General features: G+C 41.6%; 67 protein-coding genes and 1 tRNA gene (2 of these 68 only partly in view). 48 read left to right on the forward strand and 20 right to left on the reverse strand.

Going from position 1 to position 55,821, the window contains the following annotated elements; all coding sequences use genetic code 11:
• A protein-coding gene (locus tag ACVHUV_RS10135; protein ID WP_462084519.1) for an isochorismatase family protein crosses the window boundary here: on the forward strand, nt 1-446 show its 3' portion. Its footprint begins 94 nt before the window's first position; only the last 446 of its 540 coding nucleotides appear in the window; its start codon lies off the left edge, out of view; its stop codon occupies nt 444-446.
• 40 nt (nt 447-486) lie between these two features.
• Here the strand turns inward: ACVHUV_RS10135 and ACVHUV_RS10140 are convergent, their stop codons facing one another.
• Complete coding sequence (locus ACVHUV_RS10140; protein WP_462084520.1) at nt 487-1,701, reverse strand: MFS transporter; 1,215 nt, start codon at nt 1,699-1,701, stop codon at nt 487-489.
• A 140-nt stretch (nt 1,702-1,841) separates the two neighbouring features.
• On the opposite strand from ACVHUV_RS10140, the gene ACVHUV_RS10145 reads away from it, so the two are divergent.
• The 5 genes from ACVHUV_RS10145 to ACVHUV_RS10165 all read left to right on the forward strand — a co-directional run bounded on the left by ACVHUV_RS10145 (nt 1,842) and on the right by ACVHUV_RS10165 (nt 6,227).
• Nucleotides 1,842-3,584, forward strand: a complete 1,743-nt coding sequence (locus tag ACVHUV_RS10145) for an ABC transporter substrate-binding protein (protein WP_462084521.1) — start codon at nt 1,842-1,844, stop codon at nt 3,582-3,584.
• A gap of 402 nt (nt 3,585-3,986) precedes the next feature.
• Nucleotides 3,987-4,427: a YybH family protein gene (locus ACVHUV_RS10150; RefSeq protein WP_462084522.1), complete on the forward strand. Its 441-nt coding sequence runs from the start codon at nt 3,987-3,989 to the stop codon at nt 4,425-4,427.
• A gap of 277 nt (nt 4,428-4,704) precedes the next feature.
• The gene (locus tag ACVHUV_RS10155) at nt 4,705-5,148 is read left to right on the forward strand and encodes a GNAT family N-acetyltransferase (RefSeq protein WP_462084523.1); all 444 of its coding nucleotides are present in this window, start codon (nt 4,705-4,707) and stop codon (nt 5,146-5,148) included.
• A gap of 193 nt (nt 5,149-5,341) precedes the next feature.
• The gene (locus ACVHUV_RS10160) at nt 5,342-5,581 is read left to right on the forward strand and encodes a hypothetical protein (protein ID WP_462084524.1); all 240 of its coding nucleotides are present in this window, start codon (nt 5,342-5,344) and stop codon (nt 5,579-5,581) included.
• A 229-nt stretch (nt 5,582-5,810) separates the two neighbouring features.
• Nucleotides 5,811-6,227: a pyridoxamine 5'-phosphate oxidase family protein gene (locus ACVHUV_RS10165; RefSeq protein WP_371389787.1), complete on the forward strand. Its 417-nt coding sequence runs from the start codon at nt 5,811-5,813 to the stop codon at nt 6,225-6,227.
• 45 nt (nt 6,228-6,272) lie between these two features.
• Here the strand turns inward: ACVHUV_RS10165 and ACVHUV_RS10170 are convergent, their stop codons facing one another.
• Nucleotides 6,273-6,548, reverse strand: a complete 276-nt coding sequence (locus ACVHUV_RS10170) for a TspO/MBR family protein (protein WP_462084525.1) — start codon at nt 6,546-6,548, stop codon at nt 6,273-6,275.
• A complete protein-coding gene (locus ACVHUV_RS10175) occupies nt 6,496-6,768 on the reverse strand; it encodes a TspO/MBR family protein (RefSeq protein ID WP_462084526.1) in 273 nt (90 codons plus the stop codon). The genes ACVHUV_RS10170 and ACVHUV_RS10175 overlap by 53 nt, the downstream gene beginning before the upstream one ends.
• A gap of 156 nt (nt 6,769-6,924) precedes the next feature.
• Here ACVHUV_RS10175 and ACVHUV_RS10180 point away from each other — a divergent pair, with 156 nt between their 5' ends.
• The 6 genes from ACVHUV_RS10180 to ACVHUV_RS10205 all read left to right on the forward strand — a co-directional run bounded on the left by ACVHUV_RS10180 (nt 6,925) and on the right by ACVHUV_RS10205 (nt 13,259).
• The gene (locus tag ACVHUV_RS10180) at nt 6,925-8,241 is read left to right on the forward strand and encodes a sodium-dependent transporter (protein ID WP_462084527.1); all 1,317 of its coding nucleotides are present in this window, start codon (nt 6,925-6,927) and stop codon (nt 8,239-8,241) included.
• A gap of 181 nt (nt 8,242-8,422) precedes the next feature.
• Entirely contained in the window at nt 8,423-8,770 is a 348-nt protein-coding gene (locus tag ACVHUV_RS10185; protein WP_317941846.1) for an ArsR/SmtB family transcription factor, read from the forward strand.
• Nucleotides 8,771-8,799: 29 nt separating this feature from the next.
• On the forward strand, nt 8,800-10,080 hold the full coding sequence (locus ACVHUV_RS10190; protein ID WP_462086893.1) for an arsenic transporter: 1,281 nt from the start codon (nt 8,800-8,802) through the stop codon (nt 10,078-10,080).
• An 18-nt stretch (nt 10,081-10,098) separates the two neighbouring features.
• Nucleotides 10,099-10,518, forward strand: coding sequence for an arsenate reductase (thioredoxin) (gene arsC, locus ACVHUV_RS10195; RefSeq protein ID WP_317941844.1), 420 nt, complete (start codon nt 10,099-10,101; stop codon nt 10,516-10,518).
• A 172-nt stretch (nt 10,519-10,690) separates the two neighbouring features.
• Nucleotides 10,691-11,872: an AAA family ATPase gene (locus ACVHUV_RS10200; RefSeq protein ID WP_462084528.1), complete on the forward strand. Its 1,182-nt coding sequence runs from the start codon at nt 10,691-10,693 to the stop codon at nt 11,870-11,872.
• Between the two features lie 16 nt (nt 11,873-11,888).
• Nucleotides 11,889-13,259, forward strand: a complete 1,371-nt coding sequence (locus tag ACVHUV_RS10205) for a vWA domain-containing protein (protein ID WP_462084529.1) — start codon at nt 11,889-11,891, stop codon at nt 13,257-13,259.
• Nucleotides 13,260-13,357: 98 nt separating this feature from the next.
• Here ACVHUV_RS10205 and ACVHUV_RS10210 read toward each other — a convergent pair whose 3' ends face one another.
• The 5 genes from ACVHUV_RS10210 to ACVHUV_RS10230 all read right to left on the reverse strand — a co-directional run bounded on the left by ACVHUV_RS10210 (nt 13,358) and on the right by ACVHUV_RS10230 (nt 16,700).
• Complete coding sequence (locus tag ACVHUV_RS10210) at nt 13,358-13,816, reverse strand: hypothetical protein (protein WP_462084530.1); 459 nt, start codon at nt 13,814-13,816, stop codon at nt 13,358-13,360.
• A 96-nt stretch (nt 13,817-13,912) separates the two neighbouring features.
• Nucleotides 13,913-14,179 (reverse strand): hypothetical protein, encoded by a 267-nt coding sequence (locus ACVHUV_RS10215; RefSeq protein ID WP_462084531.1) that lies wholly within the window; start codon nt 14,177-14,179, stop codon nt 13,913-13,915.
• Between the two features lie 788 nt (nt 14,180-14,967).
• Nucleotides 14,968-15,264 (reverse strand): hypothetical protein, encoded by a 297-nt coding sequence (locus ACVHUV_RS10220; RefSeq protein WP_462084532.1) that lies wholly within the window; start codon nt 15,262-15,264, stop codon nt 14,968-14,970.
• Nucleotides 15,265-15,343: 79 nt separating this feature from the next.
• On the reverse strand, nt 15,344-16,378 hold the full coding sequence (locus ACVHUV_RS10225) for a tyrosine-type recombinase/integrase (protein WP_462084533.1): 1,035 nt from the start codon (nt 16,376-16,378) through the stop codon (nt 15,344-15,346).
• 100 nt (nt 16,379-16,478) lie between these two features.
• Entirely contained in the window at nt 16,479-16,700 is a 222-nt protein-coding gene (locus ACVHUV_RS10230; protein WP_462084534.1) for a helix-turn-helix domain-containing protein, read from the reverse strand.
• A 171-nt stretch (nt 16,701-16,871) separates the two neighbouring features.
• Here ACVHUV_RS10230 and ACVHUV_RS10235 point away from each other — a divergent pair, with 171 nt between their 5' ends.
• The 23 genes from ACVHUV_RS10235 to ACVHUV_RS10345 all read left to right on the forward strand — a co-directional run bounded on the left by ACVHUV_RS10235 (nt 16,872) and on the right by ACVHUV_RS10345 (nt 28,163).
• Entirely contained in the window at nt 16,872-17,168 is a 297-nt protein-coding gene (locus ACVHUV_RS10235) for a hypothetical protein (protein WP_462084535.1), read from the forward strand.
• A gap of 22 nt (nt 17,169-17,190) precedes the next feature.
• Nucleotides 17,191-17,478 carry a hypothetical protein gene (locus ACVHUV_RS10240; protein WP_462084536.1) on the forward strand — a complete coding sequence of 96 codons (288 nt, stop codon included), beginning with the start codon at nt 17,191-17,193 and terminating at the stop codon, nt 17,476-17,478.
• 1 nt (nt 17,479) lies between these two features.
• Nucleotides 17,480-17,629, forward strand: a complete 150-nt coding sequence (locus tag ACVHUV_RS10245) for a hypothetical protein (RefSeq protein ID WP_462084537.1) — start codon at nt 17,480-17,482, stop codon at nt 17,627-17,629.
• A complete protein-coding gene (locus tag ACVHUV_RS10250; protein WP_462084538.1) occupies nt 17,613-17,918 on the forward strand; it encodes a hypothetical protein in 306 nt (101 codons plus the stop codon). Before ACVHUV_RS10245 ends, ACVHUV_RS10250 begins: the two co-directional genes overlap by 17 nt.
• On the forward strand, nt 17,918-18,103 hold the full coding sequence (locus tag ACVHUV_RS10255) for a hypothetical protein (RefSeq protein ID WP_462084539.1): 186 nt from the start codon (nt 17,918-17,920) through the stop codon (nt 18,101-18,103). The genes ACVHUV_RS10250 and ACVHUV_RS10255 overlap by 1 nt, the downstream gene beginning before the upstream one ends.
• 241 nt (nt 18,104-18,344) lie before the next feature.
• Entirely contained in the window at nt 18,345-18,809 is a 465-nt protein-coding gene (locus ACVHUV_RS10260) for a hypothetical protein (RefSeq protein WP_462084540.1), read from the forward strand.
• Nucleotides 18,810-18,864: 55 nt separating this feature from the next.
• On the forward strand, nt 18,865-19,206 hold the full coding sequence (locus ACVHUV_RS10265; protein WP_462084541.1) for a hypothetical protein: 342 nt from the start codon (nt 18,865-18,867) through the stop codon (nt 19,204-19,206).
• Complete coding sequence (locus ACVHUV_RS10270; protein ID WP_462084542.1) at nt 19,203-19,382, forward strand: hypothetical protein; 180 nt, start codon at nt 19,203-19,205, stop codon at nt 19,380-19,382. Before ACVHUV_RS10265 ends, ACVHUV_RS10270 begins: the two co-directional genes overlap by 4 nt.
• Nucleotides 19,379-19,873: a helix-turn-helix domain-containing protein gene (locus ACVHUV_RS10275; protein WP_462084543.1), complete on the forward strand. Its 495-nt coding sequence runs from the start codon at nt 19,379-19,381 to the stop codon at nt 19,871-19,873. Before ACVHUV_RS10270 ends, ACVHUV_RS10275 begins: the two co-directional genes overlap by 4 nt.
• 256 nt (nt 19,874-20,129) lie before the next feature.
• Nucleotides 20,130-20,921 carry a hypothetical protein gene (locus tag ACVHUV_RS10280; protein ID WP_462084544.1) on the forward strand — a complete coding sequence of 264 codons (792 nt, stop codon included), beginning with the start codon at nt 20,130-20,132 and terminating at the stop codon, nt 20,919-20,921.
• A gap of 91 nt (nt 20,922-21,012) precedes the next feature.
• Complete coding sequence (locus ACVHUV_RS10285) at nt 21,013-21,231, forward strand: helix-turn-helix domain-containing protein (protein WP_462084545.1); 219 nt, start codon at nt 21,013-21,015, stop codon at nt 21,229-21,231.
• 108 nt (nt 21,232-21,339) lie between these two features.
• Entirely contained in the window at nt 21,340-21,504 is a 165-nt protein-coding gene (locus tag ACVHUV_RS10290) for a hypothetical protein (protein WP_462084546.1), read from the forward strand.
• A 144-nt stretch (nt 21,505-21,648) separates the two neighbouring features.
• Nucleotides 21,649-21,816 (forward strand): hypothetical protein, encoded by a 168-nt coding sequence (locus ACVHUV_RS10295; protein ID WP_462084547.1) that lies wholly within the window; start codon nt 21,649-21,651, stop codon nt 21,814-21,816.
• A 166-nt stretch (nt 21,817-21,982) separates the two neighbouring features.
• Nucleotides 21,983-22,726 (forward strand): hypothetical protein, encoded by a 744-nt coding sequence (locus ACVHUV_RS10300; RefSeq protein WP_462084548.1) that lies wholly within the window; start codon nt 21,983-21,985, stop codon nt 22,724-22,726.
• A gap of 38 nt (nt 22,727-22,764) precedes the next feature.
• Complete coding sequence (locus ACVHUV_RS10305; RefSeq protein WP_462084549.1) at nt 22,765-22,917, forward strand: hypothetical protein; 153 nt, start codon at nt 22,765-22,767, stop codon at nt 22,915-22,917.
• Nucleotides 22,918-22,987: 70 nt separating this feature from the next.
• The gene (locus tag ACVHUV_RS10310) at nt 22,988-23,176 is read left to right on the forward strand and encodes a hypothetical protein (RefSeq protein ID WP_462084550.1); all 189 of its coding nucleotides are present in this window, start codon (nt 22,988-22,990) and stop codon (nt 23,174-23,176) included.
• 64 nt (nt 23,177-23,240) lie between these two features.
• Entirely contained in the window at nt 23,241-23,570 is a 330-nt protein-coding gene (locus ACVHUV_RS10315) for a hypothetical protein (RefSeq protein ID WP_462084551.1), read from the forward strand.
• A complete protein-coding gene (locus ACVHUV_RS10320) occupies nt 23,567-25,630 on the forward strand; it encodes a phage tail tape measure protein (RefSeq protein WP_462084552.1) in 2,064 nt (687 codons plus the stop codon). Before ACVHUV_RS10315 ends, ACVHUV_RS10320 begins: the two co-directional genes overlap by 4 nt.
• Complete coding sequence (locus tag ACVHUV_RS10325; RefSeq protein WP_462084553.1) at nt 25,627-26,307, forward strand: hypothetical protein; 681 nt, start codon at nt 25,627-25,629, stop codon at nt 26,305-26,307. The genes ACVHUV_RS10320 and ACVHUV_RS10325 overlap by 4 nt, the downstream gene beginning before the upstream one ends.
• 59 nt (nt 26,308-26,366) lie before the next feature.
• Nucleotides 26,367-26,738, forward strand: coding sequence for a tail assembly chaperone (locus ACVHUV_RS10330; protein ID WP_462084554.1), 372 nt, complete (start codon nt 26,367-26,369; stop codon nt 26,736-26,738).
• Between the two features lie 84 nt (nt 26,739-26,822).
• Nucleotides 26,823-27,413: a hypothetical protein gene (locus ACVHUV_RS10335; RefSeq protein ID WP_462084555.1), complete on the forward strand. Its 591-nt coding sequence runs from the start codon at nt 26,823-26,825 to the stop codon at nt 27,411-27,413.
• Nucleotides 27,410-27,847, forward strand: a complete 438-nt coding sequence (locus ACVHUV_RS10340; protein ID WP_462084556.1) for a phBC6A51 family helix-turn-helix protein — start codon at nt 27,410-27,412, stop codon at nt 27,845-27,847. Before ACVHUV_RS10335 ends, ACVHUV_RS10340 begins: the two co-directional genes overlap by 4 nt.
• An 82-nt stretch (nt 27,848-27,929) precedes the next feature.
• Nucleotides 27,930-28,163 carry a hypothetical protein gene (locus tag ACVHUV_RS10345; RefSeq protein WP_462084557.1) on the forward strand — a complete coding sequence of 78 codons (234 nt, stop codon included), beginning with the start codon at nt 27,930-27,932 and terminating at the stop codon, nt 28,161-28,163.
• Nucleotides 28,164-29,076: 913 nt separating this feature from the next.
• Here ACVHUV_RS10345 and ACVHUV_RS10350 read toward each other — a convergent pair.
• Nucleotides 29,077-29,616 (reverse strand): site-specific integrase, encoded by a 540-nt coding sequence (locus tag ACVHUV_RS10350; protein ID WP_462084558.1) that lies wholly within the window; start codon nt 29,614-29,616, stop codon nt 29,077-29,079.
• 227 nt (nt 29,617-29,843) lie between these two features.
• Here ACVHUV_RS10350 and ACVHUV_RS10355 point away from each other — a divergent pair, with 227 nt between their 5' ends.
• Nucleotides 29,844-30,239 carry a hypothetical protein gene (locus ACVHUV_RS10355; protein ID WP_462084559.1) on the forward strand — a complete coding sequence of 132 codons (396 nt, stop codon included), beginning with the start codon at nt 29,844-29,846 and terminating at the stop codon, nt 30,237-30,239.
• A 177-nt stretch (nt 30,240-30,416) separates the two neighbouring features.
• Nucleotides 30,417-30,767 carry a YhjD family protein gene (locus ACVHUV_RS10360; RefSeq protein ID WP_462084560.1) on the forward strand — a complete coding sequence of 117 codons (351 nt, stop codon included), beginning with the start codon at nt 30,417-30,419 and terminating at the stop codon, nt 30,765-30,767.
• Nucleotides 30,768-30,804: 37 nt separating this feature from the next.
• Here the strand turns inward: ACVHUV_RS10360 and ACVHUV_RS10365 are convergent, their stop codons facing one another.
• The 5 genes from ACVHUV_RS10365 to ACVHUV_RS10385 form a co-directional block, all read right to left on the reverse strand.
• A complete protein-coding gene (locus ACVHUV_RS10365) occupies nt 30,805-31,281 on the reverse strand; it encodes a PH domain-containing protein (RefSeq protein ID WP_462084561.1) in 477 nt (158 codons plus the stop codon).
• 73 nt (nt 31,282-31,354) lie between these two features.
• Nucleotides 31,355-31,894 carry a hypothetical protein gene (locus ACVHUV_RS10370; protein ID WP_462084562.1) on the reverse strand — a complete coding sequence of 180 codons (540 nt, stop codon included), beginning with the start codon at nt 31,892-31,894 and terminating at the stop codon, nt 31,355-31,357.
• A gap of 11 nt (nt 31,895-31,905) precedes the next feature.
• Entirely contained in the window at nt 31,906-32,508 is a 603-nt protein-coding gene (locus ACVHUV_RS10375; RefSeq protein WP_462084563.1) for a replication-relaxation family protein, read from the reverse strand.
• Nucleotides 32,450-33,736, reverse strand: coding sequence for an FtsK/SpoIIIE domain-containing protein (locus tag ACVHUV_RS10380; protein WP_462084564.1), 1,287 nt, complete (start codon nt 33,734-33,736; stop codon nt 32,450-32,452). The genes ACVHUV_RS10375 and ACVHUV_RS10380 overlap by 59 nt, the downstream gene beginning before the upstream one ends.
• Nucleotides 33,737-33,964: 228 nt before the next feature.
• Complete coding sequence (locus tag ACVHUV_RS10385) at nt 33,965-34,132, reverse strand: hypothetical protein (RefSeq protein ID WP_462084565.1); 168 nt, start codon at nt 34,130-34,132, stop codon at nt 33,965-33,967.
• Between the two features lie 124 nt (nt 34,133-34,256).
• On the opposite strand from ACVHUV_RS10385, the gene ACVHUV_RS10390 reads away from it, so the two are divergent.
• Nucleotides 34,257-34,550, forward strand: a complete 294-nt coding sequence (locus ACVHUV_RS10390) for a hypothetical protein (RefSeq protein ID WP_462084566.1) — start codon at nt 34,257-34,259, stop codon at nt 34,548-34,550.
• Between the two features lie 121 nt (nt 34,551-34,671).
• Here the strand turns inward: ACVHUV_RS10390 and ACVHUV_RS10395 are convergent, their stop codons facing one another.
• Nucleotides 34,672-35,679 (reverse strand): tyrosine-type recombinase/integrase, encoded by a 1,008-nt coding sequence (locus ACVHUV_RS10395; RefSeq protein WP_462084567.1) that lies wholly within the window; start codon nt 35,677-35,679, stop codon nt 34,672-34,674.
• 122 nt (nt 35,680-35,801) lie between these two features.
• Nucleotides 35,802-35,874, reverse strand: a tRNA-Val gene (locus tag ACVHUV_RS10400).
• A gap of 125 nt (nt 35,875-35,999) precedes the next feature.
• Here ACVHUV_RS10400 and ACVHUV_RS10405 point away from each other — a divergent pair.
• Nucleotides 36,000-36,842: a DNA-3-methyladenine glycosylase family protein gene (locus ACVHUV_RS10405; RefSeq protein WP_462086894.1), complete on the forward strand. Its 843-nt coding sequence runs from the start codon at nt 36,000-36,002 to the stop codon at nt 36,840-36,842.
• A 42-nt stretch (nt 36,843-36,884) separates the two neighbouring features.
• On the opposite strand, the gene ACVHUV_RS10410 is transcribed toward ACVHUV_RS10405, so the two are convergent.
• On the reverse strand, nt 36,885-37,034 hold the full coding sequence (locus ACVHUV_RS10410) for a hypothetical protein (protein ID WP_317941839.1): 150 nt from the start codon (nt 37,032-37,034) through the stop codon (nt 36,885-36,887).
• A 339-nt stretch (nt 37,035-37,373) separates the two neighbouring features.
• Here ACVHUV_RS10410 and ACVHUV_RS10415 point away from each other — a divergent pair, with 339 nt between their 5' ends.
• Nucleotides 37,374-38,741 carry an aldehyde dehydrogenase gene (locus ACVHUV_RS10415; RefSeq protein WP_462086895.1) on the forward strand — a complete coding sequence of 456 codons (1,368 nt, stop codon included), beginning with the start codon at nt 37,374-37,376 and terminating at the stop codon, nt 38,739-38,741.
• Nucleotides 38,742-38,805: 64 nt separating this feature from the next.
• Here the strand turns inward: ACVHUV_RS10415 and ACVHUV_RS10420 are convergent, their stop codons facing one another.
• Entirely contained in the window at nt 38,806-40,401 is a 1,596-nt protein-coding gene (locus ACVHUV_RS10420) for an ATP-binding protein (protein ID WP_462084568.1), read from the reverse strand.
• A gap of 98 nt (nt 40,402-40,499) precedes the next feature.
• Between ACVHUV_RS10420 and ACVHUV_RS10425 the strand changes: the two genes are divergently transcribed.
• The 6 genes from ACVHUV_RS10425 (at nt 40,500) to ACVHUV_RS10450 (ending at nt 51,377) form a co-directional block, all read left to right on the forward strand.
• The gene (locus ACVHUV_RS10425) at nt 40,500-41,549 is read left to right on the forward strand and encodes a M42 family metallopeptidase (RefSeq protein ID WP_462084569.1); all 1,050 of its coding nucleotides are present in this window, start codon (nt 40,500-40,502) and stop codon (nt 41,547-41,549) included.
• Nucleotides 41,550-41,563: 14 nt separating this feature from the next.
• Nucleotides 41,564-43,054 carry a UDP-N-acetylmuramoyl-L-alanyl-D-glutamate--2,6-diaminopimelate ligase gene (locus tag ACVHUV_RS10430; protein ID WP_317941835.1) on the forward strand — a complete coding sequence of 497 codons (1,491 nt, stop codon included), beginning with the start codon at nt 41,564-41,566 and terminating at the stop codon, nt 43,052-43,054.
• Nucleotides 43,055-43,176: 122 nt separating this feature from the next.
• A complete protein-coding gene (locus ACVHUV_RS10435; protein WP_317941834.1) occupies nt 43,177-44,751 on the forward strand; it encodes a peptide chain release factor 3 in 1,575 nt (524 codons plus the stop codon).
• A 769-nt stretch (nt 44,752-45,520) separates the two neighbouring features.
• Nucleotides 45,521-48,586, forward strand: a complete 3,066-nt coding sequence (locus ACVHUV_RS10440) for an efflux RND transporter permease subunit (protein ID WP_462084570.1) — start codon at nt 45,521-45,523, stop codon at nt 48,584-48,586.
• Between the two features lie 410 nt (nt 48,587-48,996).
• Nucleotides 48,997-49,752 carry a MeeY/MeeF family manganese export membrane protein gene (locus tag ACVHUV_RS10445; protein ID WP_462084571.1) on the forward strand — a complete coding sequence of 252 codons (756 nt, stop codon included), beginning with the start codon at nt 48,997-48,999 and terminating at the stop codon, nt 49,750-49,752.
• Between the two features lie 272 nt (nt 49,753-50,024).
• Nucleotides 50,025-51,377: a TrkH family potassium uptake protein gene (locus ACVHUV_RS10450; protein WP_317941956.1), complete on the forward strand. Its 1,353-nt coding sequence runs from the start codon at nt 50,025-50,027 to the stop codon at nt 51,375-51,377.
• Between the two features lie 49 nt (nt 51,378-51,426).
• Here the strand turns inward: ACVHUV_RS10450 and ACVHUV_RS10455 are convergent, their stop codons facing one another.
• A complete protein-coding gene (locus ACVHUV_RS10455) occupies nt 51,427-53,211 on the reverse strand; it encodes a B12-binding domain-containing radical SAM protein (protein WP_462084572.1) in 1,785 nt (594 codons plus the stop codon).
• Nucleotides 53,212-53,400: 189 nt separating this feature from the next.
• Between ACVHUV_RS10455 and ACVHUV_RS10460 the strand changes: the two genes are divergently transcribed.
• Both ACVHUV_RS10460 and ACVHUV_RS10465 read left to right on the forward strand, forming a co-directional pair.
• Nucleotides 53,401-54,831: an ATP-binding protein gene (locus tag ACVHUV_RS10460; protein ID WP_462084573.1), complete on the forward strand. Its 1,431-nt coding sequence runs from the start codon at nt 53,401-53,403 to the stop codon at nt 54,829-54,831.
• An 83-nt stretch (nt 54,832-54,914) separates the two neighbouring features.
• A complete protein-coding gene (locus ACVHUV_RS10465) occupies nt 54,915-55,361 on the forward strand; it encodes a MarR family winged helix-turn-helix transcriptional regulator (RefSeq protein WP_317941828.1) in 447 nt (148 codons plus the stop codon).
• A gap of 73 nt (nt 55,362-55,434) precedes the next feature.
• On the opposite strand, the gene ACVHUV_RS10470 is transcribed toward ACVHUV_RS10465, so the two are convergent.
• Nucleotides 55,435-55,821, reverse strand: partial view of a hypothetical protein gene (locus ACVHUV_RS10470; RefSeq protein WP_462084574.1) — the 3' portion only. The gene runs 261 nt beyond the window's last position; only the last 387 of its 648 coding nucleotides appear in the window; the start codon falls outside the window, past its right edge — the gene reads right to left on this strand; its stop codon occupies nt 55,435-55,437.

Genomic DNA, 55,821 nt, shown 5'->3' on the forward strand with positions numbered 1-55,821 from the left:
TGCGCAAGCTCATTCAAGGCTTACAAGTACTAGGAATACCGACATTATGGCTCGAGCAATATCCGGACGGTTTGGGGCCAACAAATGAAAAGATCGCTTGCCTGTTGGAAGGGAACACACCTATTTCGAAAATGACATTCAGTGCTTTTAAAACAGATACATTTAAAGAGCAGCTACAATTACTGAACCGCAATCAAGTTCTCATTGCGGGTATCGAAACTCATATATGTGTCTATCAAACGGCAGTAGATTTACAATTAAATGGATATGACGTTCAAGTAGTAGAAGATGCTGTGTCGTCACGTACGAATGAAAACAAAGAAGTAGGATTACGAAAGATGGCGGCGTTAGGGGTACAAGTCACAAGTGTTGAAATGGCGCTCTATGAATTGATGGAGCGAGCGGATGATCCTGCATTTAAACAATTGCTCAAGATTATTAAATGATGTAAAACGGTCTGCCTAGAATCGTTGGCAGACCGTTTCGTTACGTTAATTTCCTAAAAGGATGAAAGAACAAGCGTAAAAACAGAACGATGAATATGCACATGGAAATAACAAATAGTACACGAATTGGTAACCACTCCGCCCATAAACCGGCTATGAAAAGACCGAATGGTAACGTTAACTTCATGAGCATGGAGGACGTTCCTGCAACCCGACCTAATAAGTGATTTGGCGTGAATTCTTGTCGAATTGTAAAGTAGACAATATTGGACAGTGTCGTTGAGAACGTCCGGATTCCTAACGAAAGACCAATCGCCCACCACGTTTGTGCGAAAATAAGTAACCCCATCGATGCAATATCAAAAAGTAAGGAGTATGTATAGATGACACCTCTACCGAACCGTTTTCGAATGCTGCTAATCACACTTGCGCCAATGAGCCCCCCGATTGCTGAAAGAGTGAACATGAAACCGACTTGTTTTGAATCTGCACCAATTTGATCGGTAGCAAAAAAGATGAGTACACCGATGACGAGACTGGATGCAAAGTTACTAAAAAGCACGGTAATCGTTGGTGTTAACAATGTTTTATTGCTAAAAAGCTCATCGATTCCTTCTTTCATGTCTTTCCAAATGGAATTTGAAGTCTCTTTTTGTTTCACAACGGGTGGAACGTGTAAGAAATGCATACATACATGCATGATGACAATACAAATCAAGTAAATGGTAAGTGTAGATGTATAGGAAAAAACAGCTAGCAGTATGCCAGCAATTCCTGGACCGATCATCCGAATCAATGTGTCGATAAATGAAAGTGTTGCGTTAGCTGACGTAAGTTGCTCCTTCGTCACAATTTGCGGAAGAACTGAATGATTGGCATTACCAAACGTATAACCAGCCGATGATAAGACAAATCCAAATACATATAAATGCCAAAGTTCAATATGATTTGCAAGCAACAAAGCAATGATGCCGCACATCGAAAGGACTTGTATAAAACTGGTCCAAACCATCATCTTCTTTCGGTTTAGCCGATCAACGAGCGCTCCAGCGAGCATACCTAAAAAAATATTAGGGAAAAATTCAATCGCCCGCATCATACTCATTGATAATGCAGATTTGCTTAAATCGTAAATGAGTAATGGTATTGCAATGCTATACATTTGCATGCCAAAGCTCGAAAGTGTAGACCCTCCCCACAAAAACAGGAAGTTTCTGTTTCTCCATAACGGACGTTGTAAAACTGCAGCCTTCATAGTACCCCCTCCAAATTTTTCAAACGCTTATTGTAAGTGTAGAATAGTAAAAGGTGCATAAAAAGTGACCACTAGAAATTTCGTTGTTCACCTTTTAACAGTTACATGTATGGACGCCATGCGAAAGGAAGTAGATACATATGAAATACGTTGAGTACTTACTCGAATTGACGGGCCATTTTCTAGAAGACGATGAAACAGAGACATCAATTTCTGCGCTTGCAGGTATTTTGAATTGCTCAGAGAGACATGTAAAAACGATTATGCAATCGCTACAAAATGATGGTGTTATTGAGTGGCAAACACAAAGGGGCAGAGGGAAAAAGCCTAGATTGACCGTCAAAATGTCAAGAAATACTGTTCTACTCATACAAGCAAAGAAAAGAGTAGAAGTTCAACAATATCGTGAGGCATTCAAGCTAATGGAATCGCTGGGGCGTGTAGAGCAAGAGGAGTTTCGTAAATGGTTTTCTAATCATGTAGGGTTAACGCACAAAAGGGAGAAAGATGCTTATGAAGTAGATGTATTGCGCTATCCATTCTATGAAACGAGCCTAATCATGGACCCCTTATGGACGACATCACGTCACGATGCACATATGGTTCAGCAAGTATTTGATCGACTTGTGGAATACGATGCAGTTTCGGAGCAATTAACGTCAAGTATTGCTCGCCATTGGGAATCAGAAGATGGAAAGCTTTGGACATTTTATTTACATAAAGGTATTACGTTTCATCATGGAAGAGGGCTTACGAGTACAGATGTCCAATCGACGTTTTCTAGGTTAATGGATGAAAAGGATTTGTTTAGAACGATAGACAAGATAATTATCTGTAATCGGACAGTAATCCAATTTATGTTAAAGGAAGTAGACTATCTCTTTCCTCGAAGTCTAGCAAGTACAAAAGCGTCCATCGTGCCAGTTGAGATTGTGACAGACAATCCGGAGAAGTTTAAAGTCTTTCCGATTGGCAGTGGTCCCTATAAGTTGACAGTGCATGACGAAAACCTAATTCGACTTGAAGTGAATCAATCCTATTTCTCGGAACGTCCGTGGTTAGATCAAGTAGATATCATTAAAACACCTGCTCAATATAAGGTGGAAGCGGGCCATCCATTTTTATTAGATGCACCAGATGCTACGTGGAGGCAAGTGAAACGAGTAGAAGATGGGGCAAGTTATATTTCGTTTAACTGTATAAAAGAGGGTCCCATTCGCCAACAAACTTTGCGGAGAACTATTTGTGAGAGGCTTCTACCAGGAGCTATTCGAAATGAAGGACTGGACAAAGAAACAGTTGCAACAAGTTTTATCTGGAAGCGATCAGAGCAATGTCACTCGGAAACAGTGTTTAGCAGCAACGATTTCACGTACAAAGGCCCTGCTTTACGAATCGCTGCTCAGCAAATCCGTCCAGGCGCTAATCATTTAAGAGCTGCCAAGCATTTACAAGCACAGCTTCATACAATGGGCATTGAATCGACAATTGACCTAGTTGAGGCATCACACTTAAGTTCAAGTGAAAATTTGGCGAAATATGACCTTTTTGTTTGCGGGATATTGTTAGGGGAAGATCGGCTATTATCTCTGCTTGCAACGATACAGTCATCACATTTTACAATTTATCCAACAGTAGATGATCGCACAAAGAAAAAAATTGATGAGAAGGTTAGGGAAATTAGATTGTCTCAGGAGGAATCTATTCGCTGGATAAAGTACTTTGAAATTGAAGAAATACTGAAATCGATGCATGCAATATTCTTCTTAAATCATCGATTCCATGCTGTCTATGAACCAGAAGATAGTCCATATGAGGGCATTCAACTAGATAGTAATGGACGAGTGGATTATCGCAAAGTGTTGAGGAGGTGGAATAATTAATCGCAAATTGGACTGTGAAATAACTTTTGTAAGCTGACCAATTTTAATCAATAATCGTATCTTGCTGCCCATTTAACAAACCAATTGACCAGGCAATCTTTTTAGCAACATCAATTGCTAGTGCTGCATTAACTGGTGGCAAGCGCGGACAATGAAATTAATAGGATGACTGTAAAAAGTGCCCTGTCCTTTATCGGATGAGGCGTTTGTTATATTTAACGATTTTAGGAGGTTTTCCTATTAACGGGAGCGAATTAAATGAGTAAGAATCAGGGAAGAGTAGCTTGTTCTTATTCAACTAAAGAAGTAGGTTGGTAGAAGAAGGGAAAAAATGTCGTTTATAGTATTGAATAATAGTAAAACATGCTTATTACTTCGAACTCAGTAAAGGGGATGCGCTTAATGACTAATGGATTTTTAAAAGTATTAGACGTTCTTGAAAATTACAAAACAGCAGTTTACGAAAAAGATGTTGGGAAGTTCTTATCCATGTATGCTCCTGAAGTGCATATTTATGATTGCTGGGAGAACTGGGAGAGCAAGGGTATTTCTTCATGGGAGGAAAATGTGTTGAAGTGGTTTAATGGATTGAGCGATGATGGCGTTCTACTTAAAGCTGAGTTTAATGAAATAGTAGTTGAAGAAGATTCATATCTCGCAATTGTTCGTTGTGCTATAAATTATGCAGCTTACCAAGAAGAATCCGGTGAGAAACTTCGTCAACTGACAAATAGGTTCACATTTGGATTAAAAAAAGTGAATGAATCTTGGGTCATAGCTCATGAACATTCATCATTGCCTATAAATACGGAAACCGGTAAGGGAATTTTAAACATAACGTAAAAAATATACTATTTTCGTTGCTGATAAAGGGATTGCTACTCCAATTCCTTTATTTTTTAAAAATAATGGGTGCTTTACTTGAAGATCAATGAGTAGCTTAGAATGCTCATTTTTCTTGTTCATTTAACGGGACAGTTTAGTTTAAGAGTATTGTTTAACTTGTGTTCAACAATCCGGAGCAATTCTCAAACCATGAATTGCGCTATTCCATCAATAGAGCCAATTAGTTTGATATGTAAAATCTTATTGCAATAAAAAAGGGGAGAAACTTTGATCAATGTTGGTAGAATTAAGAGCAATTAATGAAGATAATTACGAGGAGTGTTTGAATTTACGTGCATCAGTTACTAATGATGACTTTGTAGATTCTGTAGCGTGGTCTTTAGCGGAGGCGTGGGTGTTTTACGATGCTTCTCGTCCCTTTGCGATTTATGCCGGTGATGTGATGGTGGGCTATGTTCTAATGTATATAGGCGAAAATAACCCTCAAATCATTAATTTCATGATCGATAGCGATTTTCAAGCACAAGGTTATGGTGCGGCTGCTGCTAAGCTTTGTGTTGAATACCTGTGTAAAGAGTGCAACGCAAGTAGAATTTCTTTACCAGTTGAACGTGAAAATAGCGTTGCTCAAAGGTTTTGGAGTAAGGCGGGCTTTGAGATGACAGACGTCATGGAGAATGGTTATTTCTTTATGCGGTTATACATACCGGAAAACTGAGCTTGAAGTTAAGTGCCGTTTTCAAATGAGATGACATACTTTCTTTTTGAGGTTGCACATATGCTACCGAAAGAGATGGAATGTGTACCGTAATCTGTTTTACGGAGAACTACCTTATCGGGGAATATTGGTAATGGTTCATCTCAAAATAAAGGATTGCTAAGAGTATGGCGGCGAGGAAGTTAGATAAAGTATGGAAGAATCATGTTCATTAGAAAATGAACGATGGGGCATTGACCTACAGCTTTTATCAGCAACTAAAACAATTTTAACCCCAATTATTTTACAACAAAAAACCACCACCCTAAAAAGGATGGTGGTTGCTCATTTGGTTTTAAAAAGCCGCCTTTGCCGTATAGGTTTCATAGAAAGTTTTAAACCACCACTCCTCAAAGTGGGTGTTCGCAAAAACATTCCTGTATGTCCCGATTGATAATTGAACCGGGCCTGCCATTCCTGTTCTTATATAAACTCCCTTTTACAGCTTAAAGGTTAAAACTTAATGTGTATACGAACAATGCAGCTCATACGTATATAATACGCAACATGCGTTTAAATATCAATGAGAAATTTTTCCTTATTCTACGAGTAGGTCTGTCGATGTTTAGTTTTTGCCCAATATAGGAAGAGTTAGAGGAGAGACATAAAAGGAGTGAGTGAAAATGGATGCAAAAGCGACAGCAAGAAAGATTTTAGATGAAAGTTTAGTCGGGACAATGGCGACCGTCAAAGGAAATAAGCCATTCAGTCGGTATATGACATTTTTCAATGAGGATTTCACTCTGTACACAGCGACATCGAAACAGACGGACAAAGTGGAGGAGTTGGAAGCGAACCCAAACACGCATATTCTCATCGGTTATAACGGAGAAGGCTATGACGATGCATTCCTTGAGATTATGGGCACTGTAAAGATTTCTGACGACGAAAGCTTGAGAGAAAAAGTGTGGAACGAGCATATGAAACCTTGGTTTTCAGGTCCTGATGATCCTGACTTAATTATCTTGAAAGTGACGCCTGAATCGATGCGTCTCATGAATAAAAAAGGCCAACCGCCACAAGACATTCAATTTACTTAAGCTAAAAAATCCCTTGCGTAACTTTATGCAAGGGATTTTTAGCATTCACTTATTTAATTTCCACGTTGCATAATTTAAACCTAACGCAAAGACAACCCATCCGATATAAGGAATCATCAACGTACCAGCAGTGTTGTCCACTTGATAAAATTCATAGGTCGTCAAGGCAATCGTTGCTAATAAAATTGTCATTTCTATGAGGGCAGTTCCCCGCAATCCCCATTTGAAAAACAGAAAAGACCACAAATAGTTCAACCCTAGTTGAATTTCATATGAGGGAATGCTTGTCGGTTCTTTGTAACCGATCTCTTCTTCGTTCAACGCGATATTTTGCCAGCCCCATCATGCCATATAAGGTTGTCCATGCAATCGGAAAGACAGCCGGTGGTGGAGAAAATGAAGGCTTTTCAAGTCTTTTATACTTCTCTTGTGCGTTCCGATTGGCGAGCCAACCCGTAATGGAGCCACCGATGATTGGCAACAATATGCCAACAGCAACCCGTTTACGATCCAAGCGGCCATTCACTTTCAAAAGTTCCATTTTACTACCTCCTCGTACTGTAGAATTCCCTTCTTTTAGATAGACAAACCAGAAGCGCTTTATTTCCGAAATAATAAAAATAGTACTGATTCCTATGTTGGTACGGTATACTAATACAAAATTCAGTGGTTCACTGGGAATGAAGTGAGTGATTAGATGAAACAACGTGAACAATGGACGTCCAAAATTGGATTCATATTAGCGGCAGCGGGAAGTGCTATCGGACTTGGTGCAATATGGAAGTTTCCGTATATGGCTGGAATGAATGGCGGAAGTGTATTTGTGTTACTATTTATTTTTTGTACATTAGCAATTGGATTGCCGATCTTACTTGCTGAATTTGTCATTGGAAGAAGAGGGCAAAGTGATGCGGTCACTTCACTATCAAAGCTTGCTCCGAAAAGTAAATGGCATTGGATTGGTTGGATGGGACTAGGTTCTTCCTTTATCCTGTTGTCTTTTTATAGTGTTGTAGGCGGTTGGATTCTTTCGTATTTAGGCAGGGCATTGTTGTTTAAGCTGGATTTGACGGATTACAGTAACCTTTTTAATACGATTATTGCCAATCCAGTTGAAGTGCTCATCGCACAAGCAGTCTTCATGATGTTGACAATTTGGATAGTCCAAAGTGGCATAAAAGGTGGGATAGAACGTGCTAGCAGCTGGATGATGCCGTTATTGTTCATATTCTTCATCGTCTTAGCGATTCGATCATTGACGCTTGAAGGGGCAATGGAAGGAGTTCGTTTTCTTTTTGTACCTGATTGGTCCTATTTAAATGGAAAGACATTACTAATGGCACTCGGTCAAGCCTTCTTTTCTTTGAGTGTAGGGGTAACTGCAATGATGACGTATGCATCTTATTTATCAAAAGAAGAACGACTTGGCCAATCTGCTTTTAATGTATCCATCCTTAACATTGTTATTTCGTTATTAGCAGGAATTGTCATTTTCCCTGCAGTGTTTGCACTCGGACAATCACCTGCAGAAGGCCCTGGACTTATTTTCGTCATATTGCCAGCAATATTCAATGAAATTCCTTTTGGGGCATTTTTTTTGATTATCTTTTTTGTATTAATGCTTTTTGCCACGTTAACGTCTTCGATTTCTATGTTGGAAATTGTTGTGTCGACTGGTATTCGTAGCAAATACAGCCGGAGAAAACAAGCAGCTTGGTTGTTTGGAATTCTTATTTTTATCGTCGGCATTCCAAGCGCTTTATCATTTGGTCTGTTGGCTGATATTCAATTACCAGGCGGAACGTTCTTTGATTTTGCGGATATGTTGACAAGTCGCTTCGGATTGCCAATTGGTGCACTTCTCATTTCAATTTTTGCTGGACACGTGTTAACTTCGGCACAAACGAAAGATGAATTGCGTATGCATCCTTTCCTGCATAGCGCATGGAAGTTCATCGTGCGATTCATCGCACCTGCTGCGATTGTCATAATTTTTATCGCTGCATTTTTTTAAACGAAAGCCGCTTACAAATCAGGTAAGCGGCTTTCTTATGCATCTAGTATGTCTGTGTTTCATGGAAATGCAATTGAGAGAAATCGATGTGTTGATTAAGCTGTTTACAAAGCTTAACAAAAAACCCCTTGCGTATATAAGCATATAATTATATGATGTTAATGAGGAAGGGGAGAGAACGATGGATAGGGGAGAAGTCATTGAGTTTCAACGTGCTTCACAATTGTTGAAGTTATTGGGAGATAAAACCCGGTTAACCATGATGAAATTACTTCAAACACATGATTGCTGTGTGTGTGAATTTGTAGCAATTTTTAACATGAGTCAGCCGGCAGTTAGTCAACACTTGCGTAAGTTGAGAGATATTGAATTGGTAAAGGAAGAACGAAAAGGGCAGTGGATTTTTTACTCCATTAATACAGAGCATGAAGATTATCCTTTCATTCAGAGTATCCTTGCTTATCTGCCCGAACAGGATGAATCGATAGCAGCGCTAGAAACACAAGGATTACGCATTATATGCGAGTAGGGAGGAAATAAAGTTTGTATCCAGTTATTATGGCTTCATTGATTTTTATTGTTACGTTAGTTTTTGTTATTTGGCAGCCTAAAAATCTTTCGATTGGTTGGTCGGCCTGTATAGGAGCCGTTGTTGCGCTATTGTTTGGTGTTGTCGATTTTGGGGATGTCATTGATGTAACAGGGATTGTTTGGAATGCAACGCTTGCTTTTATTGCTATCATCATTATTTCATTGATTTTGGATGAAATTGGATTTTTTGAATGGTCTGCTTTACATATGGCGCGTATTGCCAAAGGGAGCGGCTTACGGATGTTTGTCTATGTCAGCATTTTGGGTGCAATTGTTGCTGCATTGTTTGCGAATGATGGTGCAGCATTAATACTGACACCAATTGTATTAGCGATGGTGCGTAACTTGAAATTTAGCGAGAAAATGATTTTTCCTTTTATTATCGCTAGTGGTTTTATTGCCGATACGACGTCTCTACCACTTGTTGTTAGTAACTTAGTCAATATCGTCTCAGCAGACTTCTTCGGTATTGGATTTGTGGAATATGCATCTCGGATGATTGTGCCTAATCTATTTTCGTTAGTTGCAAGTATTATTGTTCTCTATTTGTTTTTCAGAAAAAGTATTCCTGGAAACTATGACATGGCGCAGTTGAAACGACCGAAAGAAGCGATTAAGGATGCAAAGATGTTTCGTCTGTCTTGGTATGTCTTAGGTGTGCTACTTGTTGGCTACTTCTCAAGTGAATTCATCGGTATACCGGTATCCTTCATCGCGGGGATTGTTGCGATTTTCTTCTTACTTATGGCAAAAAGAAGCTCGGCAGTCCAGACTACACAAGTGTTGAAAGGTGCACCTTGGGCCATTGTCTTTTTCTCGATTGGAATGTATGTCGTGGTGTACGGATTAAAAAATGCAGGATTGACGACGGTTTTGGCGGATGTACTACAACTTGCAGCCGATCAAGGATTATTTAGTGCGACGATTGCGATGGGCTTCATTGCTGCATTTTTGTCATCCATTATGAATAATATGCCGACTGTTATGATTGACGCATTGGCAATTGCGGAAACAACAACGACAGGGCCCATTCGGGAAGCGCTAATTTATGCCAATGTCATTGGTTCTGATCTGGGGCCAAAAATTACGCCAATCGGCTCACTTGCAACCTTGCTCTGGTTGCATGTACTAGCGCAAAAAGGCGTTAAAATTAGCTGGGGGACGTATTTCAAAGTTGGCATCATCTTGACGATTCCAACATTATTGATCACGCTCGTTGGACTGTATCTATGGCTACTCATTATCTAATGGAAAGGGTGGAATGGAATGGCGAAAAAAAGCTTGTATTTTCTATGTACAGGTAACTCATGCCGAAGCCAGATGGCAGAAGGGTGGGGGAGAAAGTATTTAGGTGACGAATGGGATGTCTATAGTGCAGGCATTGAGGCACATGGAGTGAATCCGAACGCGGTGAAAGCAATGAGTGAAGTCGGGATTGACATAACCAACCAAACATCGGATATCATTGATCCGCAAATTTTAAACAATGCTACTTTAATTATCACATTATGTGGGGATGCTGCGGACAAATGTCCATTAACACCTCCACATGTCGAACGGTTACATTGGGGATTCGATGATCCTGCAAAAGCTGAAGGAACCGATGAAGAGAAATGGGCTTTCTTTCAACGTGTAAGGGATGAGATTGGAAGTAAAATTAATAATTATTTTAATGATATGTATTAAGGCGAGTCTGCTTGTGGGTCATTGGATTTATTCAATGTTCCACAAGTTTTTTTGTGTAGAAAATTCGAGAGATAAAGATGACCTGTTTTGTTTTCGATTAGCAAATGAATGGTTTGGAAAAGATAGAAGTATGTTATGAGTAAAATGAATGACACCAATAGGAGGGGATGACTTGAAAGAACTTCAAAAACTGATAGCGATAAAGGCAAGTTTAAATATGCGATTTGTTGAGCGAGAAAAAGAAATTGAGGGGATGTTAATTTCTCTACTGGCTCGTCAGCATATGTTGTTGATTGGTCCGGCGGGTACAGCAAAATCTGCAATGATAGATGAGCTGATAAAAAGTATTGAAGGGGCAACATTGTTTCAATGGCAATTGACGAAATTTAGTACCCCTGAGGAATTATTTGGCCCATTATCATTAAAAGATTTGGAAATTGGTCTATATAAACGCAATACAAGCAAGAAAATGCCGGAAGCGAATGTTGCTTTTCTAGATGAATTATTTAAGGCTAATAGTGCGGTCTTGAACAGTTTACTTACTTTGATGAACGAAAGGCTTTTCTATAATGGAGATCAACCCATGAAAGTCCCTCTATTCTCTGTCATTGGTGCATCGAATGAATACCCTGAAGAGGGAGAAGGGTTAGATGCTCTTTTTGATCGGTTTCTATTGCGCTATGAGGTGGATTACATAAAAGAGCAAACCAATTTCCTTGCAATGATGAAACAAGATGAGCAACTGAAAGAAGTACCAACGATAACACTAGAGGAGTTGCATGATTACCAAGAGCTTACGGAGAAAGTAATTATCCATAATGATATTTATGAAGCGCTTGTAAAAATACGACAAGAACTAAGCGATGAAGGCATTCGGCCGTCAGATCGTCGTTTTAAAAAATCATTACGGATTTTACAAGCAAAAGCGTTGTTGGAGCAAAGAGGCGTCGTGCATACGGATGACCTTGTCATTTTGGAAAATGTTTTATGGGAAACGCACGATCAAAAAGAGGCCACTTCTATTATTGTTCGTAGACACGCTGAAGATGCTGTCATTCGGAAGTTGGATAGTATTCAAGCAGAAGCAGTTGAATTGTTTACAATTGTACTTCAACAACATTGTGTGGACGCAGGAGTGGAAGCATCTCAGAAATTAAAAGCGCTGATGGCGGATTTGATGAAGTTAAAAGAAACGCACCACACTCGCGAAGAAGCAATTGAACAACTTTTATCAAAAGTACAATTGATGCACGAAGAAGTACTTACGTTTTTGTTGGAACCGCTCTATTTTGATGCTTCAGCAAAGGTGAGAGAATTTAAACAAAATATGTCGTCAATGAACTACAAATTGTAAGGAGAGTCTTGCGTGAATGGACAACCTGTCAGTCGTCAATACCGATGCATTTGACCGTAGACGTTTTCAAGAGATTTTTAATATGTCTGATCGTCTTTACCAACTCGAACACGAAACGGACTATCCATTGTTTAGAGCATTACTCGGTGATGTGTGGGCGTGTTTGTATAAAATGAAACCTGAGATTAGAAAGGGGGAAATTGATAGTCGATTACAGCTAAATTTGCACTTCATCCAGCAAATAATGGCGCATGAACAGTTTGTGTCATTTCGGCGTGTCACTAGACTGGATGATTTTGTTTCTGCAATCGGTGCAATAAAATTTGGAGAGATGATTAATCGCTGGCTTACGGAGTTAAGGGATGCAGATAAAGACTTCGATAGAATGTTTGTACCTAATAATTCACGTTGTGAGTGGGAGAGGTTGGATGATCGAGAGTTGCATGGAATAGAAGTAGCAGTTGACCGTTCTGTCGATGAAAATAGTAATCACTTTAACGACATGATTGCGGCAGTCATGCAAGAATCGAAGTGGCTAAAATTCCAACTGCAATCATTGTTGGGTGGCTTAAAGTCGGGTGATGGGGAAGCGTCATTGAAGAAAGTCCCTTTACCTCACCAGTTCATAATAGCGGATAAAATGATGGAGAATAAACAGTTAAAGGAGATTGCTGAGTGGGCCGGCCGGTTCAAACAAATTGCTCGGACAAAACAACGAACTACAACGCTTGAATCTGTTGAAAAGAGCGGCGTGACAATCGGCAACGCAATAGATGCGTTAGTACCGATCGAATACAGTTATTATTCACACCCGTTAACAAAAACGGATTTTTTGCGCCGGTTAGCCGAAGGACAAACGTTGCAATATGAACAACAAGGTAGGGAAGTGTTAGGGAGAGGTCCGATTGTGCTCTGCTTAGACCAATCTGACAGTATGAGTGGTCTTGACGCACCTTCGAAAGGATTCAGTTTAGCACTTTTGGCGATTGCAAAGCAGCAACGTCGTGATTTCTGTATCTTGTTATTTTCAACTACGACACGCATGTTCATCTATAAAAAGGGAAAAGTGAAAGTTCCTGAAATGGTGAAGTTGACGAAAACCTATTTAGGGGGAGGAACAAATTTTTCGTGCGTACTCGAAGAAGCGGTGACTGTCATGAAAGCAAGCCGATTTCGATCGGCAGATCTAATTTTGGTAACGGACGGAGAGGACGAAGTGGACGAATCCTTTTTAACTTCGTTCCGACAGGCGAAAGAGGAGAAAGGCTTCCAAGTGCTATCACTCGTTCTTGGCCAAGCTTGTGAGAGCGTGAAGAACTTTTCCGACAGGGTTGTGCAGATTACAGATTACAACGATGAAGGGGCTTTTATTGCTTTTGAGGTTTGATGTTCTATTGTTTAAGAAAAGTTTTATACTATTGCGTAGCATAGTAAACAGCTTAGTATACGAATAAATTTAAAAACTTCGACTCTCTTTCTTATTCTTCAAGCCCCAAGTTTTTCAACAATGTCCCGCAATGCTTCTGTATATTCGCCCATTAGTTCGGGATTTTTTTCGTCTTCAACGCCGTTGGTAAACTTCGAAGCGGCGACCGACAATCGTTCGAATTCTTCGATCATACCTGCTTCCGTGATTTCATTGTGAAAGTATCCGACATATATATTGGTTGCATTTGTCAAAGTATCCGTTGCGGCGTTTTGTGTATGGTTTCGATATTCAGACTCAGGTTGCCAATTATTCCACGTATCTTGAATGAAATCTTCAAGGGATAAGTATTCCGAAATGACCTGCTTAGTTTCAGCGACTTCAACTTTAGTAACTTCCTTCAGAGCTTCATCTTGCGAAACGTTTTCGGCTTCCTGTGCTTGCGCTATGGCTTTAGGTTCTTTATCTATCCCGCATCCCGAAAGTAATACGCCACCAATGACAAGTGGTCCAAACAAAACGTTTATTCGTTTTAAAGTAAAACCCCCAGTAGATTAAATACTTGCTTAAAATTCTAACGAATTAAATAATAGTATACTAGAAATTGTAAAGGTTTATCTCTTAGCAAAACGATTGTAGGTTTTTACGATGACGAATTTTAGTAAATAATAAGCAACAACGAAGTAAAACGCATACGGTATCGTGGTCCTAATCGTATAGTATAAGAATAAATATACACGCACCCAAAGAGGGTCGGCATGTATCAAATGTGGTGCGGTGAAATAATATGTAATTGTCGTGTAATGGGTTGTCGCCGCACCCCCGAAAATAGCTGCCGTAATAATAAACATCATTGGTGCTTTCGTGAATATCTTCTTCAAATCGTTTCACCCTTCCTACCAATGTAATTACATTTTATCACTATTATCCATCAAAACCGAATCTAATTCGCTTGTTTAGCCGTTTCGAACAAAAAAATATTTAATGCCTGTAAATCGCTTCGAATGATTCAGAAGAAGAGGGTAACTAGAAAAATAGCTGCAGACAAATTGTGGACATTCGGTAAAAAAATATAAAAAAACAGCCCCTAGGCATCCGGCCTAATAGGACTGTTTCGGAGAAGTATCGTTGTTCCGACAATACTTCCGAGGGTTTGGCACCCAATGATTCCGACTGGGCTCGAACCAGCGACCGCTACCCTGTCAAGGTTAATCGCAGTTTCCCGTTATTTACCAATCGTCATAATTCGATGTCAAACCGCGTCACGCTTACGTTGTATCGACAGTATAACACACGATGACGTGATCGGTCAAACCTTCGTACCGCTACCGTGGTATAACCGATGACGTGTCCGTTTGGGTGGAGGTTCTACGGTAGAGGATTTACATAATTATTCGGTAAACTGCGCAACTATCAGCGACAGCCGGCACATTAATACGGCATCATCTACGTTTAATTACGGCGTGGAAACGAGCGGTGGTCGCGATAACATCGACAGTATTGCGCGTGCGGTCATACGCTCTACTACGCAGCTTAAATGGCGCAAAAAAAATTACGCAACAAAATTTTCATTTCGGGGGTTAGCGCGTCAATAACCCTGCTATACCGTAGCAATAGCGGACTTATTTTAGCTTTTGGTGTATTTACGGCGCAGGATTGGCATGCAATGTTATACGATCGTTATACCGGCAGGGTAGAATATTCGCCATTTGTTATACGTGCGTATAACGTAAAAGTGTTCCTCAGCCTCTCTCAACGCCTTTTTAACCTCACGCAACTCACGCACAGTCATTTCGTCTACCGTCTTAGTCGCGCCTGTGGACGGTATTGTGTGCGTTTCTGTGCGCGCTTCTTCCGACATGGTTGCGATGTGATAGAGAGTCATACCCATTTCAGTATACGTATACCGGTTTGCGTACAGTTCATCCACTATTCGAATATATTTACGTACAATACTTTCGTCCATCCCGATTGACCGCGCCCACTTACCGAACTCCCCGTGCGCAAGATCGTTCTCCTTTACGTGTTTTAAGCGGCTAGTATTCTCATCTGAATTTTACTTTTCCTCGTACAATTCTCTTTTTGGTAATTATCGATTCTATGGGCGATGCTTTATCGTGGATTTCCTGCAAATCTGCATTTGTATACCGCACATATCGTTGCGTCATCGCTAAATCAGTGTGCCCTAAAATGTTTTGAAGTGCAAAAGCGTCACCACCATTACGCAAGAACTTAACGGCGAAGTAGTGACGAAAAGTATGAGGGCTAACTCGTGCCTTAATTAATCCTCCTAATCTTCGCTCATAGTTTTTGAGATTCTTCGCAAAATGATCTCCCGAGAAATGATCGCCGAATTGAGTTAGAAAAACTAGCTCGTCAGTGTATTCTTCGTCCACGCCTATTAAGTCGAATAACTCTTGCAAAGCTTCAGTTGTAGTATGCGATAAAGGAATGGTTCTTGTTCTGCGCGATTTTGAAGTGTCTGCCGCTATTACAAGTTGTCTATATTTAAGTTCAAAATTACCACGTTTTAGAGAAACCAATTCGCGTAAACGTATACCTGTATCGATTAGAACGATTATCATTACATAGTCGCGAAATCCGGTATATGTACGTTTATTTGGCGCATTCAGTATTAGATTAATTTCGTCGTCTGTGAATACTTCGAAACCGGTATCATCCTCTTTCAGACGTTCAATTCTGTCGGTCGGGTTATCTTCTGATATACCTTGAGAGTTTACCCAATTAAAAAATACGCGCAATACACTTAGCGCATTATTTACCGAACGCGCCGAAACGCCTACAACGTCAGAGTGACTTGTCGGATGGTCGTCCCACTTCGTCTTTTTAAAAGATAGATAGTTTATATATGATTCCACAGTTTCATGTTTACTACCATCAAATTTGTTTTCTTCGCAGTATGCTATATATTTCTTCAATGCCCCCTCGTACGACTTTATTGTCCTTTCACTTCGTTTTTGGAGTCGTTTTGCATATAGAAAGCGTTCTAGTGTTTCTTCTAAATTCATCTTGTTATTTACTGTCCGTCTTGTCCTACGTTTGAATTGAAAATTCTTCATTAAGGTAATCCCCCTTTGTGTTATTTAACGTGGCATTAGTATATCACGAAGTGTTTTCGTCCTGCTTGCGTCACTTTTGCGTCGAAAAAAGACCCTGCGATTATTTCGCAGAGTCCTCACTATCCGTTACATATTCGATAATATCGCCAACTTTACAATTTAATGCTTTGCATAGCTTGTCGATCGTTTCGTATTCAATTCCACTATTCTTGTCGTTTAATATCTTTGAAATTCCATTCCGGTGCATGCCGGTAGCCTCCGCAAGTTTCCCGATGTTGAAATTCTTTTTCTTCATAGTTTCCCGCAATTTAATGATTATCATCATTATTCCCTCCTTTTAGTATCTACTCCTATTATAAACCAGTAAACACTATGGTGTGTAATTATTTTTTATAATATGCTTAAAAATTGTTGACAATGCACACTAAGGTGTTTATAGTTAGAATTAATAAATGCACACTATAGTATTCAATTCTTTAAGGGAGGTATTCAGTTGAGGCGTATTACGGTAATACATTCAGATTTCAGCGATGGCGTGAATGGTTGGATTTCGTACTTTGAGGGCTTGCTAATAAATCCTCGACTAGTCCTAGACGCAAATGACACGGGAATGGCTTTTATCGTACTTAGCGAACCGATGGCGGACGTTCAGAAGTCGATACACGTAGATGACGGTGAGCACTATCAAGTCGAAATCTTTCGAGGCAATACCGTAGAGAACTTCGACATTATGGAACTGGTGCATATGACGGTGTGGGAACTCGGCCAATTTATCACGGACACAAAATAAAACATAAAAGGGGAAATGAACTATGTTGACAATTAAAGACGAACTAATGGAAATCGAAAAGGGCTGGACGGTGCATATTCGCACTATGCCGATAATCGAAAACGTGGAAGTCCTTGTATACGACGGCAAGGAAGCCGTACTTCGCATTAATAACGAGGACGCAATCGAATTTATTTGGACGGAGGAAGCTGCTGCCATGTTCGCGGAAATTGATGCGGCCGAGATAATCGAGGTATTCGAATTACTCTCGCGTCTCAATCGACAAATGCCGTACGTTATGGCGCAAGAGACACGAAAGGCGGTCGTTTAATATGACGGCAGTTAAAGTCGGCGCATGGACGCTAGTACCAAGTAAGTCAACCGCAGACCCGGCGCAAGTCGAGCAGGCTAAGGCGTATCTTACGCAAGTAGTCGCCATTATCGAAGCAAAGGAGGGCGCGCAACATGGTAAAACCGCATGATAAGTACGTCGAGAAGTTGGACGCGTTAAACGAACTTATTACGGCTGACTTCGATTTTTACCGCAAACTTAACTCGCAAATAGACCGCAGACTCAATGAACTAGGCAAGCGCGGCGACATCGAAGCTACCGCGGACGAAATGCGCCAATTACTCGCAGACCGTGCGCGCATAAAAGATACGGCATTAAAGCTGCTACCCTTGCGTGACTTCTTTCGCAATCATTACGGCGAAGTAGGCGAGCGGCTGGGGCGCCTAGCTACCTATGATCGCGACAAAGGGGCGGTATAATGGGGCGGCTAGAACGCGCGCTAGACTTCCTAAAGGCGGAGTTTTACGCGGCTGGCGAGGAATTTAAGGCTACGCAAGACAAGGCGTTACTGCGTGACTTACACGCGTTGACGGGCTCAATAAACGAGATCGAGTTATTTCTTTTTGACCGTCGCATAACGGTTATAACCGATTGTCTAGGGTGAGGGGCGCTTGCGGGCGTCCTTTTTTGCGTTTAGGGCATAGGTCTTTCGATTCATTTGTTAGCGAAAGTGTGCGAAACACCTCACGCATTGTATATAAGACGGTAAGAAGGCGGAAAAGAAATTCGCAAATAACTCCGCACTTGGGTTTTCAAAAACGATATAGCTAGTAAGAGGTAATTCCGCAGGCGACTGCGTTGATATACAGCAGCAAAAATAAACCAACGAATGGAGAAGATGAAAAATGAAAACGAAATTCACTTTAGGTCAAGCGGTAGAAATTATGGGTCAATTGGTTGCGCAAAACGTCACGGTAGATATGGTCGATAAAGTGGAAGCGCGGATTAAAGCGACTGGGGTTCCGGAAGTTAGCTGTAAATATGATGTTGCAAATTTCGATTGGCCAAGAACGGGCGTGATTGTAGGAATTCGCAGTGTCGCGGGCGATCGTATCCACTATTTGGAGCAGATAAGTGGAGAAGTAGTCACGCGGACGAAGCGCGAGGCCGTTTATTTAGTTGCAACTGACATGCGCGGACTTGTCTATGTGCCGGTGGAATTGGTTAACGAATCACGAAGTCAAGCCTTGCGTCGTGAATTTATGGAATCGGCTGACCGTCATATAAAATTTAGCAATAAAAATTATCTCGATGTCGAAGAGTTAATAGACTTTGAGGATGAAGAGCTATTTATTGATTACCCGATTTAAGGGCCGACTTCGGTCGGCCTTCCTCTTTAATAAAACTGAAAAGGAGTGAAATATTATGACGGTGCTTAATTTTGACAAGGCGAAAGTGAGCCGTGACACTACGAAACTACTTATCGATGGAGGTCTTTCGGGCACTCCGGCCATGTACGATATGGAGTTTGTACATCTAATGAGGTTTGCAGTCGAAGTTACAACAGTTCTTAGTAGATATATTTCAAATTTTTCCTCGCGAGAGCAAGCTATTTGCAGATTAACAGAAATTAAGGTAGAGATAGTCGAATTGAGTAAAGGTGAAAGGTTTGTCGAAGAGTTTGCCTTGATACTGGAGAAAGTGGACGAAGCTATTGCAGAGTTATTCACTAAAAGTATTGAAATAGGAAAGGAGTCGTTCAAATGAACACGCAAAAGTGTATCCGTTCTTTACGCGTTGCCCGTGCGTTAATGCGTCGTGGTTTTCTTCCGCTCGACGTAGAGCAGGCGCGCAAAACACCAGGCTATCTAGTATTTGTTTTCCGCAATACACCGGCACTAAATACGGCATTAGACGAAATTATGGGAGGTAATGACAAATGACTGAACGCAACCAACAGCAGCAAACGCAGCTAACGCCTTCAAAAGCGCTTCCATTCGAGGTAGAAAAGGGGTGGACAGGCGTGCCGAACTCGATATTTACGGTATACATGAAGCATCCCGACATAAATCCGACTGCAATCGTAGTTTACGGCCATTTATTGCGTCATTATAACGATCAATATGGCTATGCTTTCCCGTCGCAAGTGGATATGGCGATCAGCTTAGGGGTGAGTACGAGGACGATTAAGAGCGCAATCTCGAAATTGAAGAAAGTAGAGTTGATTACGCCGAAGTATAACATGCAATTTGGAAATAATCATTATTTCTTTAATAAACCATGCGAGACAATCGAGGAATTACTAAGAAAGTTTCCGGTAATAAAAAAGCATTTAGAAAAGCTCGACGAACTGGCGCAAAAGACCATAGAAGAAGCCGAAATCGACAGAGAGCGCCTTGCAAAAGCACGGGGGAAAAGTGCGGTCGGGCAATAAACTGCATTTCCGGTCGGGTAGTATTCTTCCCGAGCGTAAGGGTATTATTCTTCCTGTAATTAAGACCTACGCTATTAAGACTTACTTATTAAGACTTACAAAACATAGCGCCAAACGCTAACGCGTTATGTCGCAACGTATCTAATTATATATCCTAATGCGCCAAAGAACTTAAAAGAAAACAAAGAATAGACAAGCCGTCGGGTAACATTCTTCCCGACCGGTAAACAGCCAATTTCGAAAGGGGAGCAGCCGGATGTTGACAGAAGCTGAAATAGCAGTACAGCGCGCGCTTTATAAATTGTGGTACGAATATTATACGCAACATATGCCGCAAGAGAAACGGAATCAACTCGCCGCAGACTTTGCGGAGAAGTGGCTCGATCCGTCGCTTATAAAAGTGGACAAGCCGTTCATAAGGCATCCAGCGACAAGGCGGAAAGTAATACAGCCATCGTTCACCATCGCGGAAGTGCTCGCGGATTTCATTTTACGCGCCATGCAGGAAGAAGAGAAGTTTGCCGACTATCCCGTACTAAATCCCGATACGGAACTGCGAAGGGAATTTGACCGTAAGGAAAAAGAGCGTTCAATCGTCTTTGAGTCCGAGCAGGATACAGGCGCGGCAGACTCTGCGGAATCAATTACGCCCACCAAGCAGCCATATTCAGTGTCCGAACGCGAATTGCCGTTAGTCGAATCGGTGGAGGATGAACTATTCGCGGAAATTACGCCGACAGTCGACGCTTTCCGGCGACAACTCGAAAAAGTTAAGATGAATGCCCGCAAATACGCACGGAAATACGAGTCACAGGGCTATCAGTACGCCGATACATTACGCCGAATTAGGCGGCTAGACATCACACGAGTACGAGAATGCCTAGAGTGTCAAGGTGCCTTTTATGCGCACGACTTTCGGCGGTATGTATGTGATTTACAGCATGGTAGGACGGAGAAAGGGGAGCAGACCAAGCTATCTACGTGCGAATTAAGCGCAGATCGACGAAGAAGTGAAAGAACTCGAAACAATTCTGACAAATCTGCGTAGTTAGCGGACGGAAACGCCATTTTACAGTAGGAGGGCTAATAAAGCCCGCATAATTTTTAACGGGACAATGAATAAAAAGGAGGCGCTTAAAATGAACAGTTACAAATTAATGAGATTGTGGAAAGGGTTGACGGTAAAGCAGTTTGCGGAAAGTGTAGGTCTATCTGTTGGCACCATAGCTGCGGTAGAAAACGGGCAAAGAGAGCCTTCTCCGGAAGTGCGCGCTGCATATGCAAGAACATTTCCGATCACAGATGACTTTTTTATGTTTGTTGAGTCATTCAGTCATATTAACCCAACTATAACATAGCATATAAAATTTTGACTTGCAATAGAAATGGAGGTGGAAGGGGTAAGTAACGAAGTTTGGCGCTTTGGTACCGGCTTCCTCGCGGCTTACACCGAGGATAAGGACCTAATGCGCCGTATCAAGCGCTATAAAACTAAGAACGACTGGGCCATAATCGCCGAGTACCGCAACGCAAAGGATCGCGGGCGACTTGTGGGCGTGCAATATCGCATACCCATTGAGCAAAGACGGCAGGCAATGCGCATGTTTGGTGTGACCGATTTACAAAGCTAATAGGCGATTTAAACCGTTTTAACTTCCGGATGAACATTTATACCCGAAATAGATTAGAACAGCTATTGCGCTGTGTATTATAACGTAAATCTGTAGACTACACACATTTCCACCGTCTAAGTGTGCGAAAAGCGGGGTGTCACGATGCATTGTATCGAAATTGTACGCGGGCATGGTACACATGGTAATACACGCGTCCTCATTACGTCAGCGGACAGCAAGGAATATACGTTCATGGTCGGCAGGCACGTTGGCGCTCGAAGAATTTACGAACTAGCATCTATATTGAAGTTGAGGGAGGTGGAAAAGTGAAAAAGCAAAATCAAAAGCAACAGCCGCGACAATTGCGGAAAAAGAAAGTTAAACAATATAACAAACATGGCATCCTGATTTGGAGCGATAGACCAGCTCGGGAGACTATTAAGTGAAAGTAAAAAGAATTTATAGGAAACTATCATAACACTAGGGGGAAATTATTATGAAAAATGTTGATGTATATATGATTGAGAGTGGATTTATTGGTGGAAGTAGTAACACAGCAGGGTATATTTATTCATTAGAGGAGCACGTCGCACAGACTTATGTAGAAGAGGGCAAGGCTAAAATTGTCAACTTCCCAAGTTTGAATGCTTACAAAAAGTCGGTAGATGATGCGACGAGTGAATTAGAAAAAGAGTTAGAAGCAATCGACTCAAATGACCGACTCACTCCCGAAGCTAAGAAAGAGGATAGGAAAGAATTACAAGAGGTATACGATCAAAAATTAGACGAGATTGATGCTGAGTATAAAAAAGAGCTTGACAAGCTATTAAATAATGCGCAACAAAAAGCAGGCGAATTGACCTCAGATTATGATAAGGACGTTGCGCGCGTAAAAGTTGGACATATCAAGGCTGGTGTCGTAATGGCAACGAGCTTTACAGAGGCCTTAGAAACACTGCAACGAGAAGTCGAGTTAATTGATAAGGGTACAGCCATGGAACTACTCGCGCATTTTGCCGACATTAAGAAGGAGCTTGACGAACTTGGACAAGCTATTGATAAAGTATCACGTACAAGGTATATACGCGACGTTTACAACGACATAAGACAAAAATCCCTCGACGCTAAACAGGTCGGAGCGCAATTAGACTACAACATCCTAAAGGCGTTGAAAAAGTCTAATCGACTACTTGCAGGCAAGCGCTTATCTGACATCGTTAAAAGAGTAACATTTAACTAAGCGTAAAGTTAAAAAAACAAACTAAAGGAGCTGATTTAATGTATATCAGAGAGACTAAGCACTTGAAAACGCAGGAGGAGTACGAAAAACTTCTCGCGTGGGTAAAAGAAAGGGGCGGAAAAGTCGTAAGAACAGCAAATTTTGCAGACTCTATTTCCGTTCAGTACGAAGTAAAAGAGCATCAAGAATAGCAGTTGTAAGACACTCACATTTTGCGGGTGTCTTTTTTTACTTACGAATTAAGGTAAAAAGGGGTGAAATATGCTGAACACAGTAGAAGATCGCGCACGACATGATGTAATCAATCACTTTGGAATTACCGAAGAGGACTACGATGTCGACCGTGATGTTTACGAAGGCACACTTTATTATGCAAATCGAAGACTACACCACTCATGGGTGCATTTGGCGAAGCAAATTTGCTCCGCTATAAAAGGACGTTCCAATTAGACCGGGGCGTCTTTTTATTTTCCTACGAAGGTCAAAGTCAGTCAAAGTCAAAAGGGGGATAAACATGAATACACAGAAAGACATATTAGACATCATCGAAGAATATTACACGCAAACAGGCTTACGAATACTCGAAACTAAGCGCGGTGACGATGTAGAACAAGGCGCAAAAGAAGCAGAAGAGCGCTTTATGGAAGGGTTGGAGAAACTAGAGGGCTTAAAGTTGTCGGCGTACAATCGTCGCCATTTTAATCTAGTGCGCGAAGCATTTTGCGATATTATCAAATCGATGCACGAGATTAGACGGGATAATGGCGCGAAAGCCGAAATGTATTCACTATCAGCCGGACGTAAATTTATGCGCTATACGCGAGCTTGGGGCGGTGCGTCATGAATAACGACATTCTCGTAAAAGTGGGAGCCGACATTAGTGGGCTGGCGAGAGGCATGAAGGAAGCTACGTCCAAAATGTCAGATTTCGCCAAAAAGAACACGGAAACATTTGACGCGTTTAAGCAGGCCGGTGTTGGATTTACTGCTGTCGGTACAGGATTAAGTGTAGCTTTAGGATCAACTGTCAAGGTTGCGGCACAATTTGACACGACCATGCGAAAGGCGGGCGCAATCGCCGGCGCAACGTCCGAGGAATTTAACGCCATGAAATCGGCAGCCATTGAGTTAGGCGCAAGTACGAGTAAAAGTGCGGGCGAAGTCGCGGAAGCAATGACGGATATGGCGTCTAAAGGCTATAACGCAACGCAAATTATAGCAGCTATGCCCGGCGTAATCGCGGCATCGGAAGCCTCTTCGGAATCACTCGCACTTACGGCCGACACCGTGTCATCAGCACTTAACGTATGGGGCATTGAGGCAGGCGAAGCTGGGCGCGTAGCGGACGTATTAGCGCAATCTGCTAACAACTCGGCGGCAGGCATTGATTCGTTGTCTTACGTCATTAAGTACGCAGGGGCGCCGGCAGCAGCACTAGGTGTTTCGTTGGAAGAATTGGCGTCGGCAGCGGGAATCATGGCAGACGCGGGGCTAGACGGATCAAATGCGGGTACTTCCTTGCGTGCGTCATTACTTGCGCTAAACAATCCGGCAAAGGCGCAGGAAAAAATCATGGAAAGACTCGGATTCAGCATGCGGGACAGCGAAGGTAATGCTAAGACACTTGCGTTAATGGTCGATGATTTGGCAAAGGCGACCGAGCATATGACCGAAGCGGATAAAGTAGCAACGCTCGGCAAGCTAGTCGGAACAGAAGCGGTTTCCGGCTTTTTGGCTTTGATGAAAGCAGGGCCGGACGTAATTAACGCAAATACGGCAGCATTAGAAAACAGTGCGGGCGCGTCGGCAGAAGCAGCAGAGAAGATGATGGGCGGTATCGGCGGTGCGCTTGAAGAAATGAGTGGTGCGTTTGAGTCTGCGGCAATACTTATCGGCGACCAACTAGTACCGTTTGTTATGTCATTCGCCCAAACAATCGCAGGCTTAACCGAAAAGTTTAACCAAGCGAGTCCGGCGTTTCAAAAGTTTGTCGTACTCGGCACAGCATTAGCAGGCGCGCTGGCGTTAGTTATCGGTCCAATAATGCTAATGATCGGATTCATACCGCAAATTATCGCAGGCTTTGGCGCGGTATCGACCGTCTTTGCAGCGTTAACAGGCCCGATAGGTTTAACTATTGCGGCGATAACTGGCGTTGTTGCGGCGTTGGTACTTGCGTATAACAAAGTCGAATGGTTTCGCAATATGATTGATGCGGCGTGGAAGGCGATTAAAGACTTTACGGTCAAGGCGTTTAATGGCGTCAAAGAGACAGTGACAAGCATCTTAAAAGACGTAGTAAGTTTCGGAAAGGATATCCTCGGAAAATTTAAAGACTTTTGGGACGAAAACGGTAAGCAGATAATGGCCGTTGTTAAGCTGCATTTCGGCAACATATGGGAGCAGATAAAACTTGTACTTGGACTGATTAAAGGCGTCTTTGAAGTCGTATGGCCACAAATTAAGGCGGTTGTAGACATCGCTTGGCGCGCGATTAAGACGATTGTTTCATCGGCTATCGACATTGTACTTGGCGTCATTCAAACAGTTATGAAGGTTTTACAAGGCGATTGGAAAGGCGCGTGGGAAACGATACAAGGCATTGTCAGCGGAGTGTGGGACAATATTAAGAAGTATTTTGACCCGGAAGAAATGAAGCAAATCGGTATTGACGTAATTAAAGGCCTTATTAAAGGTATTGGCTCGATGATCGGTTCAGTCGGAACAGCAATTAAGGGGATCGCTGATAATATCACGGGGACATTCAAAAAGATTTTCGACATCAATTCCCCAATTGAAAAATCAAGCCCTAAGACAAAGATGCGCGCAGCTAAACTAACTGCGTTTATCAAGAATATGATGCCTGAAGAAAAAATTACATCAAGGATGGTGAGTTTTACATGACATTAATATTAAGCCTAAATTTCGGTGGATTCTTAACCGTGATGTCCAGTGATACAAGAAAGGTGTTTTCGATGAATGTTGGTGGTGAGACAATTGATTACAAATATTCGGGCAAAAAATCCAAAATAGAGCGACTTTCTCCTTACTGTATTTACGGAGGAGGTGGTTCTGACTCACTAGTAGACGCGATTAAAACTGATTTAAAAAATTCGGGAGCCGTTTATATTGAAGAGCTTGTACAGCCGCTAGAAGAAATTATAGCCCGTATGCGTAAGAATCCATTAACTCGGTGGAAAATGAATGAAGACGGGGAAGCGCAAATTATGATAACGGGATTCAATGCTGATAATTCGTCATGCAAGATTACTTTCGTAACTGGTGTTGATACGGAAGTTACTTACGATGTATTTTCACAACCTGGATCGTTATTTGGGATATTTCCTTCTGAAGATGAATTCATTGCAGCAGTGGAAAGTACTGATTTCGTTGAGCCGCAAGACAATTCGGGGTATGTTGACGCATCTGTTACGTATCTTGCAGGCGTTCAACGTGCGTTTAGTGTAGTAAATCCTGATGCGGTTTCGGAAACATTTGAGTACATCGCAATTAGGCGCGATCCTCATACCGGTGAATTTACATGCTACCAAGATTCCATCAACTTAAACGAAAGTAGTTAAAGCGGGCATACGTGCTCGCTATTTTAGTATTAAAAATTAAACTATTGGAGGAATATATTATGACATTAAAATTCACTATTAAAGGCGAAACACATGATTTGAAATTGAACTTTGAAGGGATTAAACATCTAAACTTGATCCACGAAGGAGGTTCATACGAAGTTATCGGTAAAGCGTTAATGGGCGACTTAGAAACTTTTACTCACGTAATTGACGCAGCACTTCGACACACCGGCAACCCTTACACGCTTGAAGAAATTGAAAAAGCGATAGATGAAGCGGTTGACTCCGAGCTTATTTCGCTCAAAGAGGTGTTGCGAATGAGTCACAAAATCGTCGCTGAACACTCGTTTTATAAAGATACGGTAGATAAGTTACTTGCTGCTGACGAGAACGCACGAACGACGCTCGAACAATTACTTGCGGAATAATAGAAATTTAAACGTCGACATTTCTTCGCGCGGAGGGAGTGTCGTCGTTCTTTTTAGTGTGGCGCAGAAAGGGGTCGATATTAATTGGTAAATGAACAACCGTCAATTGAAGAATTACGCAGAGACATCGCGCGTTTGCAGTCGCAAATCGACGCAAGAAGGGCGAAAAGGGTAGCGCTTGGACTGCCGAAAGACCGTCCGGGCCATTTTGTAAAAGCGGAACATGCAGCGGAAATGATTAAGCGAGTACAGCCTGTGTATGAGACTCTTGCTAGATATCTACGCTTCTTGGACGAAAGTAAAAAACTCGAGCCGTTCCCTGTTGAGCGCTTCGATAAGTACCGCAATTTACTAACGCTTATTGAATGGTCGGAGGAATCCTTACAAGGACTCTATGCCGGAGCCTTGCGCATGTCAATCGCTTTACTAGCCGATGTGGACAGCGGATATGATCGCGTCTTTGCGAAGTTACACAGCTACCTAAAGTTCTCGCGAAATTGCCAGCAGTTTATGAACGCGGATATTTATCGAGCAGAAGCATCTAAAGGTACCGACGAAGAACTTGACGAGATTATTGCGGACTATCAACGACATTACGACGAAGTAGTTGCGCCGCAAGTAGTACTTGAACAAGCGGTTTTAGAAGCCGCCGATGAACAGGAGGAAAACGAATGAGTAAATACACGCTTATGCAGATGCGCGCAGAATTAACCGGCCAGCAGCAAAACGCAGCGCAATTATTAGTAGAGAACGAGTTTAAAAGTAAATTAGACGGAGGCAAGCGCAGTTTAGATGAAATCGGCGCAGAGGTCGGTGTGTCGCGCCAATCGTTATGGACGTGGAAGAAAGACCCCGTATTCATTGCGTACATGGCGTACTTATCCGACAGGCACCTCGACGCACAACGCGCACTAGTGGACAGTCAGCTAATGCGACTGATCGAGGGGACGAGTAATAACGGAAATCCATCTATAAAGGCGCTGGAGCTATGGTACAAACTGAATAGCCGTTTGGTTGAACGGTCTGTGATCGAACATAGCGATGGTAGACCGAAAATGACGGATGCGGAGATTTCGGAAGAGATTAAGTCGATTGCTGACGGACTATAAAATACAGCGATTTACCGAATGGGCGTCCGCTTTGGGGCGCTCTTTTTTTTTCGTTAAAACAGCGATGAAGGAATGATGGAAAATGACAAACGCAATACAATCTTATACCGACGAAGATGGCCGCAAAATAGTTTATGGCTACGAGGATGAAGTAAGTATACAGACGCATGTGACGCTAGAAGAGTGGGCGGAGGAAAGGCGTAGACGAGAATACGTTAAACGGCTACCCGTAAAGAATTACGTTAATAGCTATCATATGTCGGTCGCGTCGCTTAACTACGTTCTCGATATTGCCGAGCTTGGCGCAATAATATGACCAATTAATAACTTAGAACATAGATCAAGACCGTTGTCATCAAGGCTGGCGCCTTTCTGACTATCAGCGCATAACTTTATTGCGTGTTCTTTTAAAAGATGGCGCAATAGATTATAGATACATAGATAGTCGGAGGGTTTGCCCGACGACAACGGTTTTAGGTTTTAGTATCGAATACATTACGGGGAATGTATTACGCTGATATTACATATCGCGGACATTACTATACATAAGCGAACAGTATGACGGAGATATTGCTTTATGAGTATCATCCGATTGAGTTGTCGTGTGTTGACGATAGTTTACGTTACTAGCAAACCGGTATTATACCAGGCGAAGCGGTCTGACGCGAGGGCACCTCCGAAACTTCAAGGCATAATAAACTGACTATTTAGATTAGATTTATTTGCGTATACAACTCAAACAATTACTATGCACCGTTTATACATTCATGAGTGTTCGGTTACTTTTCGTAAGTGTACGTATATCAACGTTTACGCGGCTGTATAAATGGCGTCGTAATAACTGATCGGTCATATACCGTATAAACAGCGTTAAAACAACGTTTGTTAGTAAATACGAGCGTATCTCTACGCGTTTTTGTTACGATTAATATGCATATAATATGAATAAATATAAGTGAATAAACTAACGTAATTATTTAATAATAGAGATAATAATAGTGAATTGTACTTCAGTTATAAACTATTCTGACAATTAAAAAGCCCCCCGGGGTAGGTCGACTCAACGGCGATCACCTGCTGTAATTCAAGTCCGAACAACAATTTTTAAACTCGAGGGTAGAAAAAATCGCAGTAATTTTTCGTAATTTCGAGGGTTCAACAGAGGTCGTATGTAAAGTAGAAAATGGACGCAAAAAAGACGGCCATCCGCGAAGGATAACCGTCGTAAATTACAGGCATATTTCGATGTGTACGGAGTCAATATCGTCCTGTTCGATACCGATATAGCGAAGTGTTTCGCGTTCGGACGAGTGATTAAGTGCGCGCATTATCAGCGGCAATTCAACGCCTCTTTCGTAGGCGAATCGACCAAACGTTTTGCGCATCGTATGTGTACCGATCCTCATATGCGACAGACCGGCGCGCTCGGCAGCTTCGTTGAGTATGCGGTAGGCTTGAACGCGCGTGATCGGCTTGCCACCGTTGCGGCTAGGAAATAGCCAATCGTCCGGCTTTGCGTTTGCGGGTACGAGCGACTTGACGGCCTTTTGAATACTGGCGTTAATCTTAATGCGTTTGCGCTTACCGGTCTTCGACTCAACAACCTCGATATACTCTCCAGTTACGTGGCCAACTCGCAATTGCAATAGGTCGCTCACCCGTAATGCTGTATTTATTCCGATAGTGAATAATAGCAAGTTGCGTCCGTGTAGCGATCGCTTCATTGCGTCGATTTCCTTCTTGGACCTAAACGACTGTACTTCGTTCATATAACTTCGCTCCCTTTCATGAGTGTAACGTTTTTTATATTATGTTACGTTCATTGTATACCGGAAAATGCTGGAAGTCAACAGGCTTGCGTGTTCAACTATTTAATAATTTGGATTCGGATTGTCTTCCTTTAACAATAAATCATGAATCTTAAATATATTCGGAAATATGAAGGGGTTTCTCTTCATGGTGTCGAATATTGGAAGTAGATAGGAGGAGAATATGTATGAGAATGAGTGTACCAGAGGAGAAAGTCGATAAGGTGAAAAAGGTTATGGAGCTAGCCCGTACTAGAAGATTACTTTATAAACCTCAAGAAGGTTTCGAACGCGTATATCAATCAGATGAATACAAAGAAGCAGACAAACGTCTGGACAAGTATTTAGATGAATTGAGTTTTGAAGATATTAAATTCATTCAGGCAATTATGTATTTAGGGAGAGATACTAATTCTGAAGAAAAGGAAAAATACTCGGCCGAGGAGTTATTGAAAAGCCAAATTGAATATTTAGATAGAAATGGATGGACTACACATCAGGGAGAAGCAGATCATATGGCAGGTAAAACTCCGTTAGATGAATATTTGAAAGAAGGCTTATCAATTATTAGTATTCTTTGTTAAGGATTACCCATAGCTGGTTGTTATTTGGATAATGTTTCATCGAAGAAAAAGAGACTGCTAGTAAATAAAGTATAAGGCGACTCGCTCCGTAAACTAACGGGACGAGTCGCCTTTTTTGCGTTTGCGTTACGAACGTATATTCGATATAATAATCGAAATGAGAGGGGAAGCGTAGCCATGCCGTTAATTCCGCAAGAAGCCTTACCGCATTTCGAGAATCAGATTTATTTACCGATGTTACTGACGATACTAACGCGCGACAGGGCGTCATTTGAGCGTGGTCCTTTCAAGTTGAACGCGCCATATTTGCGCCTAGTTGACGCAGCGCTCGACGCAATACATCTCGACCTAAAAGAGTCGTCGGACTATCTGCGCAATCGCAAGTACCGGATCGAGCGCACGAAAGACGAGCCGAACTTTACGACTTATACATATTATTACGATGGTTATACGGACGACAGGCGCTTCTTGAACGTGCGGCTACGAAACCGATCGGAGGAACTGCTCGAGTTGTATTTAATGAAATAAAAAAAACGACTGCTTACGCGGTCGTCGAATAAACTTATTATATTCCGAGAAGTTGCTTCTTCTTTGATTCGAAATCTTCCTCCGTGATAACTCCCTCATCAAGTAAGGATTTATATTTACGTAATTCGTCTGTATTATCAGATTGAGTTACAGCTGAATTAGATGGTTTACCGATGTTGTTATGAACATAGTCAACAAATTCGGCATATTGGCCTTTGTTAATCATGCTCATTTCGGCCTTATTTCCCGATGCGATTATATTAAGTTTATGACCTAATGCACCTTTACCGGTTTCTATACTCGAAATATTCGAAAGCGGGAAAGACTCTGTTTCGTATCCTAATGTCTTTTTACAATAAAAGAATACTTGTCGATTAGTTGCGATAAATACTCCGTTTCGAAGTGTGCTTTTCCCTAACATTTCAGACTTAAAAGCTCCAAACACCCAATACTTAACATCCTCACCTTTTAAATGTTCTTGTGCGAGTTTAACCAATTTCTCAGGTTTTGCCATATCAATACCTCCTAAACTTGTTTATTACTAATCATAGTACAATTGGAATGTAATGACAATACAATGCACTGAATTAGATAGCTTTTCCGATTTGTCTTAGAATTTCGAGGAATAACGGTGACATCTGTATTAATACATAACCAAGACCAGCATTCATAATTGTATTCCACGCGCGTTCGCTATTGCCGAACATAAAGAAGAAGCATGCGCCAATCATAACTACGGAAGCAATAGGGAAGCTAATCGCAACAAGTATTTGAATAACCGGATCAAGCGCAGTTGCCAGCATATTTAGCGACTTATCTGCGATTAGTCCTGTAGGTATTATTTCGGGATTAGACATAAATACAGGGGATAGTTCGGTTAATACGTTAGTAGGTTCGGGCATTACGGTGGTTTCGTTTGGTAGTGGGATAGGGGGTGTGAAGGTTGTAGTAGGATTGGTGTATTTCGTAACGGCCATTGTCGCAAGACTGGCAGTCGCAGCAACTCCGGCAGTCACTAGCGCGCCATTACTTACGGAAGGCTTCGACTCTTGTTGCGCGTACCGATCGGAGTAGTCCGTATATGCGCTTTCCGGAACTACCTCATATTTTAATTTGCGTTTAAACATTTATCTTCCTCCTATTTTATATCGTTTGTCGTAAAAACCATAACAGCAGGCAATCCAGCGCAATATTCTTTCATTTGCGTACGTCTAAGCTCTGTCGTAGTTAGCCAAACAATCGTCGGAAAGTGTCCGAACTTTTCCTCGAGCAATCCGTTAACGTGCAATTCCTTGAATCGCTTAATCTTGTTTCTGTTTTCTTTCATAGTTTGCTTGTGGTCTACTTCGAGGAAATGCCTACGATCCCATCCGTCCGTATACATGGCGTCAACAATGACGGAAGTATAACCGTCTGAAACTCTTGTCTCGTTCTTCCATTCAAGAGGGCAGTCGTTGAAAAGCCATAAATCATTTCGCATAATCGAATGTCTAATCTGTCCGTCAGCTTTGCGTACTTTTTCGCAATCTACATAGGATTTACCGGCTTTAGACAGATAGTAAATAGTTTCATACCCTATGCGCGTACTCTTTAGGTAGCCGGACAATCCACTTAAAATCCGATTTGTATTACGTACTGTCCCGAACTGGAAATACCGGTTTAACTGATCGCGTGTCATGAAATCAAACTTCTTCAATAACAATAGAATCCGTTCTTCGCGGTCGCTCAACTGCTTTTTCAATTCGGACAACCTCCTTACGTTCCACGATAAAAGGCGCAATAGTTTCCCTAATGACTTCCGACGTAATTAAAGGAGTCTGCAAGATTTCGCGTTTGTCAGCCGTTTGGTAAATGGCACGCCCTACAATCTGCGGCAGCTGCTCGGCACCATCTCCGTCTAATACGACGCGTGATGCTACAGCAGATTGAACACGGAATGACAGCTTTGCATCGCTATTCTGTTTGCATTGGCGTGGAATTACGTCGCCAGTCGGATATTGCGTCGCAAGTATTTGTCGAAATCCTAAACCTGCCCCGAGGCGAGCAATCTGTGACATAAGCGTTTGGCAGGCGAGTTTTAGTTGTTTTTCTTCACGCGTGACTGCTTCGGCGGGATTCAACTCACCGACTTCGTCAATTACGATAAAATAGCGCTCCTTAATGCCGGCCTCCTGTACGTTTTTCTTGCCCATTTTACGCACCTGCGCCTGTATATCGCGCATCTTGTTGTATGCGGATTGGAGTGTTTCGAGCGCTTCCTGTGGTTCATACGCAATTGACACGGTTTGCTTGATGTTTTCGTAGTCGCAAAGTTCAACGCCACCTTTTAAGTCGATTAAAAAAAGGTTGACGTAATTCGACTTGCTTTGTAGTAAACTCGCAATCATCGAATTAATAAAGTTTGATTTACCGTACCTAGTTGCACCTCCTAGCACCATATGAGGGACTTTTTCAAAGTCGTGGAATCTAAATTCATTCTTCTCACGCGTTACGCCTACTGGGATGCGCCAACCTTCACCAGCTTTAAACGGTACTTCTTTTGCAAGCGGCTTGTCGTACACGCGAATAATAAGCATGCCGTCGAATGATATTTCTATTTCGCGCTCGTCTTTCAGTTTCGTGCGCAGGTTTTTAATGTCCTCGAAATTGCTGATTTGCTTAATATCCTCAAAAGTGATTTGATTGCGTCGATTATTTAGGCCGTCTTGTAAAACTTGCTGTTTATTTAGGTAGTCGCTAAAACTTCGACCAAGTGGAATTTTATACTTATACTCCCATCCCCAATCGTATTGTTTTTTGCGGATCAATTGAGTTGTCAAAGTGTCTTTTCCATCTTTTACATTAAGACCGGAAAGGGATATAATTCGTTGGATTTTCCCGCTGTCATTCGTCGCCAAGCCCTTCTTTTTTACGTAAGCTTTTAGTGCAATTCCCCCCATTAAACTAGTCGTAACAAATTCAAAAAACAATTCCATCAATCCTCCTTAATTCAATCGGCACAGTGGTTCTCTTACGTAGTAAGAGTTGTGGTGATCGGGAAGTTGTAAAAAGCAGTAGTAACCTAGGTGACTGTTAGTTTGTTAGGTGTCCCGACTGTTGTCTCGATGGGAATACAATCGGGAACACCATTTGTTCACTAGCATTAAGCAATTAGAACATAAAACAAGACGTGTAACTGGACGATGAACAGGAATAAATTACATGCCGATTTCTTTAATTGGGTGGTGCTTAAAATAAAATCTTAAGGCTTCACGGTAAGTACGACTGCGGTCGCGTTTAGGGATCATTCGAATGCGTTCAATTAAATCAGCGTCAAGTTCGGGATTTAGCTTAGCTCCAATTTGTATTACGTCAGTTGGTTTCATCAGTGAGCCTCCTTTCAACTTTTTATAACTTTTGATAACTTTCTCTACATACTATGGGCGGCTATCTGAAAAAATGCCTGTCCGATTGTAAAAAGTTATAAAACTTATAAATGAAGGCGGCTTCATGGACTCGCGGACGGATATTAAAGCGATGCGCGTCCCTGCGCGTTTAAAGGCGCAAGGCTACGCAATCGCTGACGGTATTGCGGCGCATTTCGGACTAAAGCAGAAGGTGAATAACGTTACGACTGCGGCAAATGACGATGAACGGGAGGTGCGTTACTTGCAACTGAACACACGGCAGGCTGACGACATGGCGGCGGTATTTAAGTTAGCGCGCGACAAGGGCGTATTTAGCTCGGCGCAGCATGAATCGGACGTGCGTGCGGGCAAGATGACGGTCGACACGGCGGTCTAGCTGACTGCGCTTATTGCGGCGGCGGGACTTAACGAAGGTAAACGCGTTTAATAAACGAGTTAAATAATACAATTAAAGGCGACCTACTCCGATTGGTTACGGGGCGGGTCGCCTTTTTAGTCTACATATCCAACTGATTCGCGGTAATCGAATACTGTCGCGCGGCCTTCGTCAAAGACGCTGCCGATACGTGGGCATATCGTTTTACCATTTCATACTTAGAGTGGCCGAGGATCAAGCGTAATTCCTCCATGCCTCCTCCGTTTTCAAGCCATCGCGTGGCAGCGGTATGACGGAATATATGCGGATGAACTGACTTATTAATCGAAGCCGTTTGCGCGTAATCTTTCAACCGCTGATTAAACGTATTTCTGTCGTATGGATTTCCGCTATCTGTCACAAAAATGTAATCGGAATGAACGGTGTGTTCGTTCTCTTTAATTAGCTCGTCCAATAGGCGCAATATACGTGTAGATACCGGCACAGCTCGCGCCTTCCGGCTCTTTGCGACAGTTGCGCGAACTATAACTACTTGCGCTTCATGGTCAATATCGTTGCGCGTGATTGTCGTCGCTTCGGTAATTCGCAGCATCGTATCGAGTAAAAACATCGTCAATACATAGTCGCGATAATCGGTATAATACGACTTGTCCATAACGCCAAGTAGCCGCGTTATCTCCTTATCCGTCAATACCTCGATCATTTCTTCCGGCTCGCTGACGTTTGAAATTCGTTCCATCGGATTAGACTCAATCTGCCGTTCGCGATGTAACGTATTGAACATGGCGCGAATCGTTTTGAGGCGCGTATTAATTGTAGACGGCTTTAGTCCGACCTCTTTAACTCTTCGATGCGCGACCGTCCGGAACTGGACGTGTTCGAACTGCATGTACGTGATCCACTCGCGAATAAACTCGGTCGTAATCGCGGATATGTCGTATAATGCGCCATGCTTTTCGATATATTCGCAGAAGAACTTAAAATTATCCTCGTATTGATTGCGCGTACCTTCCGAAACGCCTTCCGAAACTTTTACTGCGACAAATTTACGAAATAAATTGCGAATGTCCTCCGCGTCCTGCTCGCCTTTCTTCGCATGATTGGCGACATAATTGCGCCGTTTCCTCACTACTACCGTCCTCCAATTCGTGGGTAGCGGTAAGCAGTATACTTTTCGCAAGAAATACGAAAAACCCCGCTCACGCTAACGTTGTGTAAACGCTGACGTGACGGGGTTTAACCGTGATTTTATGATTCCGACTGGGCTCGAACCAGCGACCTCTACCCTGTCAAGGTAGCGCTCTCCCAGCTGAGCTACGGAATCGGGAGATAGTTGTTTACTGCACAAGTTATATTATAGCGCGTTTGAGTTTAAAGTCAACATTATTTTTAAAAGTTTTTTCTTGAAGCGTAAAAAGGTATTATAGATGGAAGAGGGAGGTGGGACGTATCGATCGTTCTATTAAGTTACCTTTTCGATATGATTATGACCGTGCGCTTGAACGGTTAGCATCCGATCCAGTGCATTCGATAAATTTACCAACACGTGAAGTGCGAATTCCAATGGAGGAAGGGAATATTGTACGTCTTGTTGGTACGGGTACTACGGAGAGTCCATCGTTTATTTTGCAAAATGTGCTGAATGAAGACCAAGTTGAATGGGTGAAGCGTCGTTTTCATTTTCAGTCGCTCGATCAAATAAATAATCATTTTATGCAAACAGATTTGGAGCAATTATTTATCGAACATGCCGGTACGCCGCTCATTCGAAACTTTTCTTTGTATGGAACGCTCATGCAAAACATCATCCACCAACAATTAAATCTAGCTTTTTCCCACACATTGACGATGCGATTCGTTCAAGCGTTTGGCTCAGAGCAAGAGGGCGTTTGGCGGTATCCAAAACCTGAAGTTGTCGCTCGTCTGCGAGTTGATGATTTGCGAACCTTGCAATTCAGTACACGTAAAGCAGAATATGTCATCGGTTTGTCGCAAGCAATTGCCGATGGACGACTAGATCTGAATAAGTTTGAGACGATGGAAGATGAAGAGGTCATACGTGAGTTGGTTGCCTATCGAGGTGTTGGTGCGTGGACAGCTCAAAATTTTCTCTTGTTCGGGTTAGGTAGACCGAATTTGTTCCCGATCGCAGATGTCGGTTTGCAGAATGCTTTGAAGAAAGTGTGGAATCTTACGCGTAAACCGACTGCGGATGAAATTGCAGAGCATTTTCCGAGGTGGTCTCCGTATTTAAGTTACGCTGCGCTGTATTTATGGAGAAGTATCGAATAAAAAAGCTTCCCATTTTCAAGTGGAAAGCTTTCTGGCATGTATTTATTGTGTAGGGTCTTCGTTTGTTTGTTGATCCATTTCACCAAAGTAGAGGAAAGTTTCATCATTTAGGTCTGAGATGCGCTCCTTGTTGAGTCCTAATGAAAGATTTCCTTCAAAAATTGTTTCCCACCAAGTTTCTGTTGTTGTCATGTTCATTTCCTCCATTCGTTTTTCGTTGTCATTGTTGGTATGTGCTATTTCTTTACCCGAGAAAGTGAGTAGTTTAAACTGAATACATGAAAAAAGATCCTAAGGCCTATGTGTTGATTGTTGTGTGATTTATCTTTTCTTGCCTTTTTCGACGTGTTTTTTCCTTGGTTTTACGTAGAATGATGACAAGATTTCGATGATTTACGTATACCTAGTATATGTTGTCGTATATTGAACCAAACTGCGTAATTGGTCGGAATTTGGTGGTTAGTAAAAACAGTGCTTTTGCTATATTGACTTTTTTGAAGGGAGATTGATTTTGTGACTGTGAAGAAAAATATGGAGTCAATGATTACGTATCAACAGAATTTTTATGCGACCGGTGCAACTAAAAGCGTTGCGTTCCGATTGGACATGTTACATCGTTTGAGAGAAGCGATTAGTGCTAATGAGAAGAAAATTCAAGAAGCCTTATTAAAGGATTTAGGGAAAAGTTCTTTTGAGGCCTATGTGACGGAAGTCGGTTTTGTTTTGTCGAGTATTACGCATATGATGAAACACCTGGAAGAATGGATGAAACCCGAACAAGTGAAGACGCCCGTTCATTTGCAACCGGCTAAAAGTTTTGTTGTACGGGAGCCATATGGTTCTGTCTTAATTATCGGACCGTTCAATTATCCGTTTCAATTGGTCATGGATCCTTTAGTTGGGGCAATTGCAGCAGGGAATTGCGCGATTATCAAACCTTCTGAAGATGCTCCGCACACGGCTGCGGTTGTACGTGATCTTGTGACAGCTACCTATCCACCTGATTTCGTGCGTGTTGTTGAAGGTGGTGTGGAAGAGACGTCGGCGCTCATACATGCTCCGTTCGATTACATATTTTTTACAGGGAGTGCAACTGTCGGGAAAATTGTTATGAAGGCTGCAGCAGAGAGGCTGACACCTATCACGCTTGAACTTGGTGGGAAAAGTCCTGCAATCGTCGATCAGACCGCCAATATACGAGCGGCCGCTGAACGGATTGTCTGGGGGAAATTTGTGAATAATGGGCAGACATGTGTAGCGCCAGACTTTGTACTTGTCCACGAAAGTGTCAAAGATCATCTTATGAAAGAAATGAAAAATACAATTCGTGATTTTTATGGGAAAGATAGCGCAAAAAGCCCGGATTACGGACGGATTATTAATGAAAAACACTTTGATCGATTAGTGCAGCTGTTGGAAAGAGAGAAAGGACAAATCTCTGTTGGTGGACAAGTAGACCGTCAAGAACGCTATATTAGCCCAACTCTTTTGGATGGGGTGGCGTGGGATAGCCCGTCAATGGAAGAGGAGATTTTCGGTCCGATCCTTCCGATTATCACTTATAAACATTTGGGAGAAGTTATACATCGGTTGCGCCAAATGCCAAAATCGTTGGCGGCGTACCTGTTTTCCGAAAATGATAAAGCACAAGAATACTTTTTAGCGAACCTCTCTTTTGGTGGAGGGTGCATTAACGATACAATTTCGCATGTGGCCAATATCCACTTGCCGTTTGGTGGTGTCGGAGCTTCGGGTATGAACGCTTATCACGGACAAGCGAGCTTTGAATTGTTTTCGCATAAGAAATCCATTATGAAAAGAAACTCGAAAATTCCTGTCCGTATAGGTTTCCCCCCGTATGGCAATAAGCTGTCGGTTATTAAAAAGATTCTTAAATAGCGCGTTAACGGTAAGACCAATCCATATGAAACCCGCATGAATATTAGCTTCATGCGGTTTTCATTTAGGAATTCATGACATTTGTGCAATCAGATTTATTGAATGAATGGATAGGTAACGTGATAATTACTTCAGCACCCTCTTTAGAGCATTTATTTATCTCGATTGTTCCATCGTGATCGAGAATAATTTTCTTGGAAATGACGAGTCCAAGACCAGCGGCGCCATCTTTGGTTGTAAAGAATGGTGTAAATAGTTGATCAAGCGATTCGTGATGGAATCCTACACCAGTGTCTTTTATCGTTATCATAAGGGTTTCATTTGAGACTGTATTCATAAAAGAAATAGATCCTTTATTGGAGATCGCTTCAATCGCGTTTCTAATCAAATTGATAAATACTTGCTTAAGGCTTTCTTCGTTACCAAAAACAGTTGTTTGGTATTCTGCTAGATAAACATCACTACCAATGTCTTTTGCAATCAGTTCATGTTCGAAATGCGAAATGACTTCCATGATTAAATTTTCGATATCTATTTGCTTTCGTTCTTTTATATTCGGTTTTGATAATATTAAAAACTCATTGGCAATTAAATTGATCCGTTTAATTTCATTTTCCATAATTTCGCTAAAGGCACGATAAGGATTCGCTGGGTCGCTGTTCATCATTTGAACAAACCCATTTATAGATGTCATTGGGTTGCGGACTTCATGGGCGACAGATGCAGCCATTTCACCAATGGCATTCAATTTAATGGCTTCCATTTTAATGCGTTCAGCTTGAATCCGTTCTGTCATATCACGGACGATGACCGAAATAGCAATGACTTTATTGTTTTTGTCCTTAATGGGTGCAAGCGTTGTGGCTGCCTCGAACATCGTGCCATCTTTACGGATTTCTTTTGTACGTAAGTTCTTGAAATGCCTGCCTTCTAATAGTAATTGGATACGTTCAATTACATTATCTTCTTCAGACGGATGGTACAAAGTAATTCTCTTTCCGATGCAATCTTCTTTTTTCCACAAATACAACTCTTCAAATGCAGGATTGACAGCTAGTAGTTTCATGTCAATCGCAAAAACAGCGATGGCGTCTTGGGCGTACTCGAAAAATAAATCCAAGTAACCAGAGGTGGATGTAGATTCAGGAAGTTGATCTTTAAATAATATTGAAAGCTCTGTTGACCGCACTTTGAATGTAAAAAGAAGAAGGACAAGCATTCCGATGATGACGGTTGTGAAAATGAGTAAAGAGGCATTGTTCATCGGTTGTACTGTAAGCTGCACATACCTAACTATAACCATACATTCAATAGTTGTAATGAGTAGAAGCGACAATGATAATACGGTATGTTTAAAGAGCACAGCTAAAATAATGGGTAAAAGTAAAAAATAGATAAAAATTAATTTATGATCAATAAGAAATAATGAAATTAAGTAGAAATGGCTCGTACTAATCATGATAGGTATGAGAAAGGTCAGCAAAAAATTGCGAGAAAGCATATAGTGCAAGCAACCTGTTATAACAGCTCCTACTGCAATGATAGAGAGGTATTCATAATGTTTTAATGATACTGTCAAAAGTAGTTGTGCTAAAACAATGAAACTAAAAAAGTGTAGTAAATACTTAGTTTGTGTGAGGATGAATTGATCGGTTTTCATTGATGCACCTCTCTTAGAAGTAGTATTATATGTATCATACATGATTTATCAACGAATGAAAACAGAAGTTTCAGAAATAGAAAAGAGGTTGAAAGTGCATGAAGCAGTTTAATGAAAAACGTACAGTTACGTTATTAGAAAAGTTAGTAAAGACACCAAGTCCATCTGGTTTTACGGACAAAGTGATGCAAGTTATCCGTGAAGAGTTAACGAGCATTAAAGTACCGTTTGTGCAAACAAATAAAGGTGCGATTATTGCAACTGTCAAAGGGAAAGATGATACGCGTCATCGATTGTTGACGGCTCACGTGGATACACTAGGAGCAATGGTCAAAGAAGTGAAGAGCGATGGCAGGTTAAAACTTGCTATGGTCGGCGGTTTTAATTGGAATGCAGTTGAAGGAGAATATTGTCGTATACATACTGCTAGCGGTAAAGAAGTGAGAGGAACCATTTTAATGCACCAAACGACTCTTCATGTGTATCGCAATGCAGGAATTGCCGAGAGAAGTGCGGAAAACATTGAAGTACGTATAGACGAAAAAGTGAAAAATGCTGCAGATACAAGAGCGCTAGGGATTGAAGTAGGCGATTTTGTTTCTTTTGATGCGCGCTTTGAAACGACTGAAAGTGGGTTTATTAAATCAAGGCATTTGGATGATAAAGCGAGTACAGCTTTGTTGCTGGATTTACTTTGGACAATAAAGGAAGAGAACGTGGAATTGCCGCATACAACGCATTTCTATATCTCCAACAATGAGGAAATTGGCTACGGCGGAAATTCTAATATCCCTCAAGAAACAGTAGAATATATAGCCGTTGATATGGGGGCGATTGGTGATGGCCAATCATCTGATGAGTTCACGGTTTCCATTTGTGCAAAGGACTCTAGTGGTCCTTACCATTACGGCTTGACGCGGCATTTGACAGCTCTTTGTGAAAAAGAGAATGTGCCTTTTAAATTAGACATTTACCCATACTATGGATCGGATGCATCTGCTGCTATTCGGGCAGGCTTTGACGTGAAGCATGCTTTGTTTGGTCCGGGAATTGAATCGTCTCATGCGTTAGAGCGGACACATGTTGATTCATTACGTGCAACGGCACAGTTGTTATATGCTTATGTGAATTCAGATATGATGGATTGAAGGAGAGTCTTGTGATGAATTGTAATGAATTATTTGACGTGCTGCCAATTAAAACAATAGAAGGGATATTACCAGAACAGGTTACTGATCTTGCGGTAAATTCTCGTTCCGTTAATGCGGGAGGTGCATTCGTTTGTATTAAAGGGTTTACAGTCGACGGACATATGTATGCACAAAATGCAGTAGAAGCGGGTGCTCGTGTCATTGTCGCGTCGGACCGGGTCGACGTAGATACGGAACGAGTGGCGGTTGTCTATGTTGACGATACAATGCGAGCGATTGCATTACTGGCTCCTCGGTTTTATCGTTATCCCTCCAAAGAAATGACGATGATTGGTGTGACAGGAACGAACGGGAAGACAAGTGTCAGCAATATGATGCATGCGATTTTGCGTCATATTGGTGAAAAGTCTGCAGTGACCGGGACGATCGGGTTTAACTTGGATGGTGTGTTGTTTGAAACTGAAAATACGACGAATGATGTTTTGACGACTCAACAGCTAATTCGACAAGCGGCGAATGCAAATTGTTCGACGATGACGATGGAAGTATCGTCACATGGTCTGTTGGAAGGAAGGCTGGCAGGTACGGAGTTTGACATTGCTGTCTTTACGAATTTATCGCATGATCATTTGGATTTCCATGGCAGTATGGATAATTACGGCCATGCAAAAGGTCTTTTGTTTGCGCAACTCGGACAAGACTTGGAGAAAAAGAAGTTTGGTATCGTTAATCGTGATGATCTTTGGGGAGAGCGTATGAAAAAGATGACCGCATTCCCTGTCTTGACGTATGGAATTCATCAGTCTGCCGATTTTCGTGCGTCAGACATCGTTTTAAGTGATAAAGGGACTTCTTTCCATTTGGAGTCACCTGAAGGCGAATTTAATGTATCAATGGCACTCATTGGCGAGTTTAATGTTTACAACGCACTTGCTGTAATTGCTGCGTTGTATGCGAAAGGAATTCAAATCGAGTCGATAATTGAAGGTCTAGCTGTTATCCCAGCTGCAAAAGGACGAATGGAGAAAGTAGAGACGGATTTACCGCTCACAATTTATGTCGATTATGCGCATTCTCCGGATGCAATCGAAAAAGCGATTCAAGCTGTATTACCGTATAAAGGTACTGAAAGAAAATTAATCTTTGTCATCGGTACAGGTGGCAATCGGGACAGGTTGAAACGTCCATTTATGGCAGAAAAGGCTTCGATTGCGGACTACGTCATTTTGACGACAGACGATCCGAGAGACGAGCCATATGCGTCAATTCTTTCAGAGCTTGAAGTGGGCATGCAACATGACCAGTACGCGTGTATTGGAGACCGTGAGGAAGCGGTTCGGCATGCAGTTGCAGTTGCTAATGAAGGAGACATCATTATTTTCGCTGGTAAAGGTCACGAGGATTTCCAAATTATCGGGAAGGAAAAATTTCCGCATTCAGATGCAATGATTGCGCTTGAAGAAGCAGAGAAGAAGTTTGGTCATCAAGTTCGTGAGCAATAATAGTGAGAAGGGCTGTCTGTTTAGGCAGCTCTTTCATTTTGATTAATTCCGAAGAAAAAAATGTTGAAAATGGTTTGCAATCTGTCTATGCTTAAAAAAGCGGAAAAGAAGGAGTTATTTATATGCAAAAATCGATACATGATGAAATTTTATCCCGGCGGACATTTGCGATTATCTCGCATCCAGATGCCGGGAAAACGACGATGACTGAAAAACTGCTTTACTTCGGTGGAGCTATTCGTGATGCGGGGACTGTAAAAGGGAAGAAAACCGGTAAATATGCCACTTCCGACTGGATGGAAATTGAAAAACAACGGGGAATTTCGGTAACGTCTTCTGTTTTACAATTTGACTATGATGGTAAACGAGTAAATATTTTGGATACCCCTGGCCATGAAGATTTCAGTGAAGACACGTACCGTACATTAATGGCGGTAGATGCAGCTGTCATGATGGTCGATTCGGCAAAAGGGATCGAGCCACAGACGATCAAATTGTTTAAAGTTTGTCGGATGAGAGGCATTCCGATCTTTACGTTCATGAACAAAATGGACCGACAAGGGAAAGAGCCGTTAGAATTGATGGAAGAGCTTGAAGAAGTGTTAGGAATCGAGTCGTACGCAATGAATTATCCTATCGGGATGGGGAAAGAATTTATTGGCGTGTACGATCGTTACAATCAACGAATTGAGCAAGCGCGTGTTGAAGGGGAAAGTCATTTTCTTCCGTTAAATGAAGACGGTGAGCTTGCGGTTGAACATCCGATGACAGAGACGTCCTATTACAAGCAAGCGCTTGAAGATGTCTTACTGTTGAATGAAGCAGGGAACGAGTTCGATACTGAACGTGTTGCAAAAGGTGAATTAACACCTGTATTTTTCGGCAGCGCGCTGACGAACTTCGGGGTGCAAACATTCTTGGAAACGTTCTTAAAGTTTGCGCCTTCACCACAGCCGAGAATGACGAAAGATGAACAGGCAGTGGATCCAAAGGCTGAAGAGTTTTCAGGCTTTATCTTCAAGATTCAGGCGAATATGAACCCCGCGCACAGAGATCGAATCGCGTTTGTCCGGATTGTTTCAGGAAGTTTTGAAAGAGGTATGTCCGTCACCATTCCTCGAATTTCAAAAACAGTGAAGTTGACGCAAACGACGCAATTTCTCGCGGATGACCGTGAAACGGTGAATGAAGCGGTTGCAGGTGACATTATCGGCTTATATGATACAGGGAACTATCAAATTGGTGATACAGTTGTTGGTGGAAAGTCAAACTTCCAATTTGAAGCATTGCCACAGTTTACGCCTGAACTATTTGTTCGTGTGACGGCCAAAAACGTTATGAAATCAAAGCATTTCCATAAAGGGATTCTTCAGCTTGTGCAAGAAGGGGCTATTCAATATTACAAGACGCTGCATACCGAAGAAGTGCTGTTAGGCGCAGTCGGTCAACTACAGTTTGAAGTGTTCGAACATCGTATGAAGAACGAATATAACGTTGAAGTGCATATGGAACATATTGGTTCAAAGGTGGCGCGTTGGATTGAGAATGAAAGTGACGTGAAAGATTCGATGACAGGACAACGGTCGATGCTCGTGAAGGATCGATACGACAATCTCGTCTTTTTGTTCGAGAATGATTTTGCACTCCGCTGGTTCGGTGATAAGTATCCAGATATTCGATTGTACAATTTGTTATAAGGATTAGGTTTGGCTGGATAGACTTTGAAATGAGTCTATTCGGCTTTTTTGGTTGAGGGGAGAATGCTGCGTTTTGCGGGGTTATGCGGCGAATGGGGAGGAGAATGCGGCGTTTTGCGGAGTTATGCGGCGAACTGGGAGGAGAATGCGGCGTTTTGCGGATTTATGCGGCGAACGGGGGAAATATGCCGCGTTCAGATGGGTTGCTTTGTTTAGAGGAAAGACATTCGCCGAAGGTAAAGTTAGTTTACATATTTGGCCAGCATAATTGTTCCGTGGATAGCTTGAAGTGTTAGGAAGTAGCAGACGCGCTAAAATGGGTTTTGACAAATTAGGGTTTTATGTTTTAGGTATGGGGAATTTTTGTTTAGTGGATTTTTTGCGGCGAAGTGGGTGGAGATTGCGGCGTTTTGCGGATTTATGCGGCGAATGGGGAGGTAATGCGGCGTTCTGGGAATTTATGCTGCGAACGAGGGAAGAATGCTGCGTTCTGGGGATTTATGCCGCGAACAGGGAAAGAAATGCCGCGTTCTAGGGATTTATGCGGCAAACGGGTGAAGAATGCTGCGTTCTCTGAAGATATATGGCGAACAGAGGTAAGTGAGTTGGTGAGTGACTTGTTTGAAGTTTGTTTGGTTAGGGGATGTGTGACAGAGTGATGGAATTTTGAGAAGAGAGTTAGGGGATGGTGAGAGTTCGTGTTTGATGTTCATAACTACATTCAATATGATGGATATAGTGATGTGGTGATGTAGAAAGGAATGGGCGCATGAAGATCAGTAATTTTGCAATAAAGAGACCGGTCTTTACGATTGTGACGATGTTTCTTGTCATTATTCTGGGAGCGGTATCTTTTTTAAAAATTCCAGTGACATTAATTCCAGAATTAAATCCTCCTGTAGCGGTTGTGGTAACAAATTATCCTGGGGCTTCTTCAACTGAAGTAAGTGAAAAGTTGACGAAACCGTTAGAAGATAGTTTATCAACAGCACCTGGATTGAAATCGATGCAATCTTCGTCTCAGGAAGGTGCGAATTTCATTTTATTAATGTTTGATTGGTCTACAAAGATTGATGATGTGCAGCTAGATATTTTACAGCGGATTGATCAAGTGCCAATTCCGGAAGGTTCAAATGCTCCACGGTTTATGAAATTTGATCCGTCGCAATTTCCTGTCATTCAGTTATCGTTACGGACTTCGGCTGAGGATGCGGATATTCGGAATCTTGCGGAGCAACTTGAGAAAGAATTACGCCGGACGGAAGGTGTTGCGAGTGTAACGGTATCCGGCAAATTAGTGGAAGAAGTCCAAGTAGTACTTGACCAGAACAAATTAGGCAGTTACGGACTTGTCCAATCGGATGTCGTGCAAGCAATCCAGGCAAATAATGTATCGATGCCAGGTGAGCAAATTGAAACGGATGATGGAAAACAATTGACGACTCGGATTCTCAGCTCGTTAACGTCTGTCGAAGATATTCGTAATGTACTGATTAACATGGATCCGTTAACAGGTAAGAAAGTAAAAGTTGCAGATGTTGCAGATGTTGCGCTTGTTGAACCGAAAGCAACATCTGAAACGAGAGCGAATGATGAACAAGCAGTGCTCATGTCTGTATTGCAGGAGTCAGGTGCGAATACAGCGACAGTATCGACAGCTTTCAAGGAATCGCTGGATGCATTGCTTGCAAAAGAGAACTTTAAGGACATTGAAGCGGACATTTTGTTTGACCAAGGGGATTATGTCAAGTTGGCAATTGGGAATATCGGCCAATCTTTACTTCTTGGTGGTTTGTTTGCAATGGTCATTCTGTTTTTATTTTTACGAGGCATTAAAAGCCCGATTATTATAGGAGTGGCGATACCTTATTCGGTCATTGTCACATTCGTGCTCATGTTTTTTGCCGATTTTTCGCTAAATATTATGACGCTTGGTGCATTGGCGCTTGGCATCGGAATGCTTGTAGATAACGCCATTGTTGTCATCGAAAACATTGAACGGCATTTGGCAATGGGGAAAGATCGAGTGGAAGCTGCTCGAGATGGGGCGAAGGAAATTAGTGGGGCCATTACGGCTTCGACATTAACGACGTTAGCTGTATTCGTTCCAGTCATTTTTATTAGCGGATTGATCGGACAAATCTTTACAGAGTTCGCTTTGACGATTTCCTTTAGTTTGTTTGCTTCGCTTGTCGTTGCTTTGACGGTAGTACCAATGATGGCTAGTCGAATGTTAAAGAAGCCACGCAAGAACTTGGAAGCAAGGAGACGGCGTTCTAAAACAGTAAACAATTTCGAGCGATCTGTGAAGTGGTCATTAAAACATCGTGCGATCGTATTGACGATGACAGTATTGTTACTCGCTGGAAGTGGTTTTAGCTTATTCAAAGTTGGAACAGAATTTCTACCTGCAACAGATGAAGGGTTCTTCAGTATTGCAATCGATTTGCCAAATGGTTCAGCACTTTCATCCACAAATGAGGTTGTTGAAAAGATTGAGACAAGGTTGAAAAAGGAAGAAGACATTGAGGTGTATGTCAGTCTAGTCGGGGGAACACAGCAAAGTATGGCACAAGGGGGTTCCGAATCCAACACTGCTGAAATGTATGTCAAACTTGTTCCTATGGAAGATCGAGAACGGTCTGTGTTTGAATTTGTAGATGATGTACAACCGGAAGTTTTGGACCTAGTAGGCGAAGATGCAAGCGTTAGCTTCAATATGCAAACGGCTGCTGGATCCAGTCCGAACACCTTGTCGTTTTCATTGCAAGATACGAATGAAGAGCGGCTAAACAGTTCTGTTGTCAAACTGAATGATGAGCTGCAAAGGATGGATGGCGTATTAGAAGTCTCTAATAATTTGCAAGACACGATACAAGAAATCCATATTGACGTCAATCGTGAGAAAGCATTTGAACAAGGACTTGCACCTTATCAAATTGCTCAAACCGTCAATACGATTACTCGTGGTGCTTTTGCTACACAGTTTGTAGATGACAAAGAAGACGTCGTTTCTGTTTTGGTGAAGTATGATGAACAATTTCGGGACAGTATTGAGGCGTTGGAAAATATTAAATTACTAACGCAAACGGGGCAATTCGTTCTTTTGAAAGATGTTGCGACCATTTCAGTCGCTGAAGGTCCGGTGTCCATCCAACGGGTCGACCAAGCGCATTCAGTAACATTTGATGTCAAATACGAATCCTCTTTATCATTAGGTGAAATGACTGCAGAAGTGAATACGCTCATTGACAAAATTGATTTACCTAATGAGACTGAAATGGCTTATGGGGGAGACAGAGAACTGTTTGAGAGTGCGATCAATGACATGTTATTAGCAATCGTGTTGGCTGTCGTGTTAGTGTACATTGTTATGGCTGCTCAGTTTGAATCGTTCAAGTATCCATTTGTCATTATGTTTTCTGTGCCGTTAATGGTTATCGGTGTGGCGTTAGGACTTTTCGTAACGTCTACCCCAATCAGTGTGACAGCGGTAATCGGGGTGCTTGTACTCGTTGGAATTGTCGTCAATAACGGAATTGTCCTTGTTGATTATATTAATCAACGGAAGGAAGCGGGCATGTCATCCTATGATGCAATCATCGCTTCAGTAAGGGACCGTGTAAGGCCGATTTTGATGACTGCTTTGACGACCATTTTAGGATTGTTCCCATTAGCACTCGGGTTAGGAGAAGGGACAGAGATGAACCAACCGATGGGGATTGCGGTCATCGGTGGATTGATCAGTTCGACATTTTTGACACTCTATATTGTACCCATCATTTATAGTTTGTTCGATCGCCAGACGAGAAGGCGCGCAGTTGAACCTGAATGAATGAAATCCTTGGAAGCTTGCTCAAAGGTAGCTTCCGAGGGTTTTTTAATGAATTAGAAGTGTAAGTATTCTTTTTGAAAGACTATAAGCAGAATCGACGGTATCGGTGTTTCAATTCATCTTAGAAAGTGAGGTGGAAAGAACTGTGATTTTTTTTCGTAAGTAATTGTCCTCGAAAACGATTAGTGATATAATGATAGGAGAGCACTCAGCAACTTAATTAAATTTCTTTTGACGGTTGTCAAAGGGGAGTAGCTATAGGGAAACCTATTTCATAGTCGTCAATACATGGGCGTTGTCCATCGGTTATGATAGCTGGATTTTTCGTTTTGAAAATTTCTGACTTAGCGAGACCTTTGCCTTTATTAGGTGAGGGTTTTTTATTTTGTGAAAATAAGGAGGAAATTTAGTTGGAAGCAATTTTATTGGAATACGCATGGGTGCTAGTCGTTTTGATCTTTTTAGAAGGTCTATTGGCAGCTGATAATGCAGTTGTTATGGCGGTTATGGTGAAACACTTGCCAAAAGACCAACAGAAGAAAGCGTTGTTTTACGGATTGCTTGGAGCATTTGTTTTCCGTTTCGCGGCATTGTTCATGATTACGTTTTTGGTGAATATCTGGCAGATTCAAGCGTTAGGAGCAGCCTATCTATTGTTCATCGCCATTAAGAGTTTAATGGATAAAGGGAAAGGTGCAGACGGCCATGCGACCAAGAAACCACGGAAACAATCTGGCTTTTGGATGACGGTGCTGAAAGTTGAGTTGGCGGATATCGCTTTCGCGCTCGATTCAATGCTTGCTGCTGTAGCGTTGGCAGTGACCTTACCTGAACTTGGTGATTTTCATATCGGTGGCATTAATGGTGGTCAGTTCACCGTCATGTTGATTGGTGGTATTGTCGGCCTCGTCTTAATCCGATTTGCGGCTAGACAGTTTGTCATCCTTATTGAAAAATATCCAGTACTGGAAACAACGGCATTTATTATTGTTGGGTGGGTAGGCGTCAAATTGGCAGTCCTTGCATTAGGACATGAAAAATTAGCGATCATTGATACGGCATTCCCGCATTCAACACTTTGGAAGGTCATTTTCTGGACTGTCCTTGGAGCGATTGTTCTTTTCGGTTATTTGACTGCACTCGCGACAAAGCGTAAAAAGGCATAATGGTTAAGAGCTGGTACATCTTAAGAGGTGTATCGGCTTTTTCTTTGTCTAATTATCGAGTTAAAAAATGATTGCGTTGCAAAGAGACATTTGAGATAATCATTTTTATGTCTGTGGATGGATTTTTTGAAACTTTACACCCACTGTTTGCGTACAGTGAAAAAGGACTTTTTGAAGGATGAACGTGTTGGGATACCGCAATCCTTTCTTTTTTAGGTAAAGTTCTCTAAACTAGATAGATGATTCCTTCTACAAAGAAAGGTACTGATGGCATGAAGAAGCTTACAAAGGAGAGTTTGCATAGATTCACCCCTGCGCAAGTAATCGTATTTTATTATTTTTTGGCAATTGCTTGTTCATTTTTATTACTGAATTTGCCTGGTGTCTATTTGCCTGGCGTTAAAGTTAGCTTTATTGATAGTCTTTTCACCGCTGTCAGTGCTGTCAGTGTAACAGGCTTAACACCCATCAGCATAGGGGATACTTATACCGTTTTCGGTCTCTGTATGTTAATGCTTGTGCTGCAATTAGGTGGAATCGGTATTATGTCGATAGGTACATTTTTCTGGCTTCTCGTGAAAAAGAGAATTGGCTTGCGGGAACGTCAATTAATAATGGTCGATCATAACCAATATTCATTTGCTGGTGTTGTGCAACTCATAAAACAAATTGTTGGGATTATTTTCATTATCGAAATTACGGGTGGTGTCATTTTAACGTTATACATTATGCGTTTTTATGACACATTTAGTGAAGCGTTGCTTAACGGGATGTTTATGTCCGTGTCTGCAACGACAAATGCCGGTTTTGACATTACAGGAGCATCCTTACATCCCTACTATAATGATTATTTTGTTCAGTCCGTCATAATGGTGCTCATCATTCTTGGGGCGATCGGTTTTCCTGTCCTTATTGAAGTGAAAGGGTATTTTTCTAAAAAAGTTCCAAACTTCCGCTTTTCGTTATTTACGAAAATTACTACGGCGACATTCGGATTGTTGCTTGTTTGGGGCGCAATTATGATTTTCATTTTGGAATCATTTCATTCATTTAAAGGAATGACATGGCATGAAAAGATATTTACGTCTCTCTTTCATTCAGTATCGGCAAGGTCAGCAGGATTGACGACGTATGATATTACAAAATTTAGTGATGCGACAGATATTTTCATTTCATCGTTAATGTTCATCGGTGCTTCTCCAAGCTCAGTGGGAGGCGGAATTCGAACGACGACGTTTGCAATCGCTATATTATTCCTCATAAACTTTGCACGTGGAAATAACGTCATCAATATCTTTAGGCGTGAAGTGAAGCTTGTGGACGTGTATCGATCATATGCTGTCATCCTTCTTGCGGCAATGATGGTCATGACTGCATTGTTAATATTGCTCGTAACTGAAAAGAATATCCCGGTAGTCGCATTGTTGTTTGAAATCACATCCGCGTTCGGTACGTGTGGGATGTCACTTGGTATTACATCTGATTTATCCGTTGTCGGTAAAGTAATTATCATGATTTTAATGTTTATCGGACGAGTGGGACTTATTTCGTTCTTATATACATTAGGTGGAAAGACGAATAAAAGACCTTATACGTATCCAAAAGAACGAGTCATTATTGGATGAGGGAAATAATAAAAAAACGCGTGGACCGTTATCCGGTCGCACGCGTTTTTTATCGGACTGTAATCGAGTCCATGGCTATTTTATCAGTTGAACGAATTGATTCACGCATAAAACGGAATTGTGGTTTATGTCCACGGCAAAAGAAGGTTATTAAGTAGCCTTTTTCCATGCTGTACTCCATTGCATCATCTCCATTTGGTCGTACATTGATCGGTGTGATGAACGTATGTTTACGGATATTGCGTTCAGTTAAACGTGTGGGCGTGACGATGTCTTTAAGATAATGCTCATCTTGTAAAATACGTTGTTCAAGACTAGTTAATTCATTGGCATCAAGCTCTACATCCCACCAAATATGACGCGGTTGGAACGAATGGTGAGCTAAATAATCGATTTTCATGAGACTACGGATGATGTTCATGTCCCCTCGTTCAGTCTCCTCTAAAAATGCTTGGAGACGTGTGTAGAGGTCTTGCAACTGATGCCCGATTCTTGACCAGCCACGCGTCTCCCAGTAGGTCCCGAATTGTTGGAAGAAGTCAAACGGTGTCTCGAATACATGAGAAACAATATACTCGATTGTTCGTGGCATACGATTGTCATTCCAATATTTTTCGAGTACGTCTTCGGTCTGTTTAATTCGAAGAATCTCATCGAACGTTAACACATTATTCGAAAGGATTTCATAGGGTGCCTCATCGATATACGTATAACCGTATTGTTCCGCTTGGATTCGTAACCCTGTTCCGCGCAACAGCTTAAGGAAACCTAGCTGCAGTTCTTCGGGACGCATCGCGAATACATCATTAAATGTACGTCTAAAGGAGTTGTAATCTTCTTCAGGCAACCCGGCAATCAAATCTAAGTGTTGTGCGATCTTTCCTCCTTCTTTTACCATTGTGACTGTTCGAGAAAGCTTTTCAAAATTTTGTCGTCGCTTCACTAATTCATTCGTCAAATCGTTTGTCGATTGGACACCAATTTCAAATCGGAATAGACCGGCAGGGGCATTCTCATTTAAGAAATTGATGACTTCAGGGCGCATAATGTCACCTGTAATCTCAAATTGAAAAACCGTACCTGGCACATGTTCATCAATTAAAAACTGAAACATTTCCATCGCATAGCTTCGACTAATATTGAATGTGCGGTCAACGAATTTGATTGTTTTCGCTCCATTTTTCATTAAATATCGAATATCGTCTTTAATTGCCTCCCGATTGAAATACCGAACGCCAACTTCGATTGACGATAAACAGAACTGACAAGAAAACGGACATCCTCTGCTTGTTTCGATGTAGGTGACACGGTTACTGAGGTGGGGTAAGTCTTCATGAAACCTAAATGGTGAAGGTACTTCACGTAAGTCGAGCTTTGGTCCAGGAGGAGTTGCTTTGAAGATACCATTTTCTATGTAGGCAATCCCTTGGACTTCTGTTAAATCCATTTTACCTGCGTAGTAATCTAACAATTGTTTAAATGTTCTTTCGCCTTCTCCAATAACAATTACATCGATTTCGGGAACTTTTTCCAACCATTTATCGTAATCATATGTGACTTCAGGTCCGCCCGCAATGATAATTAAATCTGGGTTCGTCTTTTTCAACGTTCGAATTACTTTTAAGGATTCCTCTATATTCCAAATATATAAGCTGAATCCGACAATTTTTGGTTTTTTATGATGGATATCTGCTACAATATTTAAAATGGGATCTTTAATTGTGTACTCCGTAAGTATTGGTTCATACTCTGGTTGTGCAAACGCCTTTAAGGAACGGATGGCTAAATTCGTATGAATATACTTAGCGTTTAAAGTGGTAAGGACAATATTCATGTTTTTTCACCTTTTCTAGTAGTATTTAAGATGTGTGTCTTGATACGTGTAATTAGTTAAATGGGACTATTTTAATGTGTGGCGGAATATGAAATAATCAAAAATAAAGATAATTACTAAAATTGTATTTCTTCTCATCAAATCTATTCATTGCTCATATTGTCTACAAATGACATAGGAGGTATCAAATTGAGTGATCTTGAAAAAACGAGAAAAAATTTGTCGTTCCTAGTGGATGACAGCCTTCGACCGGGTCTCATTTTGCATATGGATGGAAACGTCCTGTATGAAAACGAAGCATTCAAATTGTCTTTTGACAGTGTTACGAATCAAAATATCGTCCAATTACTAGATGCATCATCGTATGAAGCTTTCGAAAAATTCACACGTAAAGCTAAACGATCAGGATGCATGATGATGGAAACGATGCCGAAGAAAGTCATGTTTACCGAAAAGCATCCTGTGGATATGCAGTTACTCTTTGTTCCTGATGTTAATAAAATGATCGTGATGTTTGATGCTGTTCATCTGCAAATGCTCCCCTCAATGAAAACATATGTTAATGCATTTAACCAATCATCCAACTTCATCCTCCTCGTGGACCAGGAGGGAATCATTAGGGACGTTAACGCCATGCATACTGTTTTCATCAACCGAAGCCGAGAAGATCTGATTGGCGAAAACATTTCTACAGTCCTCTCCATCATCGATTCTAGAAATACCAATGACTTTGCGGAAATATGTGAAGCTGTGAAAAGACAAGGTTGTGTAGAAACATTTAAATCGTACCAACGGACACAGGAAGATACACGTCATTATCATATTACTACGTATTACGATCAAGAAACAAATATGTATATTATCCAAATGGCCGATTCAACTGAAAAAGAGAACCTTCAAGTCCAATTGGCACATTCAGGATCTCTATCAGCTGTTGGTCAGATTGCAGCGAGCATTGCGCATGAAATTCGTAACCCGATTACAACGTTAAAAGGATTTACACAGTTATTAAAAGCATCCGCTTCAGACGATTCAAAACGGTATATATCCGTTATTGAAGATGAAATCGATCGGATGGAATCGATTCTGGGAGAAATGCTAGTGCTGTCAAAACCGTCTGTGAAGAAGAAGAGTATTTTTTCACTGGAAATTCTAGTAGATGAAATGGTGGGAGTGTTACAACCAAAAGCACTTATGGAAGGAATTGAAATTGATACCGATATTCGTGTAAAGGAAAGTCCACTTCTGTATGGTGATCCAGATAAATTTAAACAAGTCTTATTGAATCTTTTCAAGAATGCCCTGGAATCGATGGAACACGGTGGGATTTTGACAATTCAGCTTTCAGAAGAAGACAAAAAAATAATGTTGACAATTAAAGATACAGGGAAAGGAATGACCTTGCATCAAGTGAATCAAATTTTCATGCCCTTTTTTAGCTCAAAGCCTGGTGGTACAGGTTTAGGTTTACCATTCGTCTTGAAGACAGTAGAAGAGCATGGAGGAACGATTGCGGTAGAAAGTCAGCTGGAAATCGGGACAAAATTCGTGTTGACATTGCCAAAAAAGAATGAGGCTGCTAACGAAATGATGAATTGCAAACGGACGATTGTTTCATAACAATGGATATTTTGACACTTCCTTCAACTGAACAGTATAATAGTGTCACAGAGTTAAGGAATAATAGAAGGTGAATTTGAATAATGGCGAATGGTAAGGATACGGCGCGTGCATTAAAGTTATTTATTGTCCTTTCGAGGGCAAGCAAAGTCGTCTTGGAAGAAGCGAACAAGTTAATTGAAACCTATGATTTAAATCCAACTGAATTTGCGGTATTAGAATTGTTGCATCACAAAGGAAGGCAGCCTATTCAAAAAATTGGTCAAAAAATTTTATTACGAAGTGGGTCTATGACATATGTTGTAGATAAGCTTGAAAAAAGAGGACTCCTTGAAAGGGTTTCCAGTATGGAGGATAAAAGAATTACGTATATGTCGATTACACCAGCAGGTACAGCGTTAATTGAAGAGATCTTTCCCTCCCATGAAGAGAATATTGCTGGAATCATGTCGACACTTAGTGCTGAAGAACAAGAACATGCAATTCATCTTATAAAAAAATTAGGCTTATCAGTTAGGGATTTATCTTAAAGTTGAACTTATTATTAATCATACTTAAAAAGCCGGACAGCCACTATGATGTGACTGTCCGGCTTTCCTTTATTCATTGAATGGTTTCGCCCATTTTTAGAAAATCATTTGTAAATTCTCCATCTTGAGCATCAAAAATTGTCAATCTGACAATCATATCCCCTTTTTCAAAAAGCACTCCTGTGACGGGACCTGTAGCGGTTTCTACTTTAAAAGCTTGAACGTTTGACACACCCTCGTTGGAGTTAGTGTAGACATCTTTCACTTCTTCGGGTTCAACTCCATCACTTGAGGCTTTTAAAACTTCTTGCATATTTTCCGCAAGGTAATCATACAAGCCATCTTCTGCAGTTTTAGTTTCAATGCGCATAAACGCTGACTCATTGGTATTTGAGTACAAGCTATCTCGGCCAGGCTCTTCACTTGTTAATGTGTAGCCAGGTAACACTTTAAGTGCATA

Source organism: Sporosarcina saromensis (genome assembly GCF_054901285.1).

Coding starts and splice junctions, on each gene's coding strand:
- ACVHUV_RS10140 (WP_462084520.1), bottom strand. CDS start 1,701: ATGAAGGCTGCAGTTTTACAACGTCCGTTATGGAGAAACAGAAACTTC.
- ACVHUV_RS10145 (WP_462084521.1), top strand. CDS start 1,842: ATGAAATACGTTGAGTACTTACTCGAATTGACGGGCCATTTTCTAGAA.
- ACVHUV_RS10150 (WP_462084522.1), top strand. CDS start 3,987: ATGACTAATGGATTTTTAAAAGTATTAGACGTTCTTGAAAATTACAAA.
- ACVHUV_RS10155 (WP_462084523.1), top strand. CDS start 4,705: ATGTTGGTAGAATTAAGAGCAATTAATGAAGATAATTACGAGGAGTGT.
- ACVHUV_RS10160 (WP_462084524.1), top strand. CDS start 5,342: ATGGAAGAATCATGTTCATTAGAAAATGAACGATGGGGCATTGACCTA.
- ACVHUV_RS10165 (WP_371389787.1), top strand. CDS start 5,811: ATGGATGCAAAAGCGACAGCAAGAAAGATTTTAGATGAAAGTTTAGTC.
- ACVHUV_RS10175 (WP_462084526.1), bottom strand. CDS start 6,768: ATGGAACTTTTGAAAGTGAATGGCCGCTTGGATCGTAAACGGGTTGCT.
- ACVHUV_RS10180 (WP_462084527.1), top strand. CDS start 6,925: ATGAAACAACGTGAACAATGGACGTCCAAAATTGGATTCATATTAGCG.
- ACVHUV_RS10185 (WP_317941846.1), top strand. CDS start 8,423: ATGGATAGGGGAGAAGTCATTGAGTTTCAACGTGCTTCACAATTGTTG.
- ACVHUV_RS10190 (WP_462086893.1), top strand. CDS start 8,800: ATGGCTTCATTGATTTTTATTGTTACGTTAGTTTTTGTTATTTGGCAG.
- arsC (WP_317941844.1), top strand. CDS start 10,099: ATGGCGAAAAAAAGCTTGTATTTTCTATGTACAGGTAACTCATGCCGA.
- ACVHUV_RS10205 (WP_462084529.1), top strand. CDS start 11,889: ATGGACAACCTGTCAGTCGTCAATACCGATGCATTTGACCGTAGACGT.
- ACVHUV_RS10220 (WP_462084532.1), bottom strand. CDS start 15,264: ATGGACGAAAGTATTGTACGTAAATATATTCGAATAGTGGATGAACTG.
- ACVHUV_RS10225 (WP_462084533.1), bottom strand. CDS start 16,378: ATGAAGAATTTTCAATTCAAACGTAGGACAAGACGGACAGTAAATAAC.
- ACVHUV_RS10230 (WP_462084534.1), bottom strand. CDS start 16,700: ATGATAATCATTAAATTGCGGGAAACTATGAAGAAAAAGAATTTCAAC.
- ACVHUV_RS10240 (WP_462084536.1), top strand. CDS start 17,191: ATGTTGACAATTAAAGACGAACTAATGGAAATCGAAAAGGGCTGGACG.
- ACVHUV_RS10245 (WP_462084537.1), top strand. CDS start 17,480: ATGACGGCAGTTAAAGTCGGCGCATGGACGCTAGTACCAAGTAAGTCA.
- ACVHUV_RS10250 (WP_462084538.1), top strand. CDS start 17,613: ATGGTAAAACCGCATGATAAGTACGTCGAGAAGTTGGACGCGTTAAAC.
- ACVHUV_RS10255 (WP_462084539.1), top strand. CDS start 17,918: ATGGGGCGGCTAGAACGCGCGCTAGACTTCCTAAAGGCGGAGTTTTAC.
- ACVHUV_RS10260 (WP_462084540.1), top strand. CDS start 18,345: ATGAAAACGAAATTCACTTTAGGTCAAGCGGTAGAAATTATGGGTCAA.
- ACVHUV_RS10265 (WP_462084541.1), top strand. CDS start 18,865: ATGACGGTGCTTAATTTTGACAAGGCGAAAGTGAGCCGTGACACTACG.
- ACVHUV_RS10270 (WP_462084542.1), top strand. CDS start 19,203: ATGAACACGCAAAAGTGTATCCGTTCTTTACGCGTTGCCCGTGCGTTA.
- ACVHUV_RS10275 (WP_462084543.1), top strand. CDS start 19,379: ATGACTGAACGCAACCAACAGCAGCAAACGCAGCTAACGCCTTCAAAA.
- ACVHUV_RS10280 (WP_462084544.1), top strand. CDS start 20,130: ATGTTGACAGAAGCTGAAATAGCAGTACAGCGCGCGCTTTATAAATTG.
- ACVHUV_RS10285 (WP_462084545.1), top strand. CDS start 21,013: ATGAACAGTTACAAATTAATGAGATTGTGGAAAGGGTTGACGGTAAAG.
- ACVHUV_RS10290 (WP_462084546.1), top strand. CDS start 21,340: ATGCGCCGTATCAAGCGCTATAAAACTAAGAACGACTGGGCCATAATC.
- ACVHUV_RS10295 (WP_462084547.1), top strand. CDS start 21,649: ATGCATTGTATCGAAATTGTACGCGGGCATGGTACACATGGTAATACA.
- ACVHUV_RS10300 (WP_462084548.1), top strand. CDS start 21,983: ATGAAAAATGTTGATGTATATATGATTGAGAGTGGATTTATTGGTGGA.
- ACVHUV_RS10305 (WP_462084549.1), top strand. CDS start 22,765: ATGTATATCAGAGAGACTAAGCACTTGAAAACGCAGGAGGAGTACGAA.
- ACVHUV_RS10310 (WP_462084550.1), top strand. CDS start 22,988: ATGCTGAACACAGTAGAAGATCGCGCACGACATGATGTAATCAATCAC.
- ACVHUV_RS10315 (WP_462084551.1), top strand. CDS start 23,241: ATGAATACACAGAAAGACATATTAGACATCATCGAAGAATATTACACG.
- ACVHUV_RS10320 (WP_462084552.1), top strand. CDS start 23,567: ATGAATAACGACATTCTCGTAAAAGTGGGAGCCGACATTAGTGGGCTG.
- ACVHUV_RS10325 (WP_462084553.1), top strand. CDS start 25,627: ATGACATTAATATTAAGCCTAAATTTCGGTGGATTCTTAACCGTGATG.
- ACVHUV_RS10330 (WP_462084554.1), top strand. CDS start 26,367: ATGACATTAAAATTCACTATTAAAGGCGAAACACATGATTTGAAATTG.
- ACVHUV_RS10340 (WP_462084556.1), top strand. CDS start 27,410: ATGAGTAAATACACGCTTATGCAGATGCGCGCAGAATTAACCGGCCAG.
- ACVHUV_RS10345 (WP_462084557.1), top strand. CDS start 27,930: ATGACAAACGCAATACAATCTTATACCGACGAAGATGGCCGCAAAATA.
- ACVHUV_RS10350 (WP_462084558.1), bottom strand. CDS start 29,616: ATGAACGAAGTACAGTCGTTTAGGTCCAAGAAGGAAATCGACGCAATG.
- ACVHUV_RS10355 (WP_462084559.1), top strand. CDS start 29,844: ATGAGAATGAGTGTACCAGAGGAGAAAGTCGATAAGGTGAAAAAGGTT.
- ACVHUV_RS10360 (WP_462084560.1), top strand. CDS start 30,417: ATGCCGTTAATTCCGCAAGAAGCCTTACCGCATTTCGAGAATCAGATT.
- ACVHUV_RS10365 (WP_462084561.1), bottom strand. CDS start 31,281: ATGGCAAAACCTGAGAAATTGGTTAAACTCGCACAAGAACATTTAAAA.
- ACVHUV_RS10370 (WP_462084562.1), bottom strand. CDS start 31,894: ATGTTTAAACGCAAATTAAAATATGAGGTAGTTCCGGAAAGCGCATAT.
- ACVHUV_RS10385 (WP_462084565.1), bottom strand. CDS start 34,132: ATGAAACCAACTGACGTAATACAAATTGGAGCTAAGCTAAATCCCGAA.
- ACVHUV_RS10390 (WP_462084566.1), top strand. CDS start 34,257: ATGGACTCGCGGACGGATATTAAAGCGATGCGCGTCCCTGCGCGTTTA.
- ACVHUV_RS10410 (WP_317941839.1), bottom strand. CDS start 37,034: ATGACAACAACAGAAACTTGGTGGGAAACAATTTTTGAAGGAAATCTT.
- ACVHUV_RS10415 (WP_462086895.1), top strand. CDS start 37,374: ATGGAGTCAATGATTACGTATCAACAGAATTTTTATGCGACCGGTGCA.
- ACVHUV_RS10420 (WP_462084568.1), bottom strand. CDS start 40,401: ATGAAAACCGATCAATTCATCCTCACACAAACTAAGTATTTACTACAC.
- ACVHUV_RS10425 (WP_462084569.1), top strand. CDS start 40,500: ATGAAGCAGTTTAATGAAAAACGTACAGTTACGTTATTAGAAAAGTTA.
- ACVHUV_RS10430 (WP_317941835.1), top strand. CDS start 41,564: ATGAATTGTAATGAATTATTTGACGTGCTGCCAATTAAAACAATAGAA.
- ACVHUV_RS10435 (WP_317941834.1), top strand. CDS start 43,177: ATGCAAAAATCGATACATGATGAAATTTTATCCCGGCGGACATTTGCG.
- ACVHUV_RS10440 (WP_462084570.1), top strand. CDS start 45,521: ATGAAGATCAGTAATTTTGCAATAAAGAGACCGGTCTTTACGATTGTG.
- ACVHUV_RS10450 (WP_317941956.1), top strand. CDS start 50,025: ATGAAGAAGCTTACAAAGGAGAGTTTGCATAGATTCACCCCTGCGCAA.
- ACVHUV_RS10455 (WP_462084572.1), bottom strand. CDS start 53,211: ATGAATATTGTCCTTACCACTTTAAACGCTAAGTATATTCATACGAAT.
- ACVHUV_RS10465 (WP_317941828.1), top strand. CDS start 54,915: ATGGCGAATGGTAAGGATACGGCGCGTGCATTAAAGTTATTTATTGTC.